Source organism: Legionella qingyii (assembly GCF_003184185.1).
The window spans coordinates 57,672-115,342 of sequence record NZ_QHJG01000008.1 but is presented as its reverse complement, the minus strand read 5'-3'; the positions used below and the strand labels follow the sequence as shown (position 1 = coordinate 115,342).

Genomic DNA, 57,671 nt, shown 5'->3' with positions numbered 1-57,671 from the left:
ATGAGCTTTTAGGGGATTGCACTGCATGATCTAAGTTAAAGTGGGAAGCTATTAGATATTATTTATTTTGTTATTGAGTTTGCAGAATAGGAGTGTTTTTTAAATGCTCCTTTACCTGATTTAAAAAATCGCCTAATCTTAGGCCAATGGAAAAACTACTGAGCTTTCAAAGGTAGTTACAGCCAAAGTTTCAGCGTTTAGTTTTATCTATTTAGGAGAGTCATTCATGCGTAAATTAGTACTCTGGGGACATAGTGTTGATGAGTATCGTGAGATGTTTGATTTGTCTCAAGAGGATATGAATTCAAAGATATTGGAATATGGATGTGGTCCCAGTGCAGTAAACGCTCAACAGTTTCAAGAAGCGCATCAAGCAGTAAGTTGTGATCCTTTGTTTGTTTTGGATAAAGATACCTTATCCTCCAAGGCGATTATGATTTTTGCACAAATGGCAGATGAAGTTCATAAGCAACACGATCAATTTGATTTCAGTCGCTTTGGAGGTTTAGAGCAGCTGCTTGAGCATCGACAAAATGGAATGAAAAAATTTTTTGCAGATTATGAGCAAGGCAAGGCTGAAGGACGATATTATGGTGCAGCAGATTATCATTTACCTTATCCCGATTTCTCTTTTGATTTTGCATTAAGTACAAATTACTTATTTGCAGATTTGGAAGATCAGACTGTCGAATTCCATTTAAATGTAATTCGTGAATTAGCAAGAGTAGCGAAGGAAGTAAGAATTTTTCCCTTAAATGATACGGAAGGAAAAACCTCTGAGTTTTTAGGCCCTGTATTGTTGGAGCTGCAAAAAGAAGGTTATGGCGTAGAAATTAGAGAAGTCGATTATCATTTGCATAAGTCTGAAAGCGCTATGTTGCGAGTTTGGGCACAGAAATGTGATATTTAATTAATGCAGCCTGGGTGAAGCGAAGCGAAACCCAGGTGTTCTGAATTAACCCAAACCCGGGGTTTCGCTTCGCTTCACCCAGGTCACAAGGTTTTTTATGTATTCGATGTTACGTCCCATACTTTTTAGTATGGATCCTGAAAGTGCGCATACTTTTAGTTTGTCTGCTTTGCATTATGTACCCAAGTTTTGTTTTAAAAAGGTAAAGCCTAAACCTACTGAAGCTTTGGGACTACAATTTCCACATGTTGTCGGTTTGGCGGCAGGTTTGGATAAAAATGGAGAGCATTTAGACGCATTAGCCAAACTGGGTTTTTCCTTTATTGAAGTAGGTACTGTTACGCCAAGACCACAAATCGGTAATCCTAAGCCGCGATTATTTCGTTTGCCAGCGGCTCACGCGATTATTAATCGTATGGGGTTTAATAATCACGGGGTTGATGCCTTGGTAGGGAATGTAAAAAAGGCACGTTACAAAGGAATCTTGGGTATTAATATCGGCAAAAATAAAGATACTTCGTTGGAACATGCTGCAGATGATTACATTCATTGTCTGGGTAAAGTATATGAGTATGCCTCATATGTGACCATTAATATTTCTTCACCGAATACCCCCGATTTGCGCCAGTTACAGCAAAAAGAATATTTTGCCAACTTATTGTCGCAAATACAGGCTGAACAAATTAAATTGTCAGATAAATTTCAACGCCATGTGCCTTTAGTAGTTAAAGTATCTCCAGATGAAGATTTAGAAACATTAAAACAGATGACGGAAGTGATTTTGCAGTATGGTATTGAAGGAATTATTGCGACGAATACAACCTGTTCTCGGACTGGAGTGAGTCATTTATCCCATGCTCAGGAAACTGGAGGGTTAAGTGGTAAACCTCTATGGGAGCTTTCTACCCAGTGTCTGCGTTTGCTAAAACAATATGTTGGTGATGATGTTAGCTTGATCGGAGTAGGAGGCATCGACAATTGTGACAGTGCGCAGGCTAAGTTGGATGCTGGTGCTTCATTAATCCAAGTGTATACTGGTTTGATTTACCAAGGACCGGGTTTGATATACGAATTGTCAAAAGGATTAAAATGAAACAGTAAATGGTATCCAGTTATGATCTCTTCTTCATTTTTACCACGATTTGCTTAGGATATCTAAGATGAAATGCATTACTAAAGATCTGGCTTGGCAAATGGAATCGTGTATCAAGCAAACCCATATAGAAGTAACCAAGCAATATCCACAAGGAAAAATATTGGAACTTAATGGAGGCGCTGCTTGTTTTTCAGGGACTGATTCATATTTGTCACAAGTAGTAGGGTGGGGATTTGCCACAAAACGTGCGCATTTTCAGTCTGAAATAGAGCAAATAGAACATTTTTATAAAACATTAAACCATACTCGTGTAGATATTGAATTATGTCCTTTTGTGGGAAATGAACTTACAATATTTTTAAGCCAGCGTGGTTATTGCATCAGTGAATTAAACAATGTCTCAATATTGGATTTAAACACATATCAGCCTAATGACGGTGCTGCAGATCCCTTAACCATTAAAGAAATAAAGCCGCATGAACTGAATGAATGGGCCAAAAAGGTTGCCTTAGGTTTTGATGCTCCTGAAGCTGAGGATCAATTTTCTCGTTATGCCCAATCTAAAGGAGTTAGTGCCTATGCTGTTTTTGATAACGATGTAATTGTAGCTGGTGCTTCGATTGCCATTCACGGCGATTTCTGTGATTTAGGGGTGACGAGCACTTTGCCTGCTTTTCGAGAGAAAGGATTACAAAAAAAATTACTAAAAGTCCGATTGAATAGGGCAAAACAGCAAGGGGTGTCTTGGGCAACGGTTACTACAGAGCCAGGGAGTGTTTCTGATTGTAACGTACAAAAAATAGGTTTCCATTGTGCTTATACCCGCATCAAAATGACTTTGGAATGACATGAATCCCATTCAATTTTGTAGCTGGCGCAGCAGAATCAGGTTTTCGGATAGAAATAACTTACTTATAACAAGGGGACGCGATGCAGTACTCAGGCCACTTTGAATTTTAAGCAATATTAGCACTTCCCTGTAATAACAGTTACAATAGCCCATGTTTCGATTGTGTTACTTGAGTCATGAAGAAGAAACTTTCTGTTAAAACCAGCATTTTATACAAACGTTTGCTTGCATATGTGAAACCATTTTGGCCCATACTGGCATTAGGTATATTTGCCAACATTTTGTATTCCTTGATTGACGCTGGTTTTACATACATGATGCGTCCTTTTTTTGATAAAAGCTTTATTAATGTCGATATGGATTTTATTAAGAAAATTCCTTATATCGTTTTAATCGGAATTACCTTGAGAGGACTTGTTAGTTCATTGGGCAGTTATTGTATGACTTGGGTTGCCCGCTCAGTAGTTAAAGTATTAAGGGAAAAAGTTTTTAATCATATTCTTCGTCTGCCTGCTGATTTTTATGACGAAGCAACTTCAGGACAAATGCTTTCCAAAATATTGTATGACGTGGAGCAAGTAGCGCAGGTTAGCGCAGATGCTTTAACAGATATTGTCCAAAATATTTGTTTAATTATAGGTTTTCTCACTGTGATGATGGTCATTTGCTGGCAGTTATCACTCATGTTTCTGTTAACTATTCCCTTTGTTGGCTTAATTGTGAACTATACAAATAAACGCGTACGACGAATAAGTCATAAAGTACAAAAAACTATGGGAGAGGTTACTGAAATTGCCAGCGAAGCAATTGAAGGTTATAAAGTAGTGCGTATTTTTGGAGGGGCTGCTTATGAATCTGGAAAATTCTGTAAAGCCATAGAGCGTTCACGCCAAAACGATATGAAAGTTGCTACAAGCAAGGCGATTAATGTGTCTGGAGTGCAAATTGTTATTGCGATAGGTATTGCAGCAATCATTGCAGCAGCAATTCAATTGTCTACAGTAGTGATTATTTCTGCCGGTTCTTTTTTAGCAATTATTGCTGCAATGATTCAGTTAATTAAACCGATGAAAACCCTAACGACCTTGAATGCCGTAATACAAAAAGGTCTAGCTGGTGCTGAAAGTGTTTTCTCCATGTTGGATCTACCCATTGAGCAAGAACAAGGGATCGTTTTGTCGCAAAGATCACAGGGCGCTCTGGAGTTTAAACATGTCTCTTATGCTTACCGACAAGGGGAGCGCATATTACATGATGTAAGTTTCACTGTTGAAGCAGGTAAAACGGTAGCATTGGTAGGTCATTCTGGAAGTGGCAAAACAACGATTGCCAGTTTATTGCCTCGCTTTTACGAAGTGACTCAAGGTGTTATTACTCTGGATAATACACCTATTAATCAAATAAGCTTGGCTAGTTTGCGTGAGCAAATGGCTTTAGTGAGTCAGAATGTGACATTATTTAATGACACTTTAGCCAATAATATAGCATACGGTCGTTCGGATGTGAGCCGGCAACAAATTATTCAAGCTGCCAAAATGGCTTTTGCTGACGAATTTATTAGCCGTTTTCCAGAGGGTTATGATACGCGTATTGGTGAAAATGGAGTATTACTCTCGGGTGGTCAGCGACAAAGAATAGCTATTGCGCGTGCTATTTTAAAGGATGCACCTATTTTAATTCTTGATGAAGCAACATCTGCTTTGGATAGTGAGTCCGAGCGATACATCCAAATCGCTTTGGATCAAGTGATGAAAAATCGCACTACACTTGTTATTGCGCATCGTTTATCGACGATTAAGCATGCGGATAAAATTATAGTGATGCAACACGGATGTATAGTAGAGCAAGGTACCCATCAGGAACTACTTGATTTACAAGGCTATTATGCACAACTTCAAGGAATGCAGCACATAGATATGATTCGTGAGGATGTGGTAGCCTGATGTCTGCTTTCCTGGATAAATTATGGTATGGAAAAGATCATCCACTTCAATGGGTGTTGCGCCCTTTGTCTTGGGGATATTTTGCTGTAGTTTCAGTCAGGCGCTATTTTTTGCAACGTTTTAGTCAAATAAATTGCCCAGTTCCTCTGATTGTTGTTGGTAATATAACGGTTGGAGGAGTGGGAAAAACTCCTTTAGTTATTGAGTTGACCAAAAGAATACAACAAAAAGGATTGCGAGTTGGTATTGTTAGCCGTGGTTATGGTGCAGCAACGAAGCATTTTCCCTATGAAGTACATGTAAATGATTCTGCTCTAAAAGTTGGAGATGAGCCTTTACTGTTGGCACAAAAAACCAAATGTCCTGTAGTGATTGCACCGAAACGAACCGAGGCGGTTCGTTATCTTTTAGAAAAGCATCAAAGCCAAATCATTATAAGCGATGATGGATTACAACATTACCGTATGGGACGAGCTATTGAAATTGCTGTTATTGATGGAACTCGAGGATTAGGTAATGGCCTTTGTTTGCCGGCAGGCCCACTAAGAGAGTCTGCTGCACGTCTAGAACAGGTTGATTTTATTGTGGTAAATGAAGGTAAGTGGCATGAGGATTCGGATTCAGTATCGATGAAACAAGCCCACTCTGCAGTAGCGTTTCAAAAGAGGTCTAATGCATATCCAATGGTATTGAGGCCTGGAACAATTAAAAAATTAAGTACAGATGAGGAAATTGAACCTCAGAAATTAAATGAAAAATGGGAGGCGATTGCTGCGATAGGTAATCCCCAACGTTTTTATTCCACTTTGCTGCAATTAGGGATAGAATTCGATACCTGTTCTTATCCTGATCATTATCAGTTTAAGCCAGATGATTTGAATTCTTCGAAATCACTTATTATTATGACGGAAAAAGATGCAGTGAAATGCCGAGCATTCAGCTCGGATAACATGCATTATTTACCCGTAGAGGCTGTATTGGATGATGCATTTTGGGACGCATTGTGGTTACATCAACAGTTAAAAGGTTATTGCTGATTATGTTTGCTTGGATTCGCTGTTTTTTATTTTTAATTATGTTCCACGTTAGTTCAGGATTATTTGCGACTGAAATTGAACCAGTGCCGCAACTTGTACAATCTATCGATTCAACTACAGGTAGTTGGACTTTTTCTGGTATGGTAAAAAATGAAAGTGGGGATAAATACGGCTATTTTTTTGAAATGCATCGCCAGGGTTCAGAGTTCCATACTAAAGCAGCTTTAATTGATGGACAAACAAATCAACTGGTATTTTTTAACGAAGATAAAGAAAAAATTGAGCAATCAACACCACTTGATTGGCATGTTGGTTATTCCTTTATTCGTTACAATCCCATCAATGACAGCTGGATTTTTGGTGTTAAAACAGCAGATAAAAAAGGATTTAATTTCAAAGTAGATATGTTAAAACAAGCGAATAACGTGAATGACTCCTTGATCTTACGTCCAGGAGTAAAACTTCAGGTGCTCCAGACAAGCCAGCTTAATGGACATTTACGTATCGATGATAAGGAGCAGTTTGTTACAGGGAATAAAACCTGGTTTGGCAAATTGGTATTAAACAACGATCAAAAAGACACTCATGAGATTAGTACAACCTTCTGTCGGTTGACTGATGATAATGGATTTTACTCTGCAAATCTTAAAGAAAAAGATGCAACTAGTGCTGCTGTAGCAGGTTGGCTTGATCCATTGGGCAATAAAGTAAAAATGTCCCAATTTGTTTCAATAAAACCTTTAGATAATGATCTGTGCATGCTGAGCATAGGTTTACCCAAGCTGAGTTTAAAATTGATCAATACTCTGAAGGCTAATGATCCATCATCACATACAGTCGCAGGGTTTTCTAAAGACGGTCGTGAAGGTTTTTGTTTTGTTACGCAACAATCATTTTTAAAAAATCAACCAAGCGAACTCGGTATTAATAAGGAGAAGTTAACTGCCTGAGGGTGGGATGTTTTGTAAAATAGAAACAGTCAATTTATTTATTGCTTGATGCCCGGTTTTTTTTATATAAATTATCCATAATTACAATGGTAAATAGATAAGAAGTGAGATCAAAGCAACGGATATTTTTTGCTATTTACAATAATGCAGCACTGGATAATCGATAGTTATTTTTTCCTGTCGATTTCACTGCATACAATGCTTCATCAGCTTGTTTGATTAAGCTGTTTAAGTCACAGCCATCAGCTGGGTATAGGCTTATGCCAATACTGCCTGTAATTGAAATGTCATGTCGTTTTATGGTTATAGTTTTAGCAACAGCATCAAGAATTTTTTTTGCTATAGTTTCAACGGAACTTACATTAGATAATTCAGTGAGCGCGATAATGAATTCATCGCCACCTTGCCTGACAAGTATATCAGTAGACCGTAAAATAGTTTTTAACCTTTTTCCTATCTCTATTAATAAGAGATCTCCTATATCATGCCCCAAATTGTCATTTACTCTTTTAAAATAATCCAAGTCCATAAATAAAATGGCAATTTGTTTTTGGTAACGTATCGCATAGGCTAATGCATGATTAAATGATATTTCCAACTGCTTTCTATTTCCCAAACCAGTTAAAACATCATGATGAGCAATATATTTAAGTTCTTGCTCTGCTCGTTTTTGAGTATCAATATTTTGAATTTGTGCAATAAATTGGAGTGGTTTATTCTCTGGATCTCGGATTAATGAAACACTAAGTAAAATCCATATGATGTCGCCATTTTTATGAATATAGCGTTTCTCCATATGATAGAATCGTATTTCCCCCGCCAATAATTGCCGTATATAATTTAAATCCAGCTTTAAATCTTCTGGATAGGTAATGGATTGAAAATCAGTATTCAATAATTCCTTTTCTGAGTATCCAACAATCTGACAAAGAGATTCATTGACTTTTAGCCATCGCCCCTCCAAAGAAACTATAGCCATACCAATTGCTGCTGAATTAAATGCAGAACGAAATCGTGACTCACTTTCTTCCAATGCAGCATTTATTCTAATTAACTCGTCAATTAGATCTAAATTCTCATAACGCAATTTAAAATTTTTATTAAGCAGCCCATATCCTATCGAAGATACAATTGATACAAAACAAAAATAAATCAGTAATGCGGCTCCAAGTAACCAATAGGTCAGTGTATTTTGATAAAAAAGCCAAAAGCTTAGAGGAAGAATGGATAAAGTAAAAAATAAAAGACTTGCAAAAAGATTGGGCTGAAGAATATGAAGTCCACCAGATGCTACTCCGATAATGATAATGATGACCAGCATTTGATCTAACAGATTGTTATAAGGAATTAGCACTGATCCTGCTACTCCCCATAGTGCACCATAAATAGCACCAAAACTTATTAACCATTTTAAATAGTATTCTGATGATAAGGGACGATAAGAATTAAAAATATATACACTTACATGTAATGCAAAAATGGATAGAGTAGCCAGAAACCATACAAAAAGAGTTTTTGGATTGATAACTGTATATAGTCCAATAAAGACTATTAATGAGCATAAAAAATTTGCAGGGATGCTTAATAATAAGTTTTTATTAAGCAGCATTATGCGCTCGGCAAATATTACTTTCTCTATTTTCTTACTGTCTATTCGAGCATCTTGCATGTAGATCCCATCAAATTTTAAAGAGAAGCTAAACCTCAGTTTTAGTTTGATAATTCTACATATTAATATAGTAGATAAATATTAATTGGTGTTCTTTAACTGCTCTCTAGAATCCAGTTTGGGGCACTGAAGACCCTTGGTTTACCTGAGCCAGCTTTTGTTCTTTCTCTTTATCCCATCGATCTTGCAGCTTTTGCAATCGTTCTTTTACGTCAGGAGCAAAAGTCAGTTCTGGAGGAATTTTTTGGGGATGATTCTTTTTATCATCTTTTGAAGTCTTCAATGCGCTGGGAGCAACTGCAGATGAATTAAATTTAGCCAGATGAGGCTCTGACTGTTCTTCCAATTCCGGATTCTTCAATGCGCTGAGTATCACTCCAGATGAATCAAGTTTAGCTAGATGAGGGTCTAATTGTTCTTGCAGTTTTTTCGCATGTTTAGGATCTACAATCCACATAGCATCAGTTAGCGCGGGGATGCACATGTTGGGCTCATCATTTACCCACCAACCTAAATCGCTCATGGCTTCACGTACGAAATCCGCATCTTCGTTCTCTTCATCAAGAGCATAACGTAATATGGTGATAAGAGCTTTTTCTGGATCTTTATAATCAATAGGAAGTTTCGAATCTGAATTCAAAAAGCTAAACCAGCCATGTTCTAATTTTTCGTGGTATTTCTGTTTAAATTGTTTGCATAATTGGGCTGCACTTTGTTCTGGAGGTGCCGAGAGTTTATATTTACCCAAACCTTCCGGACTTTTGTAGTATTCGGACATTAACAAGGCATGCATCGTAGCAGTTGGGTGAACATCATCCCAAAACATATGTTTCGCTCCTGGAGATGTCCCCTCCGGGGTTATTTTATATTCAGGTGAATCTATGTAGGGCTCTTTTAGTTTGTCTTTATCAAAATATTCATGGTATTTTGAATCTTTGCCCTTATCAAGGACATCATTATAAACTGTGCTAAAGACTTGATTGATATTAAAAAGATCAATAGAGCAATCAGGACGGTTCTTATTTAGTTTTGTTTGCAGCTCCAGATATTTGGTTCTTAATTGCGCATTGAAATAGTTTGATATTTCTCGAGCGTGTTGACACTCCTCAGGTGATTTATTCTGGAAACGTGGAGTTAATGATAGATCGGGCAAATTACATAAAACAAAATTTTTATAACCTTGTTTAATTAATTTCTCAATATTATCAATGTTACTCTGTACCGCACGATCAGCAGCTTCCTTTGTTAGGTCCGAATTTGCTGTAATTAAATCATTTGCCCCGGAAAATATAGTAATAAGTGTCTTTTCCTTTTGTTCTTTAGTAACTTCCTGTTTCTCATTATCTTCTAAGAATTGCGCTACCTGCTTCGATAAGTTGGATACAAGCAAACGGGTGAAAAAAAGCTTTATCGATGTAAGCAGGGAATAAAAGGAAAGAAAATCAACACTCCAGCTGTAATCATAAGATGTTGCACCACCCTGGCTATAATTTACAAAGAAATTTCGACCGTTAAATTGCGCAGTCCGGCCATTATCAAGAGAGTAATATTCTTGAACGTATTGCCTATAACGGGGATCTGATATCAATTTGTCTGATATATCATCAGAGGATTCTTGCAGTGGAGCTTTGGTGAGCCTCTTTTCTTTGCGAGGATCCGGGACATTTTTTCTGTATCGACCTGCGATTGCGGCATCAGTTAAGTCAGCATTATCAAGTGTATATCTTGGCTCTTTTTCGTTTTCTGGAGTGCTTTCTCGTTTTGCCGCGAATAGATGGCCTTCATCTCTATCCTGTGCATGTTTTTTACGTTGCACTTCATTTGATTCAGCCTCAACTTCATTCGAAGTGTATCTCTTTCGCTGATAGGGTGATTGATAAAGAATATCATCACTGATATCCGCAGAGTCAAGATTATATTTTCCAAAATGATGTTCAGTATCTTTCTTTATTTTATCCTCATTAATGAATTTGCTAATGAGGGTCGCTCGCAGCACGTCTGCCCAGGTATAACCATTGGTAAAGCGTTCTTTGGGGGACTTATCCAATCCTAGCTCTTTGTCCCAGAGCCCATTTATAAAGGATCCTAGAAAAGAAAATTTTTCCCCCATGTTTTTTCCGTCAGAAAGGCTATCGCCAAATACGACGAAGTAACTTATTTCTTTTTGGGCAGGGCCGATAGGTTTTCTGATATCTGTTTTGGAAGTCGCCATATAAAATAACTACATACTGGGCAATATTTGTTATTTTATAGATAGATTATTAAGGTTTTATTAATAGGGGAAAAAGAGAAAAGTAATTATTTGCAGCTTACTTCTCTTTTTCAGGAAGAAATTGGGACAGTGCACTGGCAATAATTAATGCAGCTGGAATAATTAATAGAGTAAGTTGATAATCATATAGGGTATGGAGGTTTGTATCGCCTTTAGAGTAATCCAGTAAATAGCCTACCAGTGGTTGTAGAAGAGGGGCTGAAGCCATTGCTAAGGTATTGGTAAACCCAGTGCATGCAGAGAGCGACTCAGGTGGCGCTAGTTCATTCGCGATGGTAAATGCAAGCATATACGCGCCGCAACATAGCCCAATTGCAAACAAAAGTACCCCAGTGAGGAAAATAGCGTGTGTGGGTATGAAAAGAACAAGAATAAATAAAATGGCAGTTGATAAGCATGAAATATGAATAAGTGGTTTGCGTTTAGACAAATGAATTGAGAGCCAGCCGTAAATAGGACAACTTAAACCCGCTCCTAATAAAGTCATGGATGTAAGTATACTGGCAGTTTCTAGAGAACAGTTTAATTTTAACTGAAGGAAAGGAACTGCCCACATTGCAGCAAAAACAGTAATAACCGAAAACTCTAGACCAACAAATAATCCATTAATCCATACTAATTTATTTTTTAGCATAAGTAGCAAATGTTTTTTATACTGATGATGATCCGTAATTACAGGTTTATTACTTGGAATAAAATTCAAACATAAAAAAGCAATTAAAAGACCTATGATACCGCTTCCTGCAAGAAAGTAATGCCAGCTAATGCGACTTATCTGGGAGCCCATTCCAATCATGCACAATACCGTAACAGTAAATCCTAGAGTTTCTGTAAGCCCGATCATAAACGCATATAGCCTTAGGGGATAATGTTGGCGCAGCACACGTGTCATACCTACAAACGCAAAAGCAGAGCCGCCACCGATAATGAGACGCCCAAGAAATAGCACGAATAAGTTGTATCCAGTAGAAAATAGCAAACAACCCAAGGCACACAGTAAGGCGTTTAAGGATAATAGAGTTCGCGTATTGTATCGATCAAAAAGAAGACCTACGGGAATTTGCATTGTGGTATAAACATAATAAAAAGCACTACTTAATAGACCGGCAGTGAATGCTGTGAGTTGTTTCTCATGCATTATAGCGCCAATAATAATCCCTGATGATAATTGCAAGAAAAATTGAAACAAAAGAAAGAATACGCTGACTAACCATATAATGGTTCTTTTGGAGCTGTGTGAAGGTGTTGGGTGCAATAAATTCATTAATCTGTTTCAAGAAAAAAGGCGAAATATATAGCATCATGGAGAGAGTGTAAATTTATTTTGAAAATTAAGGCGCAGCTTGAGTTAAATTTGCGCTGATCGCAGCAGCTTGGGGCAGGGTAACGAAAACGTGGATGTTCTAATACGTTCCAATACCTCAGGTCTCGTTGTATTACCTCCATACTATAAATGCAACCAAGCATTAATTGCATCTAATGGAAATGAATGATGGGCACACCAATTCTGAACAATACGATTATCTAAAGTTGAGGATATTCCATGCACTCCAGGCGTCAGTTTTTCGTTCAGAAGCATTAATGCAGCAAGGTTATGAATATAAAACTCCGGATCGATATATTTCATTGGTGTCGGATCATGGAGTACGAAATTGATTGGCATTTTATGATTTAAGACCTCATCATCACTAAAGTGAGGACCAAACTCATCATAGACTCCTAAGTTAGCTAAAATTTTTCCGCTGAACCAGGAGTGAGGATATTCGTTCATCACTGCTTTTTTCCCTGTTGCGCTAACAACAACATTCACTTCGATTAATGCACGTTCCAACTCACTGAAATCCTGAGGAGCGATTGCTTTGATACCTAACTTTTGGGCTAAATTTCGTTGTTGTTCAGTCGGCTCAACAACAACTACAGGAATTTTATTCTGTGTGCAAAAATAGGCGAGTCCTCGGCCGATTTTCCCAAAACCAAAAATAATCCATGAGGTTTCAGCGAGATTGACTCCTGTCAATTGAACCAGAGCCACATGACTGCTTTCAGCACACCCAAAAACTGTCTCGAGTTGTTTTGTCATCGTGCGATCCACGCTAATCACAGGAAAATTAAGTAGTTGCTGTCGGTAAAATTGATCCCCAGAACCGGTTAATTCGATTGCACCAATTTTAGGCTTTCCAAGAAATTGATAAAGCTGTCCGCCACAATCAAAATAAAGATCAAATGGTTCTCCAGCAAGTGAGCGTGGATCGTCTACATAACGAACTTTGGCCTCCTTTAAAGAGGATACTGCCTGTGGATGAGCATGACAAAATTCTGTAGGATTGGTGACGGTGACATCGGCTCCTGCTGCAATTAAGCAAGCTATTTTTAATAAAGTATTGGTTACTACAGGAACATGATGAGCTACTCGTAACCCAGTCAATGGACGTGTGACACTCCATTCTGCAAGTTGTTCATGCATAAAAGGAGCTTCTGTTTGAGGATATTTTTGAAAGATTTTTTTTAGTGCGTCCTGCATTATATTATGACCATAATAAAAAATGCCTAATCGTAGCATAATTTATTGACAGGACTTACGAAAAAAACCAATCTTTTCGTTAAAAAAATTTTTTTCATTCAGTTATTTAGTTTATCTAAACTCCCTCATTTAAAACAGTTTTTGCCTCGATCTTGGAGTTTTTCGTAAGTCCTGATTGATCCATTATATTTCCGAAAATAAAAGTACCGTGGGTTGAAGCGAAGAGAAACCCAGGTTTTCTAAAGAGGGACAAAAGTATTTAGCCCAGGTTCCCTGTTGATTTCACCCAGGCTATAAGCGCGGTTATGTTATTATTTGCTCATTGATAATTTGTGCTCAATGGTAGAGGAGCTGTCATTGCTAAGCCAGCTAACAATCCATTGCCAAAATCCAGTGACTAGACTTTGCTTTGCAGGAGTAAAGAACGAATAATTTTTCATGGTACCTTGAGGTTGAGGCTTGCATATTTGATTTAAATATTCCAATTCCTCTTTAAATAAGGTTTTAGTTAGAATTCTATTATTCCCATTAACTTTTTGATTGATTGAATCAATCAGTGCATCTATATGGGGCAACTCATCCTTAGTAAAAGATTTTCGAATCACGGCTTCGAGCTTCTTCCTGGCAGTATTTTCATTTGTAATTTGAAGTTTTGACATCAAATCCTTTTTCAATTGAGTCGTGTTATTATTTGCTAAAATTGCATATTCGATAATATTCAACTCTTGTTTTGTTTTAGCTGATTGAATCAAATTATTATAATGCTTGGCACGAATTTGGCCACGATAATAATCAAAAAAATAAGAAAAATAACTTAAAGTTTGGTCACGATGTTTTAGATAATCTTTTACTGCATCAGTACAGCTTTTTTTCAATTTAGCCAGATTCGATTTATCCAAATTCGATTGTTTCGTATCTTTTTTAGAAGGTAACGATTTTTTCTCCATTTCTTTTGGTTCTGGTGAAATCACTTTTGCTTGAGGCGCGAAAAAGCGTTGAATTTCAGGCAAAACAAAATTCTCAGGTAAGTTTACTCGTGCTAAACTTTCACGAAGTAATCTGATTGTTGTATGGAATTCATTAGCAACGGCGTCATTTTGCATCGAAAGCGGTCTTTGAAATTGTCTGAGCAAGCAATGAAGCTTAAATTCCAATTGACAAACCTGTTTAAATCGAGGGTTATCGATTAGTTTTTCCAAAAGCGCACAATTGCTTTCACTCAAGTAATCTGGGTCAATATCTTTTCCAGCCATAATAATTTTTATTTGCGCCAGATGATTCGCTATTTCCAGATTTTCAATGGGCTGATCCAAATCAATGTTCTGCTCATTAATAATCCTCTGACATTCTGCAAATATTTTAGCAAGTTCTTCCAATGCTTGTTTCAAGGGTAAACTGTCAAAAATATGACGATAAATTTGATTGTTTAAATCGAGTTGCTCTTCCAGCATCTTGAGCTCAACGCGTTCCAGAGCTTTTTGAATTACTTCTTTATATGGATGTGCTAATTGAGTAAGAACTTGAGGATTTGTACTGTTCAGAAGTTGAAACAGCTTAGGACGTACGTCGGTTTTATCATAATGGGCTTCGAGATTCTCCATATAAGCCTTGATGATGTCCGCACCATGGTCTTGTATAGGCTGTTGCAGGTCCTCATCCAAGTCGGTCAATTTTTTATTTTCAAGAAGATTGCCTAGTGTCGCCCATTCTTTTTGTTGTAATGCTTCAGTTATTAATATTTGCAGGCTGTATTGCTTTTCAAATAAGGGGAAGACACTTGCAAAGAGTACAGGATCTTTTAACGCATCTAGAATACTCTTATTGGGAGCACTTGGAAGATCACTTTGCTTAAACAAAGTATTAAATATCTTCTCATTTTTTTCTTTAACTGCTCTTTTTAAAAGATTTAAATAAAGTGTGCTGCTTTGGATTGAAGGATCTTGCTCTGGATTTTTAATTGAATTCAGAAGCGAAGCTCTAGGATTGGGGACGTTGGATTTTAATAATAATTGATAAAGTCTACCATAGCCTTGTTCATAGATTCTATCAAACAAAGCAGGAATAGGTTGATCACCAAATAATTGTTGAATTGCAGATTTTCTTTCAATCGTGCTCAGAGTAAATTCTTTGGCAAGGAGCTGATTGGCTATTTTTGTTTGCTTTTGAGCACAACTAAAAAGAAATAATTCTTTAAAATCTAATCCGAAATTAAGATTAGACTCAATAAATGGTGCTAAAACAGAGTCATTACCTTTTTCTATTGCTTGTTTAAGTAATTCTACAATAGGTTGTTTTAAAAGAGTTTCAGGGGTTATTCTTCCTTGACTCAAAAATCGGGCAACCAAATTTTTATTGTTATTGACTAATGCGGATGTAAAAATTTGTTCTGTTAATTCATCATCAATTACAACTGTTTCTCTATCGAGTAAAAAGTCTAAAGGTATTAACAGGTTATTTTGTGCCAGCAGGGCAATAAGTTTTGGTCTTTGCTTTAATGTTGGCGCGAGTTGTAATAATAATTTAATTCCATTTTCATTTTTGTCCTGGATTAAGTCATTGAGGAATTCATCGAGTTCCTCTTCTTCCCAGGTTACTTTGCTAAATAATGTTTTTGCTAGAGATGGAAGCTTATTCTTGAATAAGTCTTTGATTCGTTTTTTTTGTTCTTGTGGCACTGCGTTCAATGAAAGAATATCGGAGGGAATCTTGGTTATAACTCGATTGAGTTTGGCAAGATTTCTAGTATTTGTAGCCGAAGCATTGAGGTACTCATTAAAAAGTTGAGGGGCCTTTTGAGCACATATCGTTATTACAGGCGCAATATTCCAGTTTAAACTGTATTCTAAAATGAGTTTCTTTATTTTAGGGCTTGCATCTGCAAAACAGTTTTCGATGATTGCGTAATCTTCATAATCAAAACATAACATGAAGAGTGCACGTATATCCTCGGTTTTACGCAGCACGTTGAACTTTAATTGAGTAAGAGTATCTAAAATAGATAAGTCTTCTTCTTGTAATCCTTTAGTGTAAAGGAATTCCAAGGTGTCTTGTTCAAGGCGGCTTTTTTGGGACTGCAGTTTTTCCTGAAGAAACAAACTCATTTCTTTATTGCCATTCAATATGGCAATGGTCAGTGCACTTTTGAGCATTTCTTCGGGAATATTATCTCTCCATGCTTTTTTAACATGCTCATTTTTTCGCAGGAAAATAAGGGCATTGAGTAGCGTTATTGAGCCAAGCGGCGTGCTTAGATCAATTAAATCGTATTCACGTTTTTCGACATGTCCCCAAAGCGTCGAATTTGATTGTGCAAGCCATGCGTGGGCATAAGTTTCAAAAATGGTTTTATCGTCACGCTGCATGCATTGAGCGAGCAAATCAGGATCCTGAAGATTAACCATGAAGCCATTTTCAAAGAGTTTTTTCAGAGTGGTCACATTAATCGCTTGAATAAGCTCTTGGTTAAAAATAGAAGTAAATGATTTTGGGTTAATTTTGGCATTTATTAATTGCTTGAATAACAAATGTAAAACATGATGTTGGTTGGCGATAGCAGCACATTGAATTTGTTTTATTATTTGTTCTGGCGACAGTTTACTTAAAAACTGGTCTATTGTATTAGAATCCACTTCTTGTTTAATAAACGTCAGAAGTTGCAAATGATTATAAGTCGTTTGATTTTTATGTTCTTGAGTAAGATTTAATTGATCTAATAACTTTAATATTTTGGTGTAATCTGCTTCCCTTTTCATAGGTAGCACAAGTTGTTTTACTGAGCGATCCAGAAGCATCTGCAATTCATTTTTTAACTCTTCTTGTTCTTCAACTGCAGTGTATGTTTTGCGATAATGATCAATTAACTTTTCTGCTTCTTTAAGGTTTCCAACAAAGAGAGTGAACTGAATTCCTTGTAAAACAGCTTTTTTTAGAATGGGTGATTTTGGTTGTTGTATTAAAAGATTGTTAAACTCAGGACGAAAATATTCTTTTGTTAGTGTGTCATAATTGATTTTGTTCTGCTTAAATAAATATTCGAGGGTGTCGATATCATTTGCTATAGCCGCAAAGAAACTGGAATTTGTATCGATCTGACCTGCAATGGAAATTTGATGTAACTCGTCATGTGAAGGGTAGTGTTCAGGAGTTGCATCAGGAGGAGCAAATGCACGAATGGCTAGTCCAAAAGAATCGTCTTTATAATCAAAGCAATCTTTAATTTCTTTGATTAAGTCATCAATTGATTCAAGCTCTTTGGTTTTTTTGTTGTAATTCGGATCGTAAACTATATATTTTCCGTTTTCGACAGATAAAGTGATAGCATGGTTTTTACTAAAAATTGAATAGAAGCGATTATTGCCCGTAATTTTTTTGAAAATTTCTTTCCAGTGTGCTTCAGCTGTTACGAGTCCTAAATTAAATTCATTTCTTAATGGTTTAGTTCCAATATCTAATATTTTTTCGACGTCACTTTGTAAGAATTCATAATAACTATATTCATCGGCACGGAATGTTTTTTCAATTTTGATAATGAAATCTCCTTTTTTATTCAATGTGAAGTCAATATTGCCTTTTTGTTTTAGACAAAGATTTACAACATTAATAATTTTGCCTTGATTCGGCATAGTAAACTCCTCAATTTTTGATGTTGCGATTATAATTGACATATTAATTGAATACAATGCAGAGTGTATCCATATTGGTCACTACGGGATAGAGGGGGGGGATTTTAAAAATGGGTAAAAGTTATAATTCTATACTTCAAAAATAACTTCTTTTGCAGGTGGTCTTAAATTATAGTGGGAACTCATACTATGTCCATATGCTCCAGTATTTGCAATTAAAATGATATCATTTTCTCGAGTTAAGGGGAGTAACCGGTCGTATCCCAATGTATCTCCAGATTCACAAATCGGACCAACCAAATGCGAAAAACCAGCTTTTTTTGAGTGCAGTTGACTTAAATTGACAATTTCATGATAAGCCCCATATAAAGAAGGCCTGATTAATGAATTCATCCCTGTTTCAATTCCTATAAATTGGACTTCGCCTTTTTCCTTACATTGAGTGGCTTTTGCTAAGAGGACACCGCTTTCTGCAACGAAATAGCGACCAGGCTCTAACCAGAACTGCAAATGTGGGTAATTTGCTTTTACTTTTAATAATCGTGAATCAAGTTTTGTCAGGTCCAAGGGTTTTTGTCCTGGTTTTTCAACAATTCCCAAACCACCACCTAAATTAATGAATTCAATATTAGGGAATTTCTCAATGAGTGATGTGAGTATTAAAGCGGTTTGCTCCCAAAGCTCTGGTGTAAGAATTCCACTTCCCGAATGTGAGTGCAGCCCAATGACATGGATATTATACTTATGAGTTAATGTTCTAAGTTGTTCTATGTCATTTTGGTCAATTCCAAACTTTGACTCATTTCCTCCGGTTATAACATGTTTGTGGTGGCCCGCACCTGTACCAGGGTCAATACGGACTATAATGTTGCGGTTTTTGAATAATTCAGGCCAGTTTGCTAAAGGGTATAAATTATCTATTGTAATATAGCAGCCTAAATTCATGGCAAATTCATATTCTAGCTTTGGGGCAAAATTTGGCGTAAATAAAATTCGTTTTTTGTTCATATGGGGGAATAAATCTGTTATTCGTTTTAACTCCTGAATGGAAACACATTCAAATCCAATGCCTTCATTTTCCAAAGTTTTTAAAATAGAAGGATGGGGGTTGGCTTTGACTGCATAAAATAGAGTATCGATTGATTGTAAGCTCAGTAACTGTTTGGCCTGAGATACTTGGGTTTCGCAATGATATACATAGCATGGAGAATGTTGTTCTGCAATTGCAAGCAGACGGTCACGCTCGATTTCCCACCATGGGGTAGGGCGATTGATCCTTTTTTCAGTTTTTTGGGGATGAAATACTTTTTCGAATTGAATGATAAAATTATCCAAAATTTGATTGTCTCCAAGAAGATAATCATTGGGTATCATGCATAATTGTTCAAATCCCTCAAAAAATTGGTCGGTTTTATTTTCCAGGGAATAGTGTTCATATAAGTCAGATAGTCCAGCGTAAGCAGCTGATTTATTCAATTTAAAATCTTTATCGGACTTTTGTTTGAGACATAAGGTGAGCGCATCAATAATTCGGCTATTTTGGGTCATTATGAGCTCATGATTTGATTGCATCATATGAGAGTATAATTTACGAATTGTATTAATTCAATTCACATTGCCTTGTGTGTGGTTTGATATTGGTCAATATGATGTATTAATTTATGCTTGCAATTTTATTTATGCTCACATAGTCTGTACTAAAAAATAATTATTCATAAGGAATTGATATGGCGCAAGATAAAATAAATATTGATGATGCAGGAAAGACTGGTGCTATAGTTGCTCTTGGAAATACAGTTTTAGCGCCTTTGTATTGGGTTGATGCGAAATTGGGTTTAACTGCAGCAATTGTTGCGACGAGTGCATTTTTATATGGTGCGCATGAAATAGGTAAGAAAAGAAGACCGATTGCAAATGGTGTAAATAGCTTAAATTCCTTTTTTGGTGGTAATACAGGCGATAAAAGCACGGAAGTGCAAAATGCTCTAGCAAATATTGTTGTTGGAGGTGCGGCTATATTTGACGAAATTATGCCTAATGATAAAAATAATCGTCCATAATATTTTCATTTTTAGATAATTTATTAAGGAAATGTATTATGCCTCGAGAACAAGTAAGTTCTGAAAAAGTTTTAAAGACTGGTGCATTAATCAGTTTTGGAAATTTATTTATGTCACCTTTTTACACCAGATTAGGCCCATTTGCTTCGCTGACTCTTACCGCCGCCGCGTTATTTGGATTGCATGAAGTAGGCAGAAGCAGGCAGTCGGGAAATGGCTTTTGGGGCTTTTTTTCAAATAAGGCCAATCCGGATGTTTCTTGATTTAAACACTGCTGTGAAAAACGTTGTGGAGGGTGGTGCAACGGTGTTTGATCAGGTTTTCCCTCCGGGAAAAAAATAGTGCAAGCGCCCACGCTCCATTCACTGAGTGGCTGTGTTTAGCTCATCTTGCGCGAAAATCCCGTTTCGGAAGCCCCACATACTGATGAATGCTGTAATGGCACTAACTTAAGAATATTTTTCTATATTTCCTTCCTGTCTACGTCCCGCGAACACGTTGCGGAACGTAGACTCTCAGAGAATAAGTTTAAGCGTAACCTGCGCTCAAATCCAATCGTTCTCTAAGGTGAACCATGGGAATCTATAAAAAAGAAAACCCCAGTTTCGCTGTGCTGCACCGAGGCTAGATTGATTTATCCCATTTTATGAATTTTAACTATCATACCAATCTGAGCATTATCTAGATAATAAACAACATTGTCTTTTAAGCGCTGTTTTTGTGAGACAGTGAATGATGATTGTGGGTTATTGGGCGGTGATACCTGAAACTCAGCATCAAAAGAATAATAATTGCTTTGTTTTACATTTAAAGTACCTTGCATTTGCCAACCATGATGATCGATGAAGGGTAGAGCTACGATGCTTTGATTATTTGCTGGTTGTCTCCATGAATAATGCCCCAAGACTTGGTAACTTGATCTTCGACTCAGTAAATAGTATTCATCGCGTAAGCTTGAAGAAGAAGGAGACAACAAGCGATAGGGCTTCCCTGATTTTTCTGTATCTGTTTTTAAGGATATTGCATTGGCATTTGTTGGGATAAGCGGTGCATCAATAGAAAGCGCTCTGTTTTGATTTGGCTGTGCAAATATAATTAAATCAATTTGGTAAGAAGGCTTGGCTAAAGTCAGGCAAGAATACAGGAGGCTAAGAGTTATTATTATTAATCGTTCCATGGCTAATTTATTTATTGTTGTTATTTTAATGGATTTGCCCTTAACTGCATTGTAGCCACTCTGCTTTGAAGTTATGCGAAACTTACTTTTCTCCCAAAGGGGCTTTGTTGAAAAAATCTCATGTAATTCCCGCCTTTGGGGGAATTACATATATACAGTTTGGTCATCATTGTATCTTTCCAAACTATTTATTCAACAACGCCCTCAGTAATGGGGCAGGGGTATTTTTAACTTAAAAACAGAGTTACTATCTTGCATCCAGGCAACAATACTACATGTAACAATGCGATTATAGCTGTCTCTATTGAGTTCACTCAACAACAATTTTAGGGAACTTATCCGCATAATTAATTGGTTTTTTCGCCAATTCCATAGCACTCTTCATTGCTGTTTTAATCAATGTATCAGTTAATTCATTACGAGCTTGAGTTGCAGTAGGGTTACCTTCATCACAGTTTTGTCTTATGCGTCCATCCAAAGGAAGTTGTCCGAGTAATGTTGTATGGTATGTAGCGCAAAGAGTTTCGGCGCCACCTGTACCAAAAATTGCTTCTTGATGTCCGCATTGGCTGCAAATATGAGTGGACATATTTTCTATAATACCCAACACATCAATTCCTGTTTTAGAAAACATGGTTATTGCTTTTTGTGCATCAAGAGTTGCTACGTTTTGCGGTGTAGTTACTACTATAGCTGCGGTTAGGGGTATTTTTTGTACTAATGTCAATTGGATATCTCCTGTACCTGGTGGTAAATCAAGGAATAAATAATCCAGATCATCCCAAAGTGTAATATCCAGCATTTGAATTAGCGATTTAGCAAGCATAGGACCTCGCCAGATGAGTGCCTGCTCGCTGTTGGTGAGATAGCCAATAGACATGGATTGTATTCCATGAGCTTTTGCAGGAATGTAATGCTCGCCGCTGATTTGTACTGGTTCGGTTTTGCCGAGCATTAAAGGCATGCTTGGGCCATAGATGTCCGCATCTAGAATACCTACTCGTGCACCTAATCGAGCTAATGCTGTTGCTAGGTTTACAGTTACAGTAGATTTTCCTACACCCCCTTTTCCTGAAGCCACAGCAATCGTATTTTTTACGCCACGCAAGCCTTTACCAACAAGTTGTGTTCTATGCGGTTTGATTTGTTGGTTGATGTGAATGACTATGTTTTGATTGGGGAATGCTGATTGTAACGCTGCGAGTAATAGAGGTTTATAATGTTCTTCAAGTAAGTTACATGGAAATCCGGCAGTTAAGTTGAGGCTCAACTGCTTATCCGTCATTTCAAGGCTGCACTGTAAATTCATTTCCTTACCGGTAAGATCAAGAAACGGATCTTTTAAGGTACTCAGCAAGTGGATTACGGTATTTTCAGTGGTCATAGATTAGCCTTTTAACACAAAAGAGGAATAATAGCGCAGAGCAGTTTTATTTCATAGGATTAGTTTGCAAGATCAAACAGTGAGTCCAGCAGGTTCATATTCCCAACTAATCCAGTGATTGCTGGAGAGGTAATAAATACCACAATAAATAGGAAGATGAGTATGCTTTGTTAAATAAGAACCGTATTCGACCAATTGTTGTCGATGCTTTATCATTGATGTTTCATCTTCTTTTCCTGTCTTGAAATCGATAATCCAGCGTTTGCCCTGATCCTCAAACGTGCGATCAATGATACGAGTAATGGGTCTACCATGCTGTTCTACCAATAACTCGTATTCATTTTGTTCCTGATGATGTTTGCTAATAATCCATAGTCCTATTGGATCTTCAAATATCCGAGTAATTTGTTCCTGGATGCTGGATAGAGCCTCGTGTTGCATCTTTTCATCGAAACCTGATTTTCGTAATTCATAGCGTGCAAGGTTCCAAGGAACTTCAGCTACAGTCCCAGGATGATGATCACATATCCATTGCAAGAGTTGGTGAGTTACGATGCCTGTTAATCTAGGGATATTTGTTGATAAAGAGGGGGGAGTCGTCTTGATGTTGAGATGCACATCAAAAGCATCAGGTGTTATATTTCGGTAATAATCGAGTGGTAAACGCCCAAATTTAGGTAAAGACAAGTTTGTTTCTTCAAGCATGTGTATGGGGTTATCTTCAGTAAATTCTATATGTTTAAGAAGGCTCTTAAACGAGGCTTTAGAGGAACGTTCTGAATGATCCGTTAAATACAGACGTGATTTTGCCCTTGTTACTGCAACATACAGTAATCGCTGTGCTTCATAATGGCTTTTAACTCCATCCAATCGACTTAAATAATCATATAATGCACAATGCTCTTGGTGTGCAGCTTGTATGGGAGACATTAGCAACAAATTGCCGTGTTTTTGAGTAGGCAAATTAAGCCAACGTAACATCGGGCTATCGCCACGATTGGGTTGCGTTCCCAAGCCAGGCAAAAGTACAGTATCAAATTCAAGCCCTTTGGACTTATGAATCGTCATTATTTGTAAACGAGAGGGATTTGCTTGTTGTGAATAGAGTTTGTTAAGTTCTGAGAGAAACTCGCTTAGATCCGGTAAACGACCATCTTGTTCGTGGCGATCCAGTAAGGTCCAAAATTGTTCCAGATCATTGAGTTGTTCGGTGTTCAGAATACTATCCATATACAATTCTTTTAATGTTTGAATCACCCAGGCTGAAAGCTTGCTCTCATATCTTTGAGTTAAAGCGTTATGCATAACTCGTATAAAAAAATCGGCGCGAATCCTACCTTCCTCACTTAACCCCTGGATTTTGTTTAAATGCAATAAGGCAAAGTAAATTGATTTTTTCTTATTAAACTGTGCTATGGCATGAATATCATTTAAAGCAAGGCCGCAATAAGGACTGTGAAGAGCCGCGAGCCAGGAGAGGCGATTCGCTGGTGTCAACAAGGCCTGGGTCAATGACCAAACATCACGTAGATGGCCTAGATTGGTTAATAAAGTAATATCCGTACCCTGATAAGGAATCTGATGTTGGCGCAAGAGTCTAGTTATTTCAACGAGTTGCGTTCTTGAGCGTACTAAAATCGCGATAGATTGATGAGGATAAGTTTGTAATTCGTATTGAACGATTTCGATGAGTTTTTTTGCTTCCTGTTCCTTATTTTTAAATTGTAGGGCGCAAATGGTACTGCATTCTTCATCTTGAATGACATTGACACTGGAATGAAATGAAACAGCTCCAGATTCTATATCAACTTGTTTGGGGAAGATATTGGAAAATTGATGATTTACCCAATTGACAATAGTTTGTGTTGAGCGAAAGTTGCAGCTTAATTCTAGCGATCTTAATTTAACAGGCCCAATGCCTTGTTCTTTAGCGCGAAAAAATAATCCTACTTCAGCTTGCCTGAATCGGTAAATCGACTGCATGGGATCACCGACGATAAATAGAGTTTTTCCATCATCTTCCTGCCATCCATGAACGAGTTTCGTTAACAGCTCAAATTGAGTAATTGATGTATCCTGAAACTCATCGACCAAAATGTGATGAAGAGTATGATCTAAATATAAAGCTAAATCAGTCGGATTTTCTTCATCACCTAATGCACTCAATGCTTGCTGAGATATGGCAGTGAAATCAACCTCATTTTGCTCGCTAAACAAAACATGTAAATGACTTACAAGAAAGGGGAGCAATAAAAACAGCGCTTGCAGGACGTCCCATTGCTCCAAATCATATTCTGGTTTAGGTAAATTGCTGACTTGGATTAATGCTTCAAGAAAATCAGGGTATTCATTGAGTTCGTTGAGCAATTCTTTGCTGGCATTTTTTAGTCTTTTATATTCATCTGGAGCGCAGGAGCTACTGAGCAAACCTACATGATGATCAAAGCTTTTGCGGAAATTTGCATCCCCTGTAAGCAAGAGTTTACTTAAGGCTGTTGCTATCTCTTGGGTGGTTTGTTGAAAATCATACCAATCTTTGAGCAGATAGCGTGGTGAACTGGGATTATTTTCTATGATTGCCAATTCGCGGGCGCATTGAGTTAAATCTTGAGCCAAATGTGGAGGTAGACTTTGTGTGAATCGTTTTAACTCATGTTGTTCTATAAGGAGTAGTGCGTGCTCAAACGCTGATTTTTCTTGAGTCCGTGCTTGAAATAACGGAGTTATCCATTGATCTCTTTGAGAGAGTAATACCGTGAATAATTCAAGTAATCGATCCTGGCGATTATCCACATGTAGCAAGAGCGTTTTTATTGCATTCTGATATTCAGGGGTTGTCAGCGCAAACTGAATACAGCATCGACTCGCGTTTAAATAATGACTTTCAGCTTTCTCAGTAATTTGTGAATAAGAAATTTGCTTTTCCAAAAGTGGAATTGATTGATTAATGCTTTGGCATAAAGAGTCTATAGTTATGACTCTTAATCGATTGGGCTGCTGTAACAAATCCCATTGATAGTAAGCATCACTTTGAAGTGCTGCATGGGCAAAATCAAGTGTCATTTGTTGATGAGGCGTATTGGCTTTTTTATGATGTGCTGCCTGCTGTAGCGCCAATACGATACGTTCACGCATTTCACTCGCGGCTTTGCGAGTAAATGTTAATGCGACAATCTGCTCCGGAGCCGTTACCGTACTCAACAATCGCAAATAGCGCTGGGTAAGAATTTCAGTTTTCCCTGATCCTGCGGGGGCTTGTACGATAAATGATAAGGAAGGATTAGTGGCCTGGCTTCGTTGATCACTGTCGACTAGCATTATTTTTATTCCTATATATTTGTCATTAATCGGGGAGTAATGAAACTGGACTACAAAAACATCATAATCTTCATCCTTCTATGGGAACCTTCTCTCCTCTACCCTTAATTTAAGGAAAAAACGTCGCTCCGGCAAAGGCGAGAACCTATTCTACAGTGCATTGTGCCTTATTAGGAATGGATTCCCGCCTTCGCGGGAATGACAAATACGCAAACAATGTATGCAACAAAAAAGCAACCATTAGGGAGAAGATAGTTTATTCGACAACAATTTCTTGTGCCGGCGGACGCAAATTGTAATGAGAACTCATGCAACGACCGTAGGCTCCAGTATTGGCAATTAATAGCACATCACCTTCTTCGGTTACGGGTAATAATCGGTCATATCCTAAAGTATCTCCTGATTCACAAATAGGGCCCACGATATGAGAAAAACCAGCTTTTTCTTCATGTAATCGACTCAGGTTTACGATTTCATGGTAGGCGCCGTATAAGGAGGGGCGGATTAATGAGTTCATACCTGTTTCTATGCCAACGAATTTTACCTTTCCTTTTTCTTTGCATTGAGTAACTTTAGCGAGAATAACACCGCTTTCCGCTACAAAAAATCGACCGGGTTCAAGCCAGATTTCAATCTGTGGATATCGTGATTTCACGGCCATTAACAGCGCATCCATACTTGCAAAATCCAATGGTTGTTGGCCGGGTTTCTCCACGATACCTAGGCCACCACCCAAATTAATGGATTTAACGAGAGGGAATTGTTCTGTTAACGATGCAAGCATTAAAGCAGTTTGTTGCCATAATTCTGGAGTGAGAATGCCACTTCCTGAGTGTGCATGCAAACCTATTACCTGGATTTTATTTTTATTCGTTAGTGCGATAATTTGGTCAATGTCATTTTGCGTAATGCCAAATTTTGATTCATTTCCCCCTGTTGAGACATGTTTGTGATGACCGGCACCAGTACCAGGGTCAATACGAATAATAACTTCTCGATTCTTAAATAAATCAGGCCAATGCTCTAGCGGATATAGACTATCTATGGTGACATAACAGCCAACATTTAAAGCATATTCATATTCTGTTTTTGGCGCAAAATTAGGCGTAAACAAAATTCGTTTTCGGTCTATGTTAGGGAAGAGTTCTAATACTCGGTCTAACTCCTGAATGGAAACACATTCAAAACCAATCCCTTCTTTTTCCATAGTTTTTAAAATCGATGGATGAGGGTTGGCTTTAATTGCATAAAATAATGTATCAATTGATTTTAAAGCCAGTAGTTGCTTGGCTCGGTCCGCTTGGGTTTGAGTGTGGTAAACATAACAAGGCGAATTGAGCGAGGCAATGGTTAATAACCGATCGCGCTCTTTTTCCCACCATGGAATATTGCGAACAGCAGGTTTGCCAAATTCTTCATGCCAGCTTTTTGAGTAATAGAAAATTTGAGGGTTATTTTCTATAAGCAAGTGATGAAGTTTTTGACATAATTGATTTGCTTGCGACTCATCGACAACAAAAGTTAGGTTCAAATCATTGGATGCCAGTGACATCAAGTAGACTTGTTTTGCTTCAAACACCTCCAATGCAGGACCAAGTTGTGGTAATACTGTCCTGATATGATGGCCTACAAGACTTACTGCACTACATGGCTCAATGAGTTTGGCCCGACCAAATTGATTGAGTTCTGCAAGTAACGCATTAATTGCTGGGCGGTCATGTATTTTGCTATTGATATCTAGCGATAAAGTAACGTTAAATTCTGAAGATGAGAGCAAATCTACCGAGAAACCATGATGTTTGAAGGCTGTAAATACATCAGATAAAAATCCAACTTGTTGCCACATGTGCAAGGTATCTATAGAGATCAATAAGATGCTATTTTTAATCTGAATGGATTTTATTAACGGTGCCGTTTCATCAATATCCTTGGTAATAAGCGTTCCTGAATGTTCTGGCATTTGAGTAAATTTAACCGACATTGGAATATTGGCGCGCCGAACCGGGGGTATGCAGTTGGGATGTAACACTTTTGCTCCCATGGACGCAATTTCTTGAGCTTCATCGTAATTTAATTTTTTCAATAAACGGGCTTGGGGCAGTTGATGAGGGTTCGCCGTATAAATTCCTGGAACATCAGTCCAAATTTCACACGATGCTGCTTGAAGCTTTCCTGCAAGAAGCGCGGCGGATGTATCTGAGCCACCACGACCTAGTAAAACCGTTTCGCCTTGAGGGTTGGCAGCAAAAAATCCTTGAGTAATGATGGCTTGAGCACCACTGGAGATAAATTTCTCAACTAACTGAGGATCATATTCACTTTCACAGCGAGCAGAGAGGTAATTTGCAGATCCGCCTTCAGGGAAAGGCGAACTGGTTAAGAGCTCGCGCGCGTCATACCATTTACAATGAATTCCTTGTTTTTCGAGAAATGAATGCCCTAAGCGGGTCATCATCAGCTCGCCCATACTTAAAATTTCTGCATGTGTTTTGGCAGGAGCCTGCCTTAATAAGGCAATGCCGGTGAGCCACTGCTCTAGTTGAAGCAAATCTTTCGCTACTAATTCAGGATCGACTTCCAGCTGTTCAGCAAGATTAAGATGCCCATTACGAATATCAGTAAGAATACTCTGATGTTCATTGATTAAAGCCGCTTCAATGGCTTTTTCAAGTTTGTTAGAAATTTGTGTTAGTGCGGAGCATACAATAACAGGCTGTACCCCGGAACTCATATGCTTTTTGGTGATGGAAACAATATTATTCCAATTATTACGAGTTGAAACGCTGGTACCGCCAAATTTAGTTACTATTTGTTGCATGATTCATTTCCGCACAAAATTAATACACATTAACATGGACAGAAGTAGATGCACAAGTTCTTATAGGTTGAATTACAGATTTATTGATGGTTTTAATTCATTAATTGGCCATGATGGGTTTAATTGGTTCATTATGAGTTAATATTCATTACTCGTTGAATATAAATAAGAAAAAGGTATTTTTAATGATTTGAAAAAAGGGTACACTCACTTTTTAGCGAACGTATTTATTCAATTTTGGAAGTATGATATTTGAGGAGTAAGGAGTGAAGAATATGCACAAACCTTTAAGAACACTGGTTAACGCGGCTGTAATTAGTGTTCTAGCTACTGGTGGAGCTCATGCAGCTGGATTCTCTTTATATGGAGAAGGTGCCGGATATGCCGTTGGTAACTATGCTGCTGGCTCTGCCGCAGAAGCGGCTGATGCATCAACAGGATGGTATAATCCTGCTGGTTTAGCATTGCTTCGTGAGCAGCAAGTAGTTTTTGGTGGCATTGGTATATTCCCTACTCTTAAACTAGATGGTACCAGTACCTTTAATACATCTACTGGTCTGCCTCCACCGTTTCCTTCATCCGTTCAATATGTACAAGAGTTTGAAGGCGTAGATGGCAGTTACAATGGTTTTGTCCCTTCATTTCATTACGCACTTCCTTTAGGTGAACGTACTACCTTCGGCCTAAGTGTTACCTCACCATTTGGTTTGTCTACTGATTGGGCTCCTGATTCACCAGTACGTTATTCATCTACCTATACTGAAATTTTAACCATGGATATTTCACCCGAATTGGGTACTCGCTTAACTGAAAATTTTGCAGTTGGAGCGGGCCTAGATTTCCAATGGGCACGTGCTAAATTCAATCAAATGATTGGTGCACCGACTTTATTTCAAATTCTTGGGGAAGATCCTGCCACTGTTGATTCATTAAGTTATAACAAAGCTTCATCTTGGGGGGTTGGATTTCATGTTGGGGTGATGGGAATATTTAATGACAATCACACACGTATAGGTCTTAATTATCTGTCCCGAATGAGACATGTTTTCTATGGACATAGCCGTTTTTCCGGAATATTAGCCAATAACAATTTTAATCTGGTTTTCCCGGTATTACCTCCTTCGACATCTCGAACAAATAATGATGTATTTACTAACCCACAAGAATTCCCTGATGTGCTTACTTTAAGTGGATACCAAGATATCAATGAGAAATTGGCTTTATTGGGATCTGTTGTTTATACTGGATGGGGGTCGTTTAAAAACATCCAATTGAACAATGTGGCTGTACCAAATATTGGAGGGGCGCCATTTTTTAATGTGACCCAGGCAAATATTAATAGTAATGTACCTCAAAATTACCACGATTCCTGGCGTGTTGCGCTTGGTGCAAACTATCATGTAAATCCCAAGTTGATGCTCCGTGTGGGTGGCGGTTATGATCAGACGCCAACAAATGATATAGATCGAAATGTGCGTTTACCTGATGTCGATCGTTGGGCTGTTGCCGTTGGCGCTCATTATCAATGGCGACCTACTGTTGGTGTTGATGTAGGATACACCCATCTGTTTGCTGGTAATAAACCAAATGTCAATTCTGTACAGCCTCTTTCACAAACTTCTACATACAATGTGGAAGTTAATGATGGTCGTTTCGCAGCAGATCTGGTTGGTGCTCAATTGACATGGATTATTGATAAAGCCCCAGAAGCTCCTACAAAATAATTACTTAAAATTGATTCTGATAGATAAAAAGCCACTTAAAGTGGCTTTTTTATTTATTAAACGATGGGGGTTGTTGATATGGAGGTGAGCTTATCTCCTCACTAATCCAAATAAGATTGATTACTTTTTAGTAATAGTCGCTTCACCAGGACCATTTATAGTAAGGGTATATCCGTTTTTAGATAAAAACTTTGGAGTGATATCTCCTGTATCAAGATCCATACGAACTTCACCTACCTCAATAGGATTTGATGTATTCGTGGCCATTTTAATTACTGCAGAGCATTGTTTACCTGTTGTGTGTCCGTAGCAGGCCAATTTTACGAGATTCCAGTAAACTTTTTGAGTTGAATTGGCGGGAGTTGGGTATGCAGAAGGGACGCCTGCTATATAAGCATTTGATTCTTCAGGAGTGTTATTATGCGTCATTAAATAAGTTGGACTTGCAAAAGCTGTTAAAGCACTGATGCCTAAAGCTACTGCTGAAAAACTTTTAAATATTAAATTCATTATCTCTCTTTCTCCGTTTAATTATAAATGATTGGCTAGTTTTTATTGAATTCACTATGATTAGTGACAAGTCAAACAGTTCTAAACCAATCGGTTTTTCTACATCAAAACCCATCAAGAGTATATCGGAAAATAACTAAGTGTCTATCACCGTAGGGTTCATAGACACCATATGCGTGGGTTTTTATTGTAAGAAAAAGTGATGGGCTGGGCATCTTATATGAATGATTTATTTTGACTTAACAAGCGTGCAATATCTTTTGCAAAATAAGAAATAATAAAATCCGCTCCAGCACGTTTTATCGCAATCAAACTTTCTATAATGGCCTGTTCTTCATTGATTAGCTTGTTTTGAGCAGCTATTTTAATCATTGAATATTCACCACTTACCTGATAAGCACAAAGAGGCACTTCAGGGAAATTTTGTTTTAGTTTTGCTATAACATCCAAATAAAATCCAGCAGGTTTTACCATGATCATATCGGCACCTTCCTCAAGATCCAGGGCTGTTTCTCTTAAGGCTTCAGCGCCATTCGCAGGATCCATTTGATAGGCCTTGCGATCACCAAATTTTGGTGCTCCTTGGGCTGCCTCTCTAAAAGGTCCGTATAGACAAGAACAATATTTGGCACTGTAACTTAAAATAGGAATATGTTGATATCCTTGTGCATCTAATGCTTGACGAATTGCATTCACCATTCCATCAGTCATTCCACTGGGTGCAACCCAATCAGCACCAGCTTGCGCATGACTTACCGCTTGTTTTGCAAGTAAAGCCAGAGTTTTTTCAGTATCAATGCATTCTTCAGTAAGCACACCACAATGACCATGATCTGTGTACTCACAAAAGCAAAGATCGGTAATAATGAGGATGTCTTTATTTACAGAACGAATTTTTTTTATCGCTTTTTGAATAATTCCTTCATGATGAAATGATTCACTACCACAAGCATCTTTTTGTTTAGGAATGCCAAATAGAAGTACTGCTGGAATGCCTAAGGAATAGAGCGACTCAATTTCTTTCGGGAGACAATCAAGACTTAATTGAAACTGACCAGGCATCGCACTTATCTCTTGCGGTTCATTAAGTAATTCACTGATAAATAAAGGAGCAATAAATTGCTGCGGATGCAAGCGTGTTTCTTTAATTAAGGCTCGGGACATCGGATTGCTTCTTAAACGCGTTAATCTTAATGGTATATTGTAGTCGGTCATGAATTAATTCCTATCATGTAGTTCATTCTGTGGCTAAGAGATCGAAGCGCCCAAAAAATTCGAGATATTTTAACACAACTCCTGTAACTTGGGTGAAGACGCAAGCCCTAACCCAGGGAGATGACCGAGAATTCCTCACCTCCCGATTACGTTTACTTGATCAAACCTGCATTTTAGTGTTTTCTTTTTTTTATTTTCTTATTGGAGGTATACAAAAAATCAATAGCGCTACTGCTATCACTGTTGCTAATTTGGATACTAAAAAATCGATTGAGTAAGTATCTCAGCGTCAACATATTCGCATCTGTTTGTGACAGACCGATGTTATAGCTTAAATAAAGACGCTTTGAAAGAGATTTTCCCACTACAAAGGAAGTCGTGTCGCTTGAGGTATTGGTGAGTTGATTATAGTTGGTATTCGTTTGTACATTAAAATCAATACCAACCGTTTGTTTGAGTTGTTCTAAAAGTTGGAGACTGTTCGTGGTGCTACCAAGATTCATCGACGATATAGCCGCTAGAAGTAATTGTCCTCCAGCCTTGTCTGCTTGGTTCGCGGGACGACCTAGAACAAGCATGGAAAGAATATCTGCTTGGGAAAGAGTTGAAGGATCAGAAAATAATTGTATTTTAGGACGGGTTAAGCGACCGGTTGCTTCTACGCCTAAAGTCATGGTTTCCCCATAATTAATATTTTGCACATCGGTACTATTAAAGTCTAAAAGTTGACTCGAACTAGCAAAGTTTGTTGAAGTAGTAGTAATTTTTTTTGCAGCACGGAGATTAATTCCCGGATTACTTATGGACCCACCAGTAAAGATTAATTGTCCTTGTTGTATTGCCAAATCCTGTCCGTAGGCCTTATAAGTACCCTGTCTCACTGATAGTTCACCATATGCATTGATTGAACTTTGTTGCGATTGTTTTAAATGCAGTACTCCATCCAAATAACCCTTTAACCCTTTTACATTAACTACAACTTCTTTTCCCATTTTAAGATCAATATCCATGCTATTAATCAAGGTAAACGAAGAGGATGATTTTTCCTTACGTTTATAAACCACATCATCGGGCAAGGAAACGCTGTTGTGGAATGAACGGGGTTTAATTTCAGCATAAGGAACCAAGATAGTGCCTGAAATGGATTGTACTGTTGGTGTTAAATGTAGATTGAGTTTTGGTGAAATGCCGACTTTGAATTCACTGGTTTGAACCAGTGGAAAATCATTGCCTTCCAGGGTGATATCACCTGTAAATTGGGTGCTTAGGTTTGCCTTCCCAGTAAGTGATAAATGATGACCTGAGGATACTATAGAACCTGTTGCTTCCCAAGAACGTTCCTTTCCACGTACATTCACCTCAAAAGAATCGATATTAAGTCCTAGCCGAGGTAAGAAAAAACTGGTGTTTATCAGTCTTAATTGACTTTCGATTTTTCTTTTACTCAAAGTACCGTTTACTTTTAATGAAGCAATCAACTGTCCTTTTAGTTTGCTAATTTCGGGGCTAATTTTTTGGATAAAATCCAAGGAGTTTAATTCCAATAATAATTCACTGTTGATTGGTTGCTCGTCTTTTAAGCCAGTATCAAGAGCAAATTTAGGTAATTGAAACTTCAGTTTTAAATTTTTATGTTCATCAATCGCTAAAATACCAGAACCTTTAAGATATTCAGGTGAAAGAAGGATCTTTAGAGAACCACCTTTGAATTGAAGCACTGGGAGGGTGTCATTACTGGGGTCATGATAAACACCAAGACGTATTGTGAACAATAAATTCCCTTGATTTTTAGCACTAATCTCACCTTGAGCTGATAAATTGGTATATAAACGAGCATGCTGGGGTGCACTATTCTGAGGGCTTAGATTTGCATCAAAAGTCCATTGCCAAGGCAAGGTTCCGCGAATTTTTGCCTTCATTAGCCAATGATCCTCAGGAGCAGTGGTCATTTGAGAATGCATATCAATTTGTAGATTGGGCAAGACACCGGTTGCTGTAATTGTTCCTTTTTCACTATCGATAACTTTATCTTGTTCCGTGTTCCATTGTAGGCCTTGCCATTGAGCAGTTATTAATTGGCTTTCCCATAGAGAATGAGGATGCAACTGTACATCCAATTGTTTTATTTTAATTTTAAGTGATTTATTTTGATATTCGATTCCGCTCACAGTAAAGTGATTTAATAGGCTACCCTCAATTTGATGAATTTTTATATTACCAGGAAGATATAAACGACTGAAATGAATTATCGTATGTAACCCCGATTGGGTTTCTAATAAAAATAAGGCAATTCCGCCTAATAAAATAAGAAATAACGAGCTAATATAAAGTGTTTTGACTAACACGTGCAGAGTTTTTACCAGAATTCGCTTCATAAGTCTGGTCCCATGCTGATTACTAATCGTGGACTGCTGCTATTCCGCTGCCATCGTTTATTGATTTCTTGAGCTAATCCTACTTTAATTGGTCCTATAGGTGAAACCCACATTAAACCACCACCTGCATCGAAATATCCAGCTAAAGGAGTTGGATTGTAAACAGCACCTGCATCATAAAATGCTATGACGTACCAGTTTTTTTTGGTTTCCTTTTGAATTTCAAAGCCACCGTAACTGAGTACTCTTCCGGGACCTATTGCATTAAAACTAAATGCTTTTAAATTATCTGCTCCTCCTAAAAGTAATGCAAGCGACAATGGTTGTTGATTGATGTTATTGATTGCTGTAACTCCTTGAATTGCATGTCCGTAAAGACGCAAACGGATTGGTTCTATTCGCATTGCAGCTTTTATATCCACGGAAGCTTGGGCAAAATTAATTGTCGACAAGAGAGCTTGATTTGCAGCAAGGCCATTAAGCGTGATGTTATATCCAGATGGCGAAAAAAGCAGATCTTGTGTTTTGCTAAACGTAAAACTTGCTTTTGGATAGAGTAGAAATTGTTTCGTATTTGGCTCTAATGCATAATGAAATCCTTCATATAAGGTATTGACTGATAAAGTGCGTTGATAATTAGTTACACGATGCTGTTGAGCCAGTGACATAAGAATCGAGTTACTATAACCTGCACTGTAGCTTAAATTCGAAAAGTTTCCGGTAAGAGTATATTGATCATTTACAGGGTTTTTTCCGGGAACAACATACTGGGCCTGTAATGCATTTTGAACAAAGGATCCTTGAGCCATAAGATTGAATTTATGTCCTTGGCTATTGACTGGTACTACATGTAAGGCAGCTCGGCCGCGAGGTCCTGTATCTGTTCCGTAACCTGCGCCAAGGGTATAAGAGTATTTGGATACAGGTTCAGTATAGATTTGTACAGGAGTTGTTGGGTTGTCTGTAATTTGTGGTTTAACGAGAACGGAACTAAAGTAGCCGCTGTTTGATAAATCATTGTTTAATTTAAGTATCTTATCTCCTGAATAGACTTGTCCTGGATGAAAAGGAACAAAACGATGCAGTAATTTAGGGTTAATGTATGTAGGGTTAAATTGTATTTGTCCAAAATAATAAAGAGGTCCAGTATCAAGAATGAGTGTGATTTCTGCTGTATAGTTATCTTCATCGATTAAAATTTCACTTTTCTTAAATCCAGCACGCATGTATCCCTGACTTTCTGCGCTATCAAGGAGTTTTAATTTAGTTTGTTCATATTGTTCCGTGAAAAGGGGGGCTCCTTGCTGTAGAGGTATATTTTTTATTGCATCACGCAAGACAGGATTATGCGCTCCTTCACCAATTATCTCCATTTTAAGCTGTGAAATCATGATTTGTGGGCCAGCATGGATGGTAATGAGCAACTGCTGCGCATTAGGTCTTTGAAGTGTTGCCTCGGCCTTAAAATAGCCGAAAGGTTGTACCGCTTGAAGTATTTGTTCTCTCAATTCTTCCAGGCTAAATTGGGAGAGAGGTTTTAATTTTTGTAATTCATTCAATCGTTTTTCAACGTTCGCCTCTACTTTTCCAGAAACTCCATGAATTGTAATGGATGCCAAGTCATTACTTTTAGCAAATAAAGCAAAACAGGTAATGAGAAGTATCATATAAATTAATTTCTTCATGATAGTCTCAGTACTCGCTTCACCAGAAAAATCCTCTTATTCTGCGTATAAAACGCTTTTATGAATATACACTTATTCGAAATTTAGGGCTAGGAATAAAATATATCTGCGCTGCACCCAGCCTACATTGCTGTTGCATTACTATACATCCGCCGTTTCCATGCTTTTGAGTCGATAAATCAAGTCAAGCGCCTCTCTAGCAGTCAATTGATCGGGATCAATTTGCGCCAATTCACGCAAAATAGGTGATTGAGGTTTTACTTGAACTATAGGTTGGGTTTGCAAAGTCGATGGAGTCTGATTTTGTACATGATGTAAGTGAGTGTGGGCAATTTTTAAAACCTCAGCAGGTATGCCGGCAAGCTCGGCGACCTCAAGCCCATAACTTCGGTTTGCATGTCCAGGCTCTACCCGATATAGAAAGATGATGCGACCAGTATCCAAAGAGGCTTGTAAGTGAGCATTCCGAATACATGACCACTGCTGGGGAAGATTTGTTAATTCAAAGTAGTGCGTGGAAAATAAAGTATAGGCCTTGATGGTTGTTGCAAGATAGGTGCAAGCGGCATAGGCTAGCGCCATGCCATCGTATGTACTGGTTCCGCGACCGATTTCATCAATTAAAACCAGACTTTCATGGGTTGCCTGTCTTAAAATTTGTGCTGTTTCAGTCATTTCTACCATAAAGGTTGAACGTCCAGAGGCTAAATCATCACTAGCACCAATACGTGTAAAAATTCTATCAATAGGTCCTAAAGTGACTGATTTAGCGGGTACAAAGCTGCCAATATGTGCTAGAAGTACAATTAAAGCTGTTTGGCGCATGTACGTTGATTTTCCGCCCATATTGGGGCCGGTGATAAGCAATATATTTTGCGATGGTTTAAGATGCAGGTCATTGGCGATAAAACGTTCTTGGAGCAAATGTTCAATTACTGGATGACGGCCGGCTTCAATGGTAATTTGCGATTCAGCTACAAGATTTGGACAACACCAATTGAAACTTTGTGCTCGCTCTGCCAGAGTTGTTATCACATCCAGTTGAGCTAGAGCCTGCGCTAATTGTGTCAATTCGTTTATATTGTTCTGGATTTCAATCAGTAAATTCTCATAAAGCCATTTTTCGCGTGCTAAGGCCTTTACTTGCGCCGATAATACCTTCTCTTCAAATTGCTTCAATTCTGGGGTGATGTAACGTTCTACATTTTTTAAAGTTTGTTTTCGGTGGTAATGAGGTGGTGCTTTCTCTGCTTGGGTTTTGGACAGCTCAATGTAATATCCTTGTACGTTATTGAAGCCAAATTTCAGCGAGGACAATCCAGTTGTTTGTTTTTCTTCCAGCTCCAATTGCATGAGTTTATCGTTGGCACGCGTGCTGAGCATCCTCAATTCATCAAGCTCTTCATCAAAACCGGGAGCTATAACGCCACCATCACGAATTAACATTGGTGGGTTTTCTATAATCGCGGATGCGAGCAATTGCTGGAGTACTGGTAGCGGTTTAATGTGGTTTTTTAATTGTACGGTGAGTTCGCTCTTGTTGTGCACAAGTACAGTATTCAGCTCGGGAAGTAACGCTAAAGTATGACTTAAAGCAACTAAATCACGTGGGCGAGCTGATTTTAGAGCAATACGCGAGATAATCCGTTCTACATCACATGTTTGTCTTAATAATTCATGGATAGATACATCGTTTTGCAGATGCAGTAGTTCCATTATCGCATCTTGGCGGGCTTTGATCTTGCCACGATGTTTAAGCGGTCTTCCTAACCAACGTTTGAGCAAACGACCGCCCATGGAGCAGGCCGTTTTATCCAGAAGAGATAATACGCTGTTTTCATGATTGCCATTGATATTATCAAATAACTCAAGATGTTTTTGTGTCGCGGCATCGAGTTGCAAGTAATCATGTGTATGTTCTAGGGTTATCGTAGTTAAATGAGGTAGCGATTGTTTTTGTGTTGTGTGTAAATAGGCCAGTAAAGCACCTGCTGCAACCAGTGCGGTGGTATATTCTTGTTCACCAAACGCGGCGAGATCATTTACTGAAAATTGCTCACATAAGAGTTTTTTGGCACTATCGAAGCAAAACTCCCAGCCTGGTCTTAGCTTAATTGGGAAATTTTGGCAGTATTCTTCCAGTGAGGATGTTTCTTGTAAGAGCAACTCTGCGGGTTGCAATCTCGTAAGCTCTGCGCTGAGTTGATTTGTTTCAGCTAATTCCAGTAAATGAAAACGGCCGCTACTTAATTCAACCCATGCGAGACCAATTTTTTGCTTTTGATGGTGAACGGCCAAAAGTAAATTATCTTTTTTAGCATCCAAAAGTGCTTCATCAGTCACTGTTCCTGGAGTGATAATACGGGTAACCTGACGTTCGACGGGTCCCTTACTGGTTGCAGGATCTCCTATTTGTTCACAGATAGCTACCGACTCGCCTTTTTTAATTAATCTTGCCAGATAATTTTCTACAGCATGGTAAGGAACGCCAGCCATAGGAATTGGTTTATCAGCAGATTGGCCACGATGGGTCAAAGTAAGATCCAATAATTGTGATGCACGCTTGGCATCATCAAAAAATAATTCATAAAAATCGCCCATACGGTAGAACAGGAGCATATCAGGATATTCTGATTTAATGCGTAAATACTGTTGCATCATCGGCGTATGGGAAGTTGTCATGAATGTTTTTACTCGAGTTTAAATTGCGGCGATTTTAGCAAAATGATCTAAGGTAGAGTAGAGCCTATTTGAAATGGTAGGGGAAGATTACTGGTTAATTTAGGGTATAGGGATAATTGTTGTGCAATTATTTTCCATATTGACCTTTGTAAATATCAAAAAATAAACCTTGGATTCAAGAATAGAATCTGGGATATTATCAAATAGACTAAATCTAATGACTTATAATGAACAGGCAAAGGAAATGCTATGTTAACTCCAAAGGATGTGAAGACCGTTGAAGCAGCCAAAAAAATTGTTGAAGAGCGTAATCTAACTCATGTCAAGGTTGGTTTATTTGATATAGATGGAGTTATGCTTGGAAAATATATGAGTCGTAATAAATTCTTCTCGGCTCTGGATAATGGTTTTTCTTTTTGTGATGTGATCTTAGGGTGGGACTCCAAAAATAAACTGTACGATAATGGGAAATATACTGGTTGGCACACCGGTTACCCTGATACTTTAGTGCGTATTCTTCCCGAAACGTGTCGCGATCTGGTTTTTGAAGAAAATCAGTTGTTATTTATGGCTGAATTTGCTGGAGAGGCTGAAGCCTTATGTCCTCGAGCATTGCTGCGTCGCATTGTTAATAAAGCGGATTCAATGGGGTATGTCGTCTATGCTGCCTTAGAATATGAATTCTTTATGTTTGACGAAACACCTGACAGTGTACGGTCTAAAAGCTTCCGCGATTTAAAACCCATGACGCCTGACTTCTTTGGTTATTCAATGATTCGCAATACCGTCCATGCGGATTTATATCATCAGATTCTCAATATGAGTGAGATTATGGACTTTCCTATTGAGGGGTTGCATGCGGAAACAGGCCCTGGGGTGATTGAAGCAGCGATTGCTGTAGATAAGGCCCTCGAAGCAGGGGACAAGGCTGCCTTGTTTAAAACATTTATGAAGGTTTTAGCGCAGCGCAACAATATGATGGCAACTTTTATGGCTAAATGGTCGCCGCATTATCCAGGTCAAAGCGGACATATTCATCTTTCTTTACGCCATAAAAATGAGGAAACCAGTGCGTTTTATGAACCTTCCATGCCCTATAATATGAGCCCAATTCAACGGCATTTTGTAGCTGGGCAACAGCGACTTATGCCTGAGTTTTTGGCAATGGTCTCGCCTACTGTGAACAGTTTTTCTCGTTTGATTCCAGGATTTTGGGCTCCAACTGATGCAACCTGGGGTGTAGAAAATCGTACTACGGCACTACGTGTTATACCGGGAAGTGATAAGTCGCAGCGGGTTGAATATCGTTTGGGGTCTGCCGATTCGAATCCTTATTTGGCTTTGGCAGCCGCTTTAGGCTCTGGTTTGTATGGAATCGAACAAAAACTGGAACCATATCCCGAAATTAAAGGCAATTCTTATACACAGCAGCACGAAGCAGAGCTTGCTTTACCTCGAACTCTTTGGGAAGCGGCTACTCGTCTTAAGGAATCAAAAGCCGCTCGTTCTTTATTTGGCGATTCATTTGTTGATCATTTTGCTGCTTCTCGAGAATGGGAAGAGCGCGAATTTCGCCGTCATATTACGGACTGGGAATTGGACCGCTATTTTGAAATTATTTAACCTGGGTTTACTCGATTATGAATGACACATTGAAAACCTATTCGCCTATAGATAATTCTTTATATGTAGAACGTGCTTTTGCCAAAGATAATGAGATTCAATTTGCTTTGGAGAGGGCATTAAATGCAAAAAAACACTGGGCAGCTACTCCCCTTGCCGAGCGCGAGAGATACTGTACTGCGGCAGTAGATGCTCTGGTTGCCAACAAGAATGAGATTGCCAACGAAATTTGCTGGCAAATGGGGAGACCCATCCGTTATGCTGCTGGCGAAATTAATGGTCTTGAAGAGCGGGCTCGTTATATGATCGCTGCTGCACGTGATGCACTTGTCCCGATCTCATTGCCTGAAAAAATGGGCTTTATTCGTTATATCAAACGTGAGCCATTAGGACTCACCCTAGTTATTGCTCCTTGGAACTATCCTTACCTTACTGCTGTAAATGCGATTATTCCAGCCATAATGGCTGGAAACGTGGTGTTGCTCAAACATTCAGCGCAAACACCACTTGTAGCGGAGCGATTTGACCAAGCATTTAGAGAAGCCAATCTTCCGCAAGGAGTATTTCAGTATTTGCATCTAACTCATTCCGATACGGAAAAAATTTTGCGCGATTCATCAATAAATAATGTTGCTTTTACGGGTTCTGTTGCTGGTGGAGCGATGATAGAACGAGTAACCGCGGGACGTTTTTTAAGTATTGGCCTTGAGCTTGGAGGAAAAGATCCGGCTTATGTCCGTTATGATGCTGATATTAATAATGCAGTTGATACACTTATGGATGGGGCGTTCTTTAACTCAGGTCAATCTTGCTGTGGTATTGAACGTATTTATGTTCACAAGAGTGTTTACGAGCATTTTGTTAACAAGGCAGTAGCCTTGGTTAAACAATATAAACTCGGACGCCCTGATGATCCTGAAACAACCTTGGGGCCACTCGTTCGTCCTTCTTCGGTGGCGTTTGTACGCGCGCAGATTCAAGAGGCATTGGCGCAAGGAGCTGTAGCACATATTGATAGTCGAGATTTTGTAATGGATCAACCAGGTTCTGCCTATATGGCCCCCCAAATTTTAACGCAAGTAAACCACAAAATGCGGATAATGACCGAAGAGACATTCGGGCCAGTGGTCGGTATTATGTCTGTTGATAGTGATGAAGAAGCTATTGCATTGATGAATGACAGCGAGTATGGGTTAACAGCCGCTGTTTTTACTCAAGACATTTCCCAAGGAATTGCTATTGGTGAACAACTTCATACAGGAACATTTTTTATCAATCGTTGTGATTATCTAGATCCTGCTTTGGCTTGGACTGGAGTTAAGAATTCTGGGCGTGGATGTACGCTCTCTTCTATAGGATATGACTTACTGACTAGACCCAAATCGTATCATTTAAAAACGATTAACAGAGAAAGGAATCTACCATAATGAGTACATTACTGATGGCTAATTGGAATTATCCCACTTCGATAAAGGTAGGAGCAGGGCGTGTTCGTGAACTTGTCGAAGTTTGCCATACCTTGGGAATAAATTCACCTCTCTTGGTCACGGACAGTAACCTTGCGAAATTACCGGTGATTGAGTCAATATTGACACATTGTCGTGATACGGGCTTGTTTATTTCCTTATTCGCCGATGTAAAAGCAAATCCATCGGGAGAAAATGTCATGGCAGGTGTAAATGCCTATCAAAAGGGGCAACATGATGGGGTTATTGCTTTTGGAGGAGGCTCAGCTCTTGATGCAGGTAAAGCCATTGCTTTGATGATTGGACAAAAGCGTCCTTTATGGGATTTTGAAGACATAGGAGATAATTGGCGACGCGTCAATGCGGCAGGTGTCGCTCCAGTTATTGCTATACCAAGTACCGCAGGTACTGGTTCTGAGGTTGGGCGTGCTTCTGTGATAACCGATACGCAACAACAACGCAAAAAGATTATTTTTCACCCTAAAATGATGCCGGCTATGGTTATTTTAGATCCTGAATTGACAGTTGCTTTACCACCGAATATTACGGCAGCAACAGGTATGGACGCGCTGTCTCATTGTTTGGAGGCCTATTGTGCTCCCGGATATCATCCGCTTGCAGAAGGAATTGCTCTTGAGGGGATTCGTCTAATAAAAGAACACTTACCTCGAGTGATGCAAAATGGTAATGATATAAATTCCAGGACACAAATGCTTGTAGCTTCTTCGATGGGGGCAACGGCTTTTCAACGTGGTTTAGGCGCTATGCATGCACTTGCTCATCCTTTGGGAGCAATTTATGATGCGCATCATGGGCGATTAAATGCCATTCTCATGCCTTATGTATTACACGCTAATCGATCCGAGATTGAATACAAAATAACGCGGTTAGCGACCTACTTAGAGATTGAAAATGGGTTTGATGGATTTCTTGATTGGATAATCCAGTTGCGTCAAGAATTAGGCATCGAGCACAGTTTAGCTGAAATTGGTATTGATAAACGACATGCGGCACGTATTGCAACAATGGCGACGGAAGACCCTTCAGCACAGAGTAATCCAATTCTTTTTGACATTCAACAATATGAACGCATCCTTATTGCAGCAATTCAAGGCGATTCTTCCCGTCATTCAGAGATGGTGATGATGAGATTGACAGAAGCACCTTAAGGACCACCATGAACATTGGAATATTACAATGTGACCAAGTAGATCCAAGGCTAATTGAGGTACATGGAACTTACTCGGAAATGTATATTAAGCTACTGCATCAGGAAGGCCCCAATTTGTCATTCACAGTCTATGATGTTCGTTATGATGAATTGCCAAGTCATATTGATGCCGCTGATGCTTATGTTATTACCGGGAGTCGCTATGGTGTTAATGATGATTTAGCTTGGATTAGTGCACTTGAAGAATTCATTCGACGTCTTCATGCGGCAAGAAAAAAAATCATAGGGATTTGTTTTGGCCATCAGCTTATTGCGAAGGCGTTAGGGGGGAAGGTTATAAAATCTCATCAGGGGTGGGGTATAGGTATGTCTGTAAATAAAATTACCCAACACAAGCCATGGATGTCACCATCTCTAGGGATTTTAAATCTGATCGTTAGCCATCAGGATCAAGTTGTGTTTCTTCCTGAGGAGGCAGAGGTTCTGGCTGCTAGTGATTTCTGTCCGTTTTATATGTTGCAGATTGGCGACAACCTGCTCACCGTCCAAGGGCACCCTGAGTTCAGCAAAAGATATTCTCAGGCGTTGATTGAACTTCGCAAAAATAACTTAGGAAAAGAACTAGCCGCGCAGGGATTAAAATCATTGCAACAACACTGTGATGATAAGGTATTTGCCAAATGGGTTATTAATTTTTTGAGTTTCTAAAATAAGATAATGCCATACTTTTTTATTGAAATATCAATAGGTCATGGTTGAAGTTAAATTTATTTGCTAAAATCTAAAGGGATTTAAAAAAAATATTAAACTTATAGGGAGAATGAAATGAATCGTTTCGCTTTAATTGCAGCAACTGGTTTTCTAGCATTAGCGCTAACTGCATGTGGTGAGTCAAGTAACAAACCTACAGCTACCACTACTACTGAAACTACTACAACACAACAACCAGCTCCAGCACAACAACCCGCTGCTCCAGCGCAGCAACCAGCTGGTGGCAACCAAACTCAAAACCAGTAAAAGACTTTAACCTGGGTGAAGGCTTAGGCCGTAACCCAGGAACATTTCGGCCTATTGATGAGTCCTTTTGATAAATTAATCAAAGAAATTTCAGCAATTCTTAAAAAAATGAATTGGCAATTAGTTACGGCTGAATCATGTACGGGTGGGCTTATTGCAAGTTATCTCACTGAAGTTCCTGGTAGTTCAGTCTGGTTTGAACGTGGGTTTGTGACGTACAGTAACCTATCGAAAGAAGAGCTGCTTTCAGTGCCTAAGCAATTAATTGAAGAATACGGTGCGGTCAGTGAACCTGTTGCATTGGCGATGGCGACTGGTGCTTTGCAACATAGTGTAGGTCATGTAGCCGTATCGGTTACTGGTATTGCTGGCCCGGATGGCGGCAGCTTTGAGAAACCCGTGGGAACAGTGTGTTTTGGTTGGGCCGCTAGAGACATGAAGCCCAGGATATTAAGAAAACAGTTCACCGGAGATCGGCAAGATATACGCTTGGCTGCATGCCAGGAAGCTTTATCTGGTATTCTTTCTTATATAAAAATTGATAGACACTGATATCGTAAGAAATAGTGTTGCCGGGAGCATGGGACACTTTACAAGCAATTTTTGAAGTCTCAGATTAAAGTAAATTTCTCTATATAAATATTACTGCAGCTACCAACTCTTGATAAGCGCTCTATTTTTGTCCTATGGTTAGGCTTATTAAATCGTTAGCTACTTGGTGTGCATTTTGTTCAAATTCAAATTTCATTCGATCTTTCAAGGGTACATATGCTCTTTCTGGTGTAGGGAAAAATATATGCTTAGTGGCATTAGCAATATTTATTGCTGCACGTGCTGCATATAATGGAGCAGCTGTTACTTTGGAAGTTAGTTCTTCATTTTTACTCTGCATAATATCTACCTCGGAAAATATGTCTTACAATTGTACCAGATGATTAACCAACTATCAATCAGAGGCGGTTTTTCTACGGTAGGCTGGTTTCTTTTCTGAAAGCGACATTTTGGTTTTGCCGCATTTGAGCTTGAGCAAAAAAACTCCTTTAATACAGTGAATCAATTTGCTGCTTGTTCCTATCTGTGTGATAATTTTACCCTTGCATATAACTACCTGGAAAATATTATGGAAGAAAATAAACAAAAAGCATTATCCGCTGCCCTCTCGCAAATTGAACGTCAGTTTGGTAAGGGATCAGTGATGCGTATGGGCGACAGCACCGTATCCCGAGATATAGAAGCCATTTCAACTGGGTCTTTAGGATTAGACATTGCTTTGGGAATTGGTGGTTTACCCAAAGGACGTATTGTTGAAATTTATGGCCCAGAGTCTTCTGGTAAAACAACGTTAACCTTACAAGTTATTGCCGAATGTCAAAAAATGGGAGGCACTGCTGCATTTATTGATGCAGAACATGCCTTAGACCCCAGCTATGCGCAAAAGCTGGGTGTTAATGTGGATGAGTTACTGGTTTCTCAACCTGATACAGGAGAGCAAGCTTTAGAAATTACCGATATGCTGGTACGCTCAGCTGCGGTCGATGTTATTATCGTTGACTCTGTTGCTGCATTAACTCCTAAAGCAGAAATTGAAGGAGAAATGGGCGACTCACATGTTGGCTTACAAGCTCGACTCATGTCACAGGCTTTACGTAAATTGACTGCTAATATTAAACGCTCTAATACACTGGTCATTTTTATTAACCAGATTCGTATGAAAATTGGCGTAATGTTCGGTAGCCCCGAAACAACTACCGGCGGTAATGCATTAAAATTCTATGCTTCCGTCCGCCTGGATATTCGTCGCATTGGATCAATTAAAAAAGGCGAAGAAATCTTAGGTAGTGAAACACGAGTTAAAGTTGTTAAGAATAAAGTGGCACCACCATTTAAGATGACCGAATTTGATATTCTGTATAACGAAGGTATTTCTCGTGAAAGTGAAATTATCAATTTAGGTGTCCAACTCAATCTGATTGAAAAATCTGGGGCTTGGTACAGTTATAAGGGTGAGAAAATTGGCCAGGGTAAAGATAATGTTCGCTTATACCTGAAAGAGAATCCTCAAGTTGCAGCAACTCTCGAACATCAAATTCGTGCAGAGCTTTTAGAGAAAAAACTCCCTATGCTTGCGTCAGCTAGTGCCGACGAATTTGAGGCCGTTGATGACTAAAGCATTTGATTGTGCTGTGCGCCTGCTATCCAGGCGCGAGCACAGTGCACTAGAACTTTGTGATAAATTAAAGCAAAAAGGATATAGTGCTATAGAAGCAAAAATAGCATTGGATGAATGCCAACGCTTGGATTTGCAAAGTGAACGACGGTTTGTGGAGATCTACAGTCGTTCACGAATACGTCAAGGTTATGGACCTTTAAAAATAAGCCAGGAATTGACTAGTAAAGGAGTTGATAAGGAATTAATTCATCAGTTCTTGCAGCAAGAGCAAGATAATTGGTTGACTTATGCTTTAGATGTTTGGCAGAAAAAAAGTAAAGGTCAATGTGAGTTATCGTTTGATGAGCTCCAAAAACAACAGCGTTTTTTGCTTTATCGTGGATTTGGTATGGATACCATTGTTCAAGTGAAAAAAGAATTGAAAAAATAAAAATGAAATCGTAGCCTAGGTGCCTTGTAGCCTGGGTAATGTGCAGTAGTGCTTTTAAGTTAAGCAAAATTCCCTTTTCTCCAAAAGGGAGAAGGTGCCCGTTAGGGCGGATGAGGGGATTTACTATATTAGTCTCACCCCAGCTCTCTCCTATTGTTGAGAGAGGGCGTTTATTTTTAGATTAAAAGCACAATTTCTGCACATTTCCCGAGGACGGTTGAAAATTAAAATTAACTCAAATTGGTGTTGATTCGAAATGAAAAGTTCTGAAATTAGAAAAGCATTTTTTGATTATTTCACACAACGTGGTCATCAACTAGTGGAATCCAGCTCCTTAATTCCTGCTAATGATCCTACTTTATTGTTTACTAATGCGGGTATGGTGCAATTTAAGGATTTATTTTTAGGACTTGAAACACGTTCTTATCAGCGAGCGGTTACTGCCCAACGTTGTGTACGCGCAGGTGGTAAACACAATGATTTGGAAAATGTGGGGTATACAGCAAGACACCATACATTTTTTGAAATGTTGGGTAATTTTAGTTTCGGTGATTATTTTAAGCGAGAAGCAATAAAATTTGCTTGGGAATTTTTAACTCAAGTTCTGCATTTGCCCGAAGAGCGTTTGTGGGTGACAGTTTATAAAGAAGATCAAGAAGCAGAGGATATTTGGTTAAAAGAAATGAATGTTTCGGCTGCGCGTTTCTCACGTTGTGGAGAAAAAGATAATTTCTGGTCTATGGGGGATACAGGCCCTTGTGGTCCATGCACCGAGATTTTTTACGATCATGGTCCTGATATTCCAGGTGGTCCTCCAGGAAGTCCTGATGAAGACGGGGATCGATATATTGAAATTTGGAACCTGGTATTCATGCAATTTAATCGGGATAAAGATGGGAATTTGCATCCGCTACCCAAACCATCTGTAGATACAGGTATGGGACTTGAGCGACTCGCTGCCGTAGTTCAAGGTGTTCACAGCAATTATGAAATAGACAGTTTCCAGTATTTAATTCAATCGACAGCAAAACTTGGAACTATTACCAATTTAAACCACACTTCGTTAAAGGTAATTGCGGATCATATTCGTTCTTGTTCCTTTTTAATCGCTGATGGAGTGATTCCTGGTAATGAAGGACGCGGGTATGTGCTTAGAAGAATTATTAGAAGGGCAATAAGACATGGTAATAAGTTAGGCTTGCCAACTCCGTTTTTTTCACAATTAGTAGAACCTTTAATTACAGTTATGGGCGATGCTTATCCTGAATTGATAAAATCTAAAGCCCATATAGAAAAAATCCTCAACCAGGAAGAAAATCAGTTTGCCCGCACGCTTGATCAGGGATTACGTCTATTGCAAGAGCAAATGCATTCTCTTGGTGGCCACGAAATATCAGGGGAAATCGCATTTAAACTGTATGATACCTACGGTTTTCCTGTCGATTTGACTGCTGATATAGCTCGAGAGCAAGGCCTCTACGTGGATATGGATGGCTTCAATCAATTGATGCAACAGCAAAGAGAGCAGTCTCAGGCTGCCAGTCAGTTCAGCGTGGATTATAGTACTACTGCTCAATTGGATTACCAATCTAATTTTCATGGTTATGAACAAAACGAAACAGAAGCAAAAATTATTGCTTTGCTTCTAGAAGGAAATGAAGTTGATGCCTTAAGTCAAGGTACGAAAGGAGCTGTAGTTCTGGATCACACCCCTTTTTATGCGGAAAGTGGGGGGCAAGTAGGGGATAAGGGAATATTAATAAGTACAGGTTTTCGTTTTCGTGTCGATGATACGCAAAAAAAAGGTCAAGCCATAGTACATTATGGTGAAGTAGTGGAAGGTTCAGCGACCTTGAATCAGTTGCTGAAAGCAGAAATAGATAACGAGCGCCGAGAAGCAATTCGTATAAATCATACCGCAACTCATTTATTGCATGCTGCTTTAAAAACAGTAGTCGGACCACAAGTCCAGCAAAAGGGTTCATTGGTTGATGCAGAGCGAGCACGCTTTGACTTTTCTCATTTTGAATCATTGACCACAGAACAAATTAAAGAAATTGAATTATTAGTTAATGATCAAATTCGAGCCAACAACGAAGTTGTAACTCAACTCATGGATATTGATTCTGCCAAAAAAAGTGGTGCAGTTGCTCTGTTCGGAGAAAAATATACCGATAAGGTACGTGTATTATCTATGGGTGAGTTTTCTAAGGAGCTTTGTGGTGGAACTCACGCACGGAGGACAGGTGATATCGGGTTGTTTAAAATTGTTGCTGAATACGGAATTGCAAGTGGTGTAAGACGTATAGAGATGGTAACAGGTCGTTATGCGTTAGTTTGGGTTAATGAACAACAGTCACTTTTAAGTGAGTTGGCGTCATTGTTAAAAACCACAACGAATAACTTACCGGACAAGATAGGACAGCTTATCGCTGAACATAGAGGTTTAGAAAAAGAAATTGCCAAATTACAAAGTGAGAAAGCACAAAAATCAGGAGCAGATCTGGCAAATGAAGTAGAACAAATCAATGGAATCAGTCTATTGGTAAAACAATTGGAAGGTGTTGATAGCCAAACCATGCGTACAACCTTAGATCAACTGAAATCCAGACTTGATTCAGCTGTAATTGTTTTATTTACAGTGGATCAAAATAAAATGAATGTGATTGCTGGTGTAAGTAAGGGTATTTTAGGGAAAGCACCTACTGCGGCTACATTGGTAAAACATCTCTGTGGAAAGGGCGGGGGGCGTGATGATATGGCTCAGGGAGGAGGGGTTTTGCCGCCTGATTTGGATAATAAGATAGAAGAAATTAGAGAGATGGTACGCCATTCATAAATGATATCGTACTACCCACTAAGTTTTATACGGCGTTCCAAGTTCACACGGCTTCAGTCATGTACTATTATGTACACTCCTGGCCTTGTCTAAGACATAGTGGGTAATGCTATTTTATGCTGCCTGGATTTTTCTCCACCAGGCTAATTATCTGTAAAGTAATCATACATAAGGAGATGGCATGAGTTTTTTACAAGAGTTTAAACAATTTGCTATAAAAGGGAATGTAATTGATCTTTCTGTTGCTGTGGTTATTGGTGCGGCATTTGGCAAAATTATTAGCTCATTAGTTAGCGGCATTGTGATGCCTTTAATTGGCTTATTATTAGGTGGAATTAATGTCGCAAATAAAACGTTTTCCGTCGGTGATGCGATTGTAAAATGGGGAGAATTTCTCCAGGCCGTGATTGATTTTACAATCATTTCATTTTCAATTTTTGTAGCAATTAAAGCACTTTCTTTATTAAGAAAAAAGGAAGAAAAGCAAGAAAAACCAACTAGAGAAGAAACATTATTAACTGAAATTCGTGATTTATTGAAGGAGCAGGGTGCAAAAAGCGAATAATTTTTTGTAGCAAAATTCGTATTGTTTGTAGCCTGGATGCAGCGAAACCTTGGTTAATAAGGTTTCAGAACCCCGGGTTAGCTTTGCAGTACCCAGGCTATGTAAATTTCATGATTTTTTTACTCCACTGTTGCCTCAAAATGAAAGGTTATCGAAAGCCTTATTCGTTATCAAAGACTCCTAAGTATCTGTAAATCTGCTATAATTTTAAACAAGAATCATCATTAATAAGGATAGTTATGACTGGGCTCTTGAATTTAATTGCTGTTATTGTTGTCTTTGGGGTGGTTTTATGGCTAATCGATACTTTTATACCTATGCCACCATCAATTAAAAGCTTGTTAAATGTACTCGTTCTTATTATTTTAGTTATCTATATTTTACAATTTTTTGGCTTGATAAAAACAATTTTACCTATGATTAAGATTTTTAAATAAATCAATCAAATAATTGGTTTGCAGTTCAGCTAGATCTGGGATTTGGAGTAACCGCTCACACCTATTTGAAAATAATTAAGTAGCTGAGCTTAACATTTTGAAGTCTAGCATGGATACTTAGAGTTCTATAGCTGGACTTCATAAGCACTGTACCAGCCTACTCACGACCAATCAACGTTTCCCTGAGTTTTCGGCATGCGTGCGTGACTAAAGACAGAGCTGTTATTTAGCCTATAGCCTCAATGATTTTAGGAGGCGACTTAATGATAAATGGCACCAATAAACTAAACCCGGTCAAACAAGCATTTAGCAATTGGTGAGCCATCGTCAAACTATTGACCGCTATATTTTATGATCAAACTGTACTTGATTTTTGATGTTACTTAATAACTTTAGTTACTCTTGGTACACGTTGTAGTGCCAGTATCTTTTCCAGATTGAGATATCCAGTTGCCTTGTAAAGATCCGTCTTGTTTTAATGTAATGGACAATATACCCGAAATCGTGTTATCTACGGCCCCCCAAAAAGAAGTGCTCATAAAATTATTAATATTTGAACCCATTAATCCTGTACCATACAGTACTGGATTACCCGTGTTATCATCCCATTCAGAATTGTAAGTATCGCCAGTTTTCGATATGGTAAGAGAAAAACTCTTATTATCTAATAAAGAGCCATTCCATTGACATTTATAATTTCCTTCAATGGATTGAGATGTGCTGGCCGTCATATTGTCAGCATAAGCTGTGGTGATAATGAAATATAATATGGCTGTTAAAGAGATATCTACCAATGCTTTCATAACAAACTCCTTTTTGTTAATGACTGATGCACATGCCACTTTATGATGATTTTTTACAACTAATAGTGGCGGCTTGATTCTTATTACTTTGTGCCCACTTGCCTTCCAAAGTACCATCTGGTTTGATGATGATGTATTGGGCAAAAATAGTCGTCGGATCTTTAGACCACCAAAATAAAAATGAGAATGCATTATTCTGCTCTTTATTTTGTAAACCAATTCCAACAAGGCTTGGTGTGGTGTCATTCATTCCTTTTTTCGACATTCTATAACTATTGTTACTCCCTTTTTTTATAGTAAGGTATTCTGTGCCATCTGGCGGTGTAGAAAAAGGATCATGGAAATTGCATACATAGGTACCTGAAATGTCTGTCGTTGAAGTTTGAGTTATGGACGTATCTGCAAAAGCAGTCGATAAAAATGATAGACAACTCAATGTTCCTAGCATCATTGTGAGTGAAATCCTATTCATAGAGATCATAAAAAACTCCTTTTATTTATTTCATAATCTGTCCAAAATCTCTGCATTTATAAATTGAGTTATACATATTATAGATGATCTATCACGATCTTGTAGCGCTATAATTACAATCAACCCTTCTTTTTTGTAACCTGGAACTTTTCCTGAAGATTTCAACTGACTAAGAGAGCAGGTGCTTGCAATCTGGGGTTCTTCTGCCTTATTAAGGAACACTTCAATATGTTGCATCAAGTGCTATACAAGTCCAGATTATTTCAACATCATAATTTTTGCAGTTTCAGCTTTTTCAAATAACTCTTCTATTTTGGAGTCAATTGGAAAATTGTTGCTTTTACAGCTATCAAGATAGATTTGCTTTGGGGTGTAACCTAAATCATCTTCTAATGTAGCATTTGCTCCATTTTCCAAGAGGAATTCAATCCATAAATCCTTTCGACTGGCTGCCGCATGATGCAAAGCGGTCTTACAATAAAAGTCCATAGCATCTATTTGAGCGTTATATCTAAGAAGAAGAGTAGCAATTTGTTTCGTCTCTGCATTACAGTGTTGATTTAAAATTAATCCCATAAGTGGAGATTTAGTATTTTTTCCCCCTTGATTGGGATTAACATTATTCTTAAGCATCCGTTCAATCATGGGGATAATAGCAGAAAGATCTGTATACTTATAAAGACACATATTTTTATTAGCACAATAATGATATAAATTTTTGCAAAAAGAAAATTGTCTGTACGCCTCACTTGGATATATTATTGTGGACTTATTTAAGTCCATCTCTTTTGCTTGATTTAATTTGATCAAATCTGGATTTTCAGAAGAAATAGCCAGATTTATGTCTTGCAAAAGCGATGCAGAAATGTATTTTTGTTTATATAAAATATTCAAAATGGCTCTTAGCTTCGCTAAATCTATTGATGAAATTTCATAGTTCATATTTTCTTTTTCTAAATCATCATAGCTGAAACCAAATTCCTCCAGGTATTTTTCAAAAAGTATTGGATTTTTGGGTTTCTGAAAATTAACAGTGAACTGATTATCACCCCTATTGATAATTATAATTTTATGAAAATTCGCTACTTTATAAAAATGATAAATAAGTATTGCATAGAAAAGCACGAAATCTGTACGCCATCCTGATTCAGGTTCTCTTTTATAGTTGGTCAAATCAAATGGCGCCTGATCTTGACGAGGAGTTATCTCATCTGGGCTTTGTACAAAAAAGTTGTATTTACTGAGCATGACTGACATTGACTAATAAGGGAATCGCTAAATTTTACCCATTTTTTTATAAAGAAAGAATGGCAGCCGTTTGATTATTCCCATAATAATTTTCCAGAAATAAGGATAATAAAACATCCTTTTCTTATGTATCAGGGCGTTCCAACAGGCTTGTGCACAAAGGTCTGGAGGGGCTGCATAAAAAATTCCGGGCAAGCCATAAGTTTGTTTGGTATCAATAAAACCCAAGCGAGCAATGGTGATGTGTTGATTAGGACTGGCAGCTTGCTGTAAACCCTGAAGATAAATTTCAATGCTTGCTTTACTTGCTCCATACAGACTGTTTTTGGCGCGTCCACGACATGCAGCAACAGAACTTAAAAATAATAAATTATATTCTTTTTGCTGACGATTTAAGTAGGTGTGGATCAATAAAGTAGTGGTCAAAATATTTACTTTGATGAGGTGAGTGATGGTTTCAATATTCAAAAGATCGTTATCAGTGAAATCGCTGTGTGCAATCAATAAATCCAGTTCGCGGTTCTCAGTTTTAAAAACAGCAAGCAGATCATTAAATTGCTCAATCAAATCTAAAACAAGTACATCACAGCGTACTCGATATCGAAGTTTGATATCATTTGCAATCAGATCGAGTTGATTTTTCTGGCGCCCTACGAGAAGCAATTGATGTCCTGATCGAGCGGCAATATGAGCAAATTTTTCTGCAATGATGGAGGTTGCGCCTAATATGACCCATGTTCTTTGTATCATTTTTTTATCCCTAATCGGTTTGCCAGATCAGAGTTCATAATACATGCATGGCGCTTAAGAGTTTGCGAGAATTGTTCATGCTTCTCATACATCTGATGATATTGTTCTTCATTTAAAAGAAAGTCCTTAGCTAAATAAACTCGGCCATTGAGTTCAGTAATTAATTGGTTCATGGCATACATTGCCTGCTTTGCTTGTACATTATGAATAAAATCAACTGCCAGGGTAAATCCAGGTTGACAAAAGGAAAGTAAGCCTTCACCAGATTGAGTGAACAGCTTGAGTACAGCAAGGGTTGGTGTTGCCTTATGAAGGCGAATCAATTGTACTAATCGCTCCAAAGTGGTTGAAGCATGATCAGTACTAAAAACTGCCTGAAATTGAACTAATCCTTTAGGTCCATAAAGTCTGTTCCAGTGCATGAGTTTATCCAGGGGATTATTAAATTGTTCAAGCGTTAGTTTTTCTTGTCCTTTTTTATGGTTAAAAAAAATCTGGTTAAATAATTTTATACCCCACGGCCTGATTAAAGAAAAAGGAATTTTGGGTATGGAGTGAATTTTTAATTTTTTATCGTCGAACGGATCACAATAATCTGCCACAGAAAAAAGAGCGCGGGGAACCGGATTGAGTAGATCAAGCCAAGCTACTTGATAATCATGATGAATGCCTTCTGTCACCATATATTCGGTGAGTGATTGGAGCGATTCAAATTGTTTATGTTTGGTTTGAACAAATCGAGGAGCCTTTTTTAGACGGAGTGCTGCACGGGTAATAATCCCTGTAAGACCTAAGCCTGCGATCGTCGCATGAAATAATTCGTTATTTTCAGAACGGCTACAATGAATTTTCTTACTTCCAATCAATAAATCGAATTCAATGAGATGGTGTCCAAAACTACCTTCGAGATGATTGTTTTTTCCATGCACATCGTGAGCAATTCCACCCGCAACTGTAGCATGGACAGTCCCTGGGAGAACGGGAGGAATGAAATCAGGATGCACTAAAAATAAATCTTTAAGTGGAACCCCTCCTTGACAGGTTACAATACCCGTTTCGGGATTAAAATTGATAAAATGATTCAGGCGTTCGCTATCAATAATAAAACCATCAGTATTAAAACAACTGTCGTTATAGCATAGCCCTGAACCACGTACGAGGATGTTTTCTTGGGGATTGTGGGCAAGGTAATCAGCAAGTTGTTCTTCATTATCAGGACGTAAACAGAACGACTGGCTATAGCGCGCACGGCTAAAATTGGTTAATGTTTTTGTTTTGCTGCGCATTTTATATGTGGTTTCATCATTTCCAATATTTATGACTATAATTCATTTAGAAACATAATTAAAAGGAATTATGATGAAAACTATTTTAATCTTTTTAGGCTTTCTCTTTTCCCTTTCTGTTTTTGCAGCAGATATTCCTCAGGATTATTTAGGCGCACAAAAATATGACAAAACCCAGTGTTTTCATAATACAAGTCAAGATTGTATTAATTCGCAATGCCTGAACTCTTCTGAAATCGATTGTCAGGATAATTGCCGAAAAATGGCGCAGGCAAAATGTCAACAACAAACTAATGAGTAAGTTTGTCTTTGCTTTTTCTCAAATTAAGTTTGATATATTGTCAAATGATTGGCATATGATTTTTGACTGTCCATGCAAACATGTCACTGGTTATCTTGATTAATCTCAAATTGGCAAACACCTCAATTTCATTTCAGTATTGTGGCCTTCATCCAGGCTACAATTCTACTTTAAATGACAAGACTATTTTATAAATGGCATACAGTTTGCATAAGGCTATTCAATAGAAGAATCATGATGCTTACTTGAATTTAATGAGTTAAATTCAAGTTTAAAAAATTTGTATGGATTGCTTATATGGCTGATAAAAACGTTTTATCACAAGAAGAAATAGATGCATTACTAAAAACAGTTGGTGAATCTCCTGAAGAGGGTCATCAAGAATCAGAAGGTGAAACACTTACTAAAGAAAAATCGGATCATAAAAAAGCAAAAACGAATAAAAATGATGTAACGAACTCTACATTTGAGCCAATTGAAATAAAAAAAGAAAATGATGTAAAGACACTTAATTTTACGGCTCAAGAACGTATTGTCAAAGGCAAGCTGCCCGTATTAGATAGAATTTATGACCGCGCAGTGCGTCTGTTTGCATCTGATATTTATAATGTGACCGCCAAAGATTTTGAGATTAAGCAAGATCCATTACTTATTATAAAACATCGCGATTTCATGGAGAGTTTGCCTAACCCAAGCTTAATGAGTATTTTTAAATTCAAACCATTACGCGGCAAAGGCATAATTCTTTTTGATAGTACTTTTGTCTATGATCTTGTCGATTATTATTTTGGCGGTAGTTCCCAATTCTTTGCCCAAAAAGACAGAACAGATTTTACTGCAACTGAGTTGCGTGTTATGGAGGTGATCACGAAAAAGCTCATTGCTAACCTGAGTCAAGCTTGGAAGCCCATTATTCAGCTTGATATCACCAAATTTAATGATGAAACAAACCCACAGTTAGTCAATATAGCAGAACCCGAAGAAATGCTATTAGTAGCGCGTTTTTCCATGGATTTTGGCAAAGAAATAGGTATTTTCTATTTTATTTTGCCTTATTCGATGGTTGAGCCAATCAAAGAGCAATTGGAGCTTGGTGCTTCTCGTCCAGATGATGAAATTGATCCAAACTGGGTCAAATCATTAAAAGAAGAGTTAATGGATGTTGAATTAACTGTGAGCTCGGCAATGGCTGAAACCAAAAGCACTCTCGGTGCTGTGATGTCATGGCAAGTAGGGGATTTTATACCTATGGAAATGAAAGAAATAGTTACTTTGGATATTGAAGGAACTCCAGGATTTACGGCAACTCAAGGTACTGCGAATGACAAGCGTGCTGTAAAAATAATAAAAAATATTAGTTATTAGGAGATGAGGAATGTCTCAAGAAGCAATAGAACAACCCAAACCATCAAATACTCTTCCTCAGGAAGCAGACAGTGAAAAAATGGATTTGATTCTGGATATCCCTGTATCTGTGACTGTAGAAATCGGCCGCACTAAAATGACGATTCGTAATTTACTCCAATTAAACCAAGGAGGAATTGTTGCCCTGGATCGTTTAGCAGGTGATCCGCTTGATGTTTTAGTCAATGGGACTTTAGTTGCACATGGGGAAGTGGTAGTGGTTAATGATAAATTTGGTGTGCGATTAACCGATATCGTCAGCAAAGCAGAACGAATTAAGCGGTTAAGATGATGCAATCTGCACTCAATCAGGGAGAGCTCATGCGTGTTGTCATGGGCTTATTGTTGGTTTTATTGCTTATCCTTCTATTGTCTTGGCTGGTGAAGCGGTTACATGGTATGCAAATGAGCTCGACAAAAGGATTTCAATCCATAGCGAGTATGATTTTAGGACCTAAGGAAAAAATTACCTTGTTAAAAGTAGGGACGCGTTATTTGTTGGTTGGATCAGGTTCCGGGCATGTCACGCTGCTTTATGATTTTGGTGAAGAACTACCGACAGGTTTTGATTCCAAAAATAAAACTTCATTTGCAGTGCTACTTAAATCAGTTACGAAATCATAAGATGAATAAAATGAATTTAATGATGCGATATCCATCCTATAACATAGAGAGAGTTAGTTTTTATAAATCTCGAGTTAGTCTACGTTTCACTCTAGCCTCTGTATGTATCATTTTGTTGTGTTTGGTTCCTCTTGCTGTGCAGGCTGCGCCTTTATCTTTACCTGCCATGACAGTACAACCTGGAGCAAATGGTGAACAAACTTATAGTGTTAATCTGCAAATTTTGATTTTTATGACCTTGTTAACT

Annotated in this window: 45 protein-coding genes and 1 pseudogene (1 of these 46 only partly in view); 25 read left to right on the top strand and 21 right to left on the bottom strand. The window is 38.2% G+C overall.

What is annotated here, in order from left to right; all coding sequences use genetic code 11:
• The first annotated feature begins 226 nt into the window (after positions 1-226).
• From DGG96_RS06545 to DGG96_RS06520, 6 genes are all read left to right on the top strand, one after another.
• On the top strand, positions 227-910 hold the full coding sequence (locus DGG96_RS06545) for a hypothetical protein (protein WP_110141472.1): 684 nt from the start codon (positions 227-229) through the stop codon (positions 908-910).
• A gap of 97 nt (positions 911-1,007) precedes the next feature.
• The gene (locus DGG96_RS06540; protein ID WP_110141473.1) at positions 1,008-2,003 is read left to right on the top strand and encodes a quinone-dependent dihydroorotate dehydrogenase; all 996 of its coding nucleotides are present in this window, start codon (positions 1,008-1,010) and stop codon (positions 2,001-2,003) included.
• 67 nt (positions 2,004-2,070) lie between these two features.
• Positions 2,071-2,853: a GNAT family N-acetyltransferase gene (locus DGG96_RS06535; RefSeq protein WP_110141474.1), complete on the top strand. Its 783-nt coding sequence runs from the start codon at positions 2,071-2,073 to the stop codon at positions 2,851-2,853.
• 179 nt (positions 2,854-3,032) lie between these two features.
• Positions 3,033-4,799 carry a lipid A export permease/ATP-binding protein MsbA gene (gene msbA / locus DGG96_RS06530; protein WP_110141475.1) on the top strand — a complete coding sequence of 589 codons (1,767 nt, stop codon included), beginning with the start codon at positions 3,033-3,035 and terminating at the stop codon, positions 4,797-4,799.
• Positions 4,799-5,836: a tetraacyldisaccharide 4'-kinase gene (lpxK, locus tag DGG96_RS06525; RefSeq protein WP_110141476.1), complete on the top strand. Its 1,038-nt coding sequence runs from the start codon at positions 4,799-4,801 to the stop codon at positions 5,834-5,836. Before msbA ends, lpxK begins: the two co-directional genes overlap by 1 nt.
• Positions 5,837-5,838: 2 nt before the next feature.
• Positions 5,839-6,786: a hypothetical protein gene (locus tag DGG96_RS06520; RefSeq protein WP_110141477.1), complete on the top strand. Its 948-nt coding sequence runs from the start codon at positions 5,839-5,841 to the stop codon at positions 6,784-6,786.
• A gap of 136 nt (positions 6,787-6,922) precedes the next feature.
• Here the strand turns inward: DGG96_RS06520 and DGG96_RS06515 are convergent, their stop codons facing one another.
• The 6 genes and pseudogenes from DGG96_RS06515 to lysA all read right to left on the bottom strand — a co-directional run.
• Positions 6,923-8,455 (bottom strand): GGDEF domain-containing protein, encoded by a 1,533-nt coding sequence (locus tag DGG96_RS06515; protein ID WP_110141478.1) that lies wholly within the window; start codon positions 8,453-8,455, stop codon positions 6,923-6,925.
• A gap of 106 nt (positions 8,456-8,561) precedes the next feature.
• Positions 8,562-10,667, bottom strand: a complete 2,106-nt coding sequence (locus tag DGG96_RS06510; RefSeq protein ID WP_110141479.1) for an SGNH/GDSL hydrolase family protein — start codon at positions 10,665-10,667, stop codon at positions 8,562-8,564.
• Between the two features lie 97 nt (positions 10,668-10,764).
• Positions 10,765-11,991 (bottom strand): MFS transporter, encoded by a 1,227-nt coding sequence (locus DGG96_RS06505; protein WP_110141480.1) that lies wholly within the window; start codon positions 11,989-11,991, stop codon positions 10,765-10,767.
• Positions 11,992-12,174: 183 nt separating this feature from the next.
• Entirely contained in the window at positions 12,175-13,248 is a 1,074-nt protein-coding gene (locus DGG96_RS06500; protein WP_110141567.1) for a Rossmann-fold NAD(P)-binding domain-containing protein, read from the bottom strand.
• Between the two features lie 311 nt (positions 13,249-13,559).
• Positions 13,560-17,870 carry a hypothetical protein gene (locus DGG96_RS06495; RefSeq protein WP_110142063.1) on the bottom strand — a complete coding sequence of 1,437 codons (4,311 nt, stop codon included), beginning with the start codon at positions 17,868-17,870 and terminating at the stop codon, positions 13,560-13,562.
• A gap of 129 nt (positions 17,871-17,999) precedes the next feature.
• Positions 18,000-19,139: pseudogene (lysA, locus tag DGG96_RS06490) on the bottom strand (diaminopimelate decarboxylase); the annotation flags it as partial.
• Between the two features lie 458 nt (positions 19,140-19,597).
• On the opposite strand from lysA, the gene DGG96_RS06485 reads away from it, so the two are divergent.
• Together DGG96_RS06485 and DGG96_RS06480 are read left to right on the top strand one after the other, a co-directional pair.
• A complete protein-coding gene (locus tag DGG96_RS06485) occupies positions 19,598-19,930 on the top strand; it encodes a hypothetical protein (RefSeq protein ID WP_110141483.1) in 333 nt (110 codons plus the stop codon).
• A gap of 38 nt (positions 19,931-19,968) precedes the next feature.
• Positions 19,969-20,193: a hypothetical protein gene (locus DGG96_RS06480; protein WP_240610441.1), complete on the top strand. Its 225-nt coding sequence runs from the start codon at positions 19,969-19,971 to the stop codon at positions 20,191-20,193.
• Positions 20,194-20,564: 371 nt separating this feature from the next.
• Here DGG96_RS06480 and DGG96_RS06475 read toward each other — a convergent pair whose 3' ends face one another.
• From DGG96_RS06475 to DGG96_RS06460, 4 genes are all read right to left on the bottom strand, one after another.
• A complete protein-coding gene (locus DGG96_RS06475; protein WP_110141485.1) occupies positions 20,565-21,107 on the bottom strand; it encodes a CsiV family protein in 543 nt (180 codons plus the stop codon).
• A gap of 310 nt (positions 21,108-21,417) precedes the next feature.
• Positions 21,418-22,491: an iron-sulfur cluster carrier protein ApbC gene (gene apbC, locus DGG96_RS06470; protein WP_110141486.1), complete on the bottom strand. Its 1,074-nt coding sequence runs from the start codon at positions 22,489-22,491 to the stop codon at positions 21,418-21,420.
• A 72-nt stretch (positions 22,492-22,563) separates the two neighbouring features.
• Positions 22,564-25,809: a UvrD-helicase domain-containing protein gene (locus DGG96_RS06465; protein ID WP_110141487.1), complete on the bottom strand. Its 3,246-nt coding sequence runs from the start codon at positions 25,807-25,809 to the stop codon at positions 22,564-22,566.
• Positions 25,810-26,065: 256 nt separating this feature from the next.
• On the bottom strand, positions 26,066-28,627 hold the full coding sequence (locus tag DGG96_RS06460; RefSeq protein ID WP_110141488.1) for a bifunctional aspartate kinase/diaminopimelate decarboxylase: 2,562 nt from the start codon (positions 28,625-28,627) through the stop codon (positions 26,066-26,068).
• Between the two features lie 266 nt (positions 28,628-28,893).
• On the opposite strand from DGG96_RS06460, the gene DGG96_RS06455 reads away from it, so the two are divergent.
• Positions 28,894-30,351 (top strand): OmpP1/FadL family transporter, encoded by a 1,458-nt coding sequence (locus DGG96_RS06455; RefSeq protein WP_110141489.1) that lies wholly within the window; start codon positions 28,894-28,896, stop codon positions 30,349-30,351.
• Positions 30,352-30,471: 120 nt separating this feature from the next.
• On the opposite strand, the gene DGG96_RS06450 is transcribed toward DGG96_RS06455, so the two are convergent.
• The 5 genes from DGG96_RS06450 to mutS all read right to left on the bottom strand — a co-directional run bounded on the left by DGG96_RS06450 (position 30,472) and on the right by mutS (position 38,818).
• Positions 30,472-30,861 carry a hypothetical protein gene (locus DGG96_RS06450; RefSeq protein WP_110141490.1) on the bottom strand — a complete coding sequence of 130 codons (390 nt, stop codon included), beginning with the start codon at positions 30,859-30,861 and terminating at the stop codon, positions 30,472-30,474.
• A gap of 216 nt (positions 30,862-31,077) precedes the next feature.
• The gene (gene hemB, locus DGG96_RS06445) at positions 31,078-32,076 is read right to left on the bottom strand and encodes a porphobilinogen synthase (protein WP_110141491.1); all 999 of its coding nucleotides are present in this window, start codon (positions 32,074-32,076) and stop codon (positions 31,078-31,080) included.
• A gap of 173 nt (positions 32,077-32,249) precedes the next feature.
• Entirely contained in the window at positions 32,250-34,451 is a 2,202-nt protein-coding gene (locus DGG96_RS06440) for a translocation/assembly module TamB domain-containing protein (protein WP_110141492.1), read from the bottom strand.
• Positions 34,448-36,136, bottom strand: coding sequence for an autotransporter assembly complex protein TamA (locus tag DGG96_RS06435; RefSeq protein WP_110141493.1), 1,689 nt, complete (start codon positions 36,134-36,136; stop codon positions 34,448-34,450). The genes DGG96_RS06440 and DGG96_RS06435 overlap by 4 nt, the downstream gene beginning before the upstream one ends.
• 141 nt (positions 36,137-36,277) lie before the next feature.
• Entirely contained in the window at positions 36,278-38,818 is a 2,541-nt protein-coding gene (gene mutS / locus DGG96_RS06430; protein WP_110141494.1) for a DNA mismatch repair protein MutS, read from the bottom strand.
• A 249-nt stretch (positions 38,819-39,067) separates the two neighbouring features.
• On the opposite strand from mutS, the gene DGG96_RS06425 reads away from it, so the two are divergent.
• The 6 genes from DGG96_RS06425 (at position 39,068) to DGG96_RS06400 (ending at position 44,647) form a co-directional block, all read left to right on the top strand.
• Positions 39,068-40,441, top strand: a complete 1,374-nt coding sequence (locus tag DGG96_RS06425; RefSeq protein ID WP_110141495.1) for a glutamine synthetase family protein — start codon at positions 39,068-39,070, stop codon at positions 40,439-40,441.
• Positions 40,442-40,458: 17 nt separating this feature from the next.
• Positions 40,459-41,868, top strand: a complete 1,410-nt coding sequence (locus DGG96_RS06420; protein ID WP_110141496.1) for an aldehyde dehydrogenase family protein — start codon at positions 40,459-40,461, stop codon at positions 41,866-41,868.
• A complete protein-coding gene (locus DGG96_RS06415; RefSeq protein ID WP_110141497.1) occupies positions 41,868-43,076 on the top strand; it encodes an iron-containing alcohol dehydrogenase in 1,209 nt (402 codons plus the stop codon). Before DGG96_RS06420 ends, DGG96_RS06415 begins: the two co-directional genes overlap by 1 nt.
• Positions 43,077-43,084: 8 nt before the next feature.
• Entirely contained in the window at positions 43,085-43,786 is a 702-nt protein-coding gene (locus DGG96_RS06410; RefSeq protein WP_110141498.1) for a glutamine amidotransferase-related protein, read from the top strand.
• 117 nt (positions 43,787-43,903) lie between these two features.
• Positions 43,904-44,095 (top strand): hypothetical protein, encoded by a 192-nt coding sequence (locus tag DGG96_RS06405; protein WP_110141499.1) that lies wholly within the window; start codon positions 43,904-43,906, stop codon positions 44,093-44,095.
• 57 nt (positions 44,096-44,152) lie between these two features.
• A complete protein-coding gene (locus DGG96_RS06400) occupies positions 44,153-44,647 on the top strand; it encodes a CinA family protein (RefSeq protein WP_110141500.1) in 495 nt (164 codons plus the stop codon).
• 121 nt (positions 44,648-44,768) lie between these two features.
• Here DGG96_RS06400 and DGG96_RS06395 read toward each other — a convergent pair whose 3' ends face one another.
• The gene (locus DGG96_RS06395) at positions 44,769-44,987 is read right to left on the bottom strand and encodes a hypothetical protein (protein WP_110141501.1); all 219 of its coding nucleotides are present in this window, start codon (positions 44,985-44,987) and stop codon (positions 44,769-44,771) included.
• Positions 44,988-45,215: 228 nt separating this feature from the next.
• On the opposite strand from DGG96_RS06395, the gene recA reads away from it, so the two are divergent.
• The 5 genes from recA (at position 45,216) to DGG96_RS06370 (ending at position 50,536) form a co-directional block, all read left to right on the top strand.
• On the top strand, positions 45,216-46,262 hold the full coding sequence (gene recA, locus DGG96_RS06390) for a recombinase RecA (RefSeq protein ID WP_110141502.1): 1,047 nt from the start codon (positions 45,216-45,218) through the stop codon (positions 46,260-46,262).
• The gene (gene recX, locus DGG96_RS06385) at positions 46,255-46,695 is read left to right on the top strand and encodes a recombination regulator RecX (RefSeq protein ID WP_110141503.1); all 441 of its coding nucleotides are present in this window, start codon (positions 46,255-46,257) and stop codon (positions 46,693-46,695) included. The genes recA and recX overlap by 8 nt, the downstream gene beginning before the upstream one ends.
• Positions 46,696-46,951: 256 nt before the next feature.
• Complete coding sequence (gene alaS, locus DGG96_RS06380) at positions 46,952-49,534, top strand: alanine--tRNA ligase (protein ID WP_110141504.1); 2,583 nt, start codon at positions 46,952-46,954, stop codon at positions 49,532-49,534.
• A gap of 181 nt (positions 49,535-49,715) precedes the next feature.
• Positions 49,716-50,099: a large-conductance mechanosensitive channel protein MscL gene (gene mscL, locus DGG96_RS06375; RefSeq protein ID WP_110141505.1), complete on the top strand. Its 384-nt coding sequence runs from the start codon at positions 49,716-49,718 to the stop codon at positions 50,097-50,099.
• 239 nt (positions 50,100-50,338) lie between these two features.
• Positions 50,339-50,536, top strand: coding sequence for a Thivi_2564 family membrane protein (locus DGG96_RS06370; protein ID WP_110141506.1), 198 nt, complete (start codon positions 50,339-50,341; stop codon positions 50,534-50,536).
• 392 nt (positions 50,537-50,928) lie between these two features.
• Here the strand turns inward: DGG96_RS06370 and DGG96_RS06365 are convergent, their stop codons facing one another.
• The 5 genes from DGG96_RS06365 to DGG96_RS06340 all read right to left on the bottom strand — a co-directional run bounded on the left by DGG96_RS06365 (position 50,929) and on the right by DGG96_RS06340 (position 55,095).
• The gene (locus DGG96_RS06365; RefSeq protein ID WP_110141507.1) at positions 50,929-51,339 is read right to left on the bottom strand and encodes a hypothetical protein; all 411 of its coding nucleotides are present in this window, start codon (positions 51,337-51,339) and stop codon (positions 50,929-50,931) included.
• 40 nt (positions 51,340-51,379) lie between these two features.
• Positions 51,380-51,820, bottom strand: a complete 441-nt coding sequence (locus DGG96_RS06360; protein WP_233590486.1) for a hypothetical protein — start codon at positions 51,818-51,820, stop codon at positions 51,380-51,382.
• Positions 51,821-52,069: 249 nt separating this feature from the next.
• Positions 52,070-53,059, bottom strand: a complete 990-nt coding sequence (locus DGG96_RS06350) for an ankyrin repeat domain-containing protein (RefSeq protein ID WP_126955355.1) — start codon at positions 53,057-53,059, stop codon at positions 52,070-52,072.
• Positions 53,060-53,086: 27 nt separating this feature from the next.
• Positions 53,087-53,809: an SDR family NAD(P)-dependent oxidoreductase gene (locus tag DGG96_RS06345; RefSeq protein WP_110141510.1), complete on the bottom strand. Its 723-nt coding sequence runs from the start codon at positions 53,807-53,809 to the stop codon at positions 53,087-53,089.
• The gene (locus tag DGG96_RS06340; RefSeq protein WP_110141511.1) at positions 53,806-55,095 is read right to left on the bottom strand and encodes an FAD-binding oxidoreductase; all 1,290 of its coding nucleotides are present in this window, start codon (positions 55,093-55,095) and stop codon (positions 53,806-53,808) included. Before DGG96_RS06340 ends, DGG96_RS06345 begins: the two co-directional genes overlap by 4 nt.
• Before the next feature lie 70 nt (positions 55,096-55,165).
• Between DGG96_RS06340 and DGG96_RS06335 the strand changes: the two genes are divergently transcribed.
• The 5 genes from DGG96_RS06335 to fliP all read left to right on the top strand — a co-directional run.
• Positions 55,166-55,396, top strand: coding sequence for a hypothetical protein (locus DGG96_RS06335; RefSeq protein WP_233590485.1), 231 nt, complete (start codon positions 55,166-55,168; stop codon positions 55,394-55,396).
• 297 nt (positions 55,397-55,693) lie between these two features.
• The gene (gene fliM, locus DGG96_RS06330; protein ID WP_110141512.1) at positions 55,694-56,761 is read left to right on the top strand and encodes a flagellar motor switch protein FliM; all 1,068 of its coding nucleotides are present in this window, start codon (positions 55,694-55,696) and stop codon (positions 56,759-56,761) included.
• 10 nt (positions 56,762-56,771) lie between these two features.
• Positions 56,772-57,092: a flagellar motor switch protein FliN gene (gene fliN, locus DGG96_RS06325; protein ID WP_076547449.1), complete on the top strand. Its 321-nt coding sequence runs from the start codon at positions 56,772-56,774 to the stop codon at positions 57,090-57,092.
• Entirely contained in the window at positions 57,089-57,424 is a 336-nt protein-coding gene (gene fliO / locus DGG96_RS06320) for a flagellar biosynthetic protein FliO (protein WP_233590484.1), read from the top strand. Before fliN ends, fliO begins: the two co-directional genes overlap by 4 nt.
• Positions 57,425-57,434: 10 nt before the next feature.
• Positions 57,435-57,671: the 5' portion of a flagellar type III secretion system pore protein FliP gene (gene fliP / locus DGG96_RS06315; protein ID WP_233590483.1), read on the top strand. Its footprint extends 582 nt past the window's final position; 237 of the gene's 819 nt are visible here — the first part of the coding sequence; it begins with the start codon at positions 57,435-57,437; its stop codon lies beyond the right edge, outside the window.

Excerpts from the sequence above, each read along its gene's own strand:
- DGG96_RS06545 (WP_110141472.1), top strand. The coding sequence starts at position 227 with ATGCGTAAATTAGTACTCTGGGGACATAGTGTTGATGAGTATCGTGAG.
- DGG96_RS06540 (WP_110141473.1), top strand. The coding sequence starts at position 1,008 with ATGTATTCGATGTTACGTCCCATACTTTTTAGTATGGATCCTGAAAGT.
- DGG96_RS06535 (WP_110141474.1), top strand. The coding sequence starts at position 2,071 with ATGAAATGCATTACTAAAGATCTGGCTTGGCAAATGGAATCGTGTATC.
- msbA (WP_110141475.1), top strand. The coding sequence starts at position 3,033 with ATGAAGAAGAAACTTTCTGTTAAAACCAGCATTTTATACAAACGTTTG.
- lpxK (WP_110141476.1), top strand. The coding sequence starts at position 4,799 with ATGTCTGCTTTCCTGGATAAATTATGGTATGGAAAAGATCATCCACTT.
- DGG96_RS06520 (WP_110141477.1), top strand. The coding sequence starts at position 5,839 with ATGTTTGCTTGGATTCGCTGTTTTTTATTTTTAATTATGTTCCACGTT.
- DGG96_RS06515 (WP_110141478.1), bottom strand. The coding sequence starts at position 8,455 with ATGCAAGATGCTCGAATAGACAGTAAGAAAATAGAGAAAGTAATATTT.
- DGG96_RS06510 (WP_110141479.1), bottom strand. The coding sequence starts at position 10,667 with ATGGCGACTTCCAAAACAGATATCAGAAAACCTATCGGCCCTGCCCAA.
- DGG96_RS06505 (WP_110141480.1), bottom strand. The coding sequence starts at position 11,991 with ATGAATTTATTGCACCCAACACCTTCACACAGCTCCAAAAGAACCATT.
- DGG96_RS06500 (WP_110141567.1), bottom strand. The coding sequence starts at position 13,248 with ATGCAGGACGCACTAAAAAAAATCTTTCAAAAATATCCTCAAACAGAA.
- DGG96_RS06495 (WP_110142063.1), bottom strand. The coding sequence starts at position 17,870 with ATGCCGAATCAAGGCAAAATTATTAATGTTGTAAATCTTTGTCTAAAA.
- DGG96_RS06485 (WP_110141483.1), top strand. The coding sequence starts at position 19,598 with ATGGCGCAAGATAAAATAAATATTGATGATGCAGGAAAGACTGGTGCT.
- DGG96_RS06480 (WP_240610441.1), top strand. The coding sequence starts at position 19,969 with ATGCCTCGAGAACAAGTAAGTTCTGAAAAAGTTTTAAAGACTGGTGCA.
- DGG96_RS06475 (WP_110141485.1), bottom strand. The coding sequence starts at position 21,107 with ATGGAACGATTAATAATAATAACTCTTAGCCTCCTGTATTCTTGCCTG.
- apbC (WP_110141486.1), bottom strand. The coding sequence starts at position 22,491 with ATGACCACTGAAAATACCGTAATCCACTTGCTGAGTACCTTAAAAGAT.
- DGG96_RS06465 (WP_110141487.1), bottom strand. The coding sequence starts at position 25,809 with ATGCTAGTCGACAGTGATCAACGAAGCCAGGCCACTAATCCTTCCTTA.
- DGG96_RS06460 (WP_110141488.1), bottom strand. The coding sequence starts at position 28,627 with ATGCAACAAATAGTAACTAAATTTGGCGGTACCAGCGTTTCAACTCGT.
- DGG96_RS06450 (WP_110141490.1), bottom strand. The coding sequence starts at position 30,861 with ATGAATTTAATATTTAAAAGTTTTTCAGCAGTAGCTTTAGGCATCAGT.
- hemB (WP_110141491.1), bottom strand. The coding sequence starts at position 32,076 with ATGACCGACTACAATATACCATTAAGATTAACGCGTTTAAGAAGCAAT.
- DGG96_RS06440 (WP_110141492.1), bottom strand. The coding sequence starts at position 34,451 with ATGAAGCGAATTCTGGTAAAAACTCTGCACGTGTTAGTCAAAACACTT.
- DGG96_RS06435 (WP_110141493.1), bottom strand. The coding sequence starts at position 36,136 with ATGAAGAAATTAATTTATATGATACTTCTCATTACCTGTTTTGCTTTA.
- mutS (WP_110141494.1), bottom strand. The coding sequence starts at position 38,818 with ATGACAACTTCCCATACGCCGATGATGCAACAGTATTTACGCATTAAA.
- DGG96_RS06425 (WP_110141495.1), top strand. The coding sequence starts at position 39,068 with ATGTTAACTCCAAAGGATGTGAAGACCGTTGAAGCAGCCAAAAAAATT.
- DGG96_RS06420 (WP_110141496.1), top strand. The coding sequence starts at position 40,459 with ATGAATGACACATTGAAAACCTATTCGCCTATAGATAATTCTTTATAT.
- DGG96_RS06415 (WP_110141497.1), top strand. The coding sequence starts at position 41,868 with ATGAGTACATTACTGATGGCTAATTGGAATTATCCCACTTCGATAAAG.
- DGG96_RS06410 (WP_110141498.1), top strand. The coding sequence starts at position 43,085 with ATGAACATTGGAATATTACAATGTGACCAAGTAGATCCAAGGCTAATT.
- DGG96_RS06405 (WP_110141499.1), top strand. The coding sequence starts at position 43,904 with ATGAATCGTTTCGCTTTAATTGCAGCAACTGGTTTTCTAGCATTAGCG.
- DGG96_RS06400 (WP_110141500.1), top strand. The coding sequence starts at position 44,153 with ATGAGTCCTTTTGATAAATTAATCAAAGAAATTTCAGCAATTCTTAAA.
- DGG96_RS06395 (WP_110141501.1), bottom strand. The coding sequence starts at position 44,987 with ATGCAGAGTAAAAATGAAGAACTAACTTCCAAAGTAACAGCTGCTCCA.
- recA (WP_110141502.1), top strand. The coding sequence starts at position 45,216 with ATGGAAGAAAATAAACAAAAAGCATTATCCGCTGCCCTCTCGCAAATT.
- recX (WP_110141503.1), top strand. The coding sequence starts at position 46,255 with ATGACTAAAGCATTTGATTGTGCTGTGCGCCTGCTATCCAGGCGCGAG.
- alaS (WP_110141504.1), top strand. The coding sequence starts at position 46,952 with ATGAAAAGTTCTGAAATTAGAAAAGCATTTTTTGATTATTTCACACAA.
- mscL (WP_110141505.1), top strand. The coding sequence starts at position 49,716 with ATGAGTTTTTTACAAGAGTTTAAACAATTTGCTATAAAAGGGAATGTA.
- DGG96_RS06370 (WP_110141506.1), top strand. The coding sequence starts at position 50,339 with ATGACTGGGCTCTTGAATTTAATTGCTGTTATTGTTGTCTTTGGGGTG.
- DGG96_RS06365 (WP_110141507.1), bottom strand. The coding sequence starts at position 51,339 with ATGAAAGCATTGGTAGATATCTCTTTAACAGCCATATTATATTTCATT.
- DGG96_RS06360 (WP_233590486.1), bottom strand. The coding sequence starts at position 51,820 with ATGATCTCTATGAATAGGATTTCACTCACAATGATGCTAGGAACATTG.
- DGG96_RS06350 (WP_126955355.1), bottom strand. The coding sequence starts at position 53,059 with ATGCTCAGTAAATACAACTTTTTTGTACAAAGCCCAGATGAGATAACT.
- DGG96_RS06345 (WP_110141510.1), bottom strand. The coding sequence starts at position 53,809 with ATGATACAAAGAACATGGGTCATATTAGGCGCAACCTCCATCATTGCA.
- DGG96_RS06340 (WP_110141511.1), bottom strand. The coding sequence starts at position 55,095 with ATGCGCAGCAAAACAAAAACATTAACCAATTTTAGCCGTGCGCGCTAT.
- DGG96_RS06335 (WP_233590485.1), top strand. The coding sequence starts at position 55,166 with ATGATGAAAACTATTTTAATCTTTTTAGGCTTTCTCTTTTCCCTTTCT.
- fliM (WP_110141512.1), top strand. The coding sequence starts at position 55,694 with ATGGCTGATAAAAACGTTTTATCACAAGAAGAAATAGATGCATTACTA.
- fliN (WP_076547449.1), top strand. The coding sequence starts at position 56,772 with ATGTCTCAAGAAGCAATAGAACAACCCAAACCATCAAATACTCTTCCT.
- fliO (WP_233590484.1), top strand. The coding sequence starts at position 57,089 with ATGATGCAATCTGCACTCAATCAGGGAGAGCTCATGCGTGTTGTCATG.